53 protein-coding genes, 2 tRNA genes, 4 pseudogenes and 1 riboswitch (2 of these 60 running past the window's edge) are annotated in these 57,671 nt (G+C 44.4%); of the genes and pseudogenes, 33 read left to right on the top strand and 26 right to left on the bottom strand.

Going from position 1 to position 57,671, the window contains the following annotated elements:
- The 5 genes from F967_RS12400 to F967_RS12380 all read right to left on the bottom strand — a co-directional run.
- Positions 1 to 57, bottom strand: the beginning of a protein-coding gene (locus F967_RS12400; RefSeq protein WP_004762240.1) for a chaperone modulator CbpM. 270 nt of this gene lie to the left of the window's left edge; 57 of the gene's 327 nt are visible here — the first part of the coding sequence; it begins with the start codon at positions 55 to 57; the stop codon falls past the left edge of the window.
- An 11-nt stretch (positions 58 to 68) separates the two neighbouring features.
- Entirely contained in the window at positions 69 to 1,034 is a 966-nt protein-coding gene (locus F967_RS12395) for a DnaJ C-terminal domain-containing protein (protein WP_004800236.1), read from the bottom strand.
- Positions 1,035 to 1,289: 255 nt separating this feature from the next.
- Positions 1,290 to 2,165, bottom strand: coding sequence for an Hsp33 family molecular chaperone HslO (locus tag F967_RS12390; RefSeq protein ID WP_004800235.1), 876 nt, complete (start codon positions 2,163 to 2,165; stop codon positions 1,290 to 1,292).
- Positions 2,166 to 2,283: 118 nt separating this feature from the next.
- Positions 2,284 to 4,101, bottom strand: a complete 1,818-nt coding sequence (locus F967_RS12385; RefSeq protein ID WP_004800232.1) for a cation:proton antiporter domain-containing protein — start codon at positions 4,099 to 4,101, stop codon at positions 2,284 to 2,286.
- Positions 4,102 to 4,138: 37 nt separating this feature from the next.
- Positions 4,139 to 6,364, bottom strand: a complete 2,226-nt coding sequence (locus tag F967_RS12380) for a primosomal protein N' (RefSeq protein WP_004800231.1) — start codon at positions 6,362 to 6,364, stop codon at positions 4,139 to 4,141.
- A gap of 162 nt (positions 6,365 to 6,526) precedes the next feature.
- Between F967_RS12380 and gspF the strand changes: the two genes are divergently transcribed.
- From gspF to F967_RS12365, 3 genes are all read left to right on the top strand, one after another.
- On the top strand, positions 6,527 to 7,732 hold the full coding sequence (gene gspF / locus F967_RS12375; protein ID WP_004756247.1) for a type II secretion system inner membrane protein GspF: 1,206 nt from the start codon (positions 6,527 to 6,529) through the stop codon (positions 7,730 to 7,732).
- An 8-nt stretch (positions 7,733 to 7,740) separates the two neighbouring features.
- Complete coding sequence (gspG, locus tag F967_RS12370) at positions 7,741 to 8,274, top strand: type II secretion system major pseudopilin GspG (RefSeq protein WP_004800229.1); 534 nt, start codon at positions 7,741 to 7,743, stop codon at positions 8,272 to 8,274.
- 264 nt (positions 8,275 to 8,538) lie between these two features.
- Complete coding sequence (locus tag F967_RS12365) at positions 8,539 to 8,883, top strand: hypothetical protein (RefSeq protein ID WP_004762234.1); 345 nt, start codon at positions 8,539 to 8,541, stop codon at positions 8,881 to 8,883.
- A gap of 55 nt (positions 8,884 to 8,938) precedes the next feature.
- Here F967_RS12365 and lnt read toward each other — a convergent pair whose 3' ends face one another.
- Both lnt and F967_RS12355 read right to left on the bottom strand, forming a co-directional pair.
- On the bottom strand, positions 8,939 to 10,498 hold the full coding sequence (gene lnt, locus F967_RS12360) for an apolipoprotein N-acyltransferase (RefSeq protein WP_004762232.1): 1,560 nt from the start codon (positions 10,496 to 10,498) through the stop codon (positions 8,939 to 8,941).
- On the bottom strand, positions 10,495 to 11,334 hold the full coding sequence (locus tag F967_RS12355) for an HlyC/CorC family transporter (RefSeq protein ID WP_004762230.1): 840 nt from the start codon (positions 11,332 to 11,334) through the stop codon (positions 10,495 to 10,497). Before F967_RS12355 ends, lnt begins: the two co-directional genes overlap by 4 nt.
- A 175-nt stretch (positions 11,335 to 11,509) precedes the next feature.
- On the opposite strand from F967_RS12355, the gene tusA reads away from it, so the two are divergent.
- A complete protein-coding gene (gene tusA, locus F967_RS12350; protein ID WP_004680654.1) occupies positions 11,510 to 11,767 on the top strand; it encodes a sulfurtransferase TusA in 258 nt (85 codons plus the stop codon).
- 35 nt (positions 11,768 to 11,802) lie between these two features.
- Positions 11,803 to 12,597, top strand: a complete 795-nt coding sequence (locus F967_RS12345; RefSeq protein ID WP_004800226.1) for a tetratricopeptide repeat protein — start codon at positions 11,803 to 11,805, stop codon at positions 12,595 to 12,597.
- A 263-nt stretch (positions 12,598 to 12,860) separates the two neighbouring features.
- On the opposite strand, the gene F967_RS12335 is transcribed toward F967_RS12345, so the two are convergent.
- Positions 12,861 to 14,573, bottom strand: coding sequence for an electron transfer flavoprotein-ubiquinone oxidoreductase (locus tag F967_RS12335; RefSeq protein ID WP_004800225.1), 1,713 nt, complete (start codon positions 14,571 to 14,573; stop codon positions 12,861 to 12,863).
- 240 nt (positions 14,574 to 14,813) lie between these two features.
- Between F967_RS12335 and F967_RS12330 the strand changes: the two genes are divergently transcribed.
- From F967_RS12330 to F967_RS12310, 5 genes are all read left to right on the top strand, one after another.
- Positions 14,814 to 15,398, top strand: coding sequence for a DUF1285 domain-containing protein (locus F967_RS12330; RefSeq protein ID WP_004674473.1), 585 nt, complete (start codon positions 14,814 to 14,816; stop codon positions 15,396 to 15,398).
- Between the two features lie 47 nt (positions 15,399 to 15,445).
- On the top strand, positions 15,446 to 16,324 hold the full coding sequence (murI, locus tag F967_RS12325) for a glutamate racemase (RefSeq protein ID WP_004674475.1): 879 nt from the start codon (positions 15,446 to 15,448) through the stop codon (positions 16,322 to 16,324).
- A gap of 103 nt (positions 16,325 to 16,427) precedes the next feature.
- A complete protein-coding gene (locus F967_RS12320) occupies positions 16,428 to 17,456 on the top strand; it encodes a DUF4062 domain-containing protein (RefSeq protein WP_004800222.1) in 1,029 nt (342 codons plus the stop codon).
- Between the two features lie 69 nt (positions 17,457 to 17,525).
- Complete coding sequence (gene hemH, locus F967_RS12315) at positions 17,526 to 18,542, top strand: ferrochelatase (protein WP_004800220.1); 1,017 nt, start codon at positions 17,526 to 17,528, stop codon at positions 18,540 to 18,542.
- Between the two features lie 23 nt (positions 18,543 to 18,565).
- Positions 18,566 to 19,210 carry an MBL fold metallo-hydrolase gene (locus F967_RS12310; protein WP_004800219.1) on the top strand — a complete coding sequence of 215 codons (645 nt, stop codon included), beginning with the start codon at positions 18,566 to 18,568 and terminating at the stop codon, positions 19,208 to 19,210.
- A gap of 27 nt (positions 19,211 to 19,237) precedes the next feature.
- Here the strand turns inward: F967_RS12310 and F967_RS12305 are convergent, their stop codons facing one another.
- A complete protein-coding gene (locus F967_RS12305) occupies positions 19,238 to 19,429 on the bottom strand; it encodes a DNA gyrase inhibitor YacG (RefSeq protein WP_004680638.1) in 192 nt (63 codons plus the stop codon).
- Positions 19,430 to 19,520: 91 nt separating this feature from the next.
- Between F967_RS12305 and F967_RS12300 the strand changes: the two genes are divergently transcribed.
- From F967_RS12300 to F967_RS12290, 3 genes are all read left to right on the top strand, one after another.
- Entirely contained in the window at positions 19,521 to 20,168 is a 648-nt protein-coding gene (locus F967_RS12300) for a class I SAM-dependent methyltransferase (protein WP_004800216.1), read from the top strand.
- Positions 20,158 to 21,357, top strand: a complete 1,200-nt coding sequence (locus F967_RS12295) for a TIGR03862 family flavoprotein (RefSeq protein ID WP_004800215.1) — start codon at positions 20,158 to 20,160, stop codon at positions 21,355 to 21,357. Before F967_RS12300 ends, F967_RS12295 begins: the two co-directional genes overlap by 11 nt.
- A 130-nt stretch (positions 21,358 to 21,487) precedes the next feature.
- Positions 21,488 to 22,090 carry a flavin reductase family protein gene (locus tag F967_RS12290; RefSeq protein ID WP_004800213.1) on the top strand — a complete coding sequence of 201 codons (603 nt, stop codon included), beginning with the start codon at positions 21,488 to 21,490 and terminating at the stop codon, positions 22,088 to 22,090.
- A gap of 49 nt (positions 22,091 to 22,139) precedes the next feature.
- Here the strand turns inward: F967_RS12290 and F967_RS12285 are convergent, their stop codons facing one another.
- Positions 22,140 to 22,472 carry a HopJ type III effector protein gene (locus F967_RS12285; protein WP_004800211.1) on the bottom strand — a complete coding sequence of 111 codons (333 nt, stop codon included), beginning with the start codon at positions 22,470 to 22,472 and terminating at the stop codon, positions 22,140 to 22,142.
- Between the two features lie 264 nt (positions 22,473 to 22,736).
- A riboswitch (Fluoride riboswitch) is annotated at positions 22,737 to 22,803 on the top strand.
- Between the two features lie 128 nt (positions 22,804 to 22,931).
- Here F967_RS12285 and crcB point away from each other — a divergent pair.
- The gene (gene crcB / locus F967_RS12275) at positions 22,932 to 23,312 is read left to right on the top strand and encodes a fluoride efflux transporter CrcB (protein ID WP_004800210.1); all 381 of its coding nucleotides are present in this window, start codon (positions 22,932 to 22,934) and stop codon (positions 23,310 to 23,312) included.
- 113 nt (positions 23,313 to 23,425) lie between these two features.
- On the opposite strand, the gene F967_RS12270 is transcribed toward crcB, so the two are convergent.
- The 4 genes from F967_RS12270 to F967_RS12255 form a co-directional block, all read right to left on the bottom strand.
- Positions 23,426 to 23,680: a type B 50S ribosomal protein L31 gene (locus tag F967_RS12270; RefSeq protein WP_004762213.1), complete on the bottom strand. Its 255-nt coding sequence runs from the start codon at positions 23,678 to 23,680 to the stop codon at positions 23,426 to 23,428.
- A gap of 145 nt (positions 23,681 to 23,825) precedes the next feature.
- The gene (locus F967_RS12265) at positions 23,826 to 25,118 is read right to left on the bottom strand and encodes an ABC1 kinase family protein (protein WP_004800207.1); all 1,293 of its coding nucleotides are present in this window, start codon (positions 25,116 to 25,118) and stop codon (positions 23,826 to 23,828) included.
- Between the two features lie 189 nt (positions 25,119 to 25,307).
- Complete coding sequence (locus F967_RS12260; RefSeq protein ID WP_004674496.1) at positions 25,308 to 26,669, bottom strand: MATE family efflux transporter; 1,362 nt, start codon at positions 26,667 to 26,669, stop codon at positions 25,308 to 25,310.
- Positions 26,670 to 26,697: 28 nt separating this feature from the next.
- Complete coding sequence (locus F967_RS12255; protein WP_004800206.1) at positions 26,698 to 27,159, bottom strand: DMT family transporter; 462 nt, start codon at positions 27,157 to 27,159, stop codon at positions 26,698 to 26,700.
- 109 nt (positions 27,160 to 27,268) lie between these two features.
- Here F967_RS12255 and hemW point away from each other — a divergent pair, with 109 nt between their 5' ends.
- The gene (hemW, locus tag F967_RS12250) at positions 27,269 to 28,423 is read left to right on the top strand and encodes a radical SAM family heme chaperone HemW (protein WP_004800204.1); all 1,155 of its coding nucleotides are present in this window, start codon (positions 27,269 to 27,271) and stop codon (positions 28,421 to 28,423) included.
- Between the two features lie 124 nt (positions 28,424 to 28,547).
- On the opposite strand, the gene F967_RS12245 is transcribed toward hemW, so the two are convergent.
- The 4 genes from F967_RS12245 to F967_RS12230 all read right to left on the bottom strand — a co-directional run bounded on the left by F967_RS12245 (position 28,548) and on the right by F967_RS12230 (position 34,392).
- Positions 28,548 to 28,623: transfer RNA gene (locus tag F967_RS12245), tRNA-Lys, on the bottom strand.
- A gap of 23 nt (positions 28,624 to 28,646) precedes the next feature.
- Positions 28,647 to 28,722: transfer RNA gene (locus tag F967_RS12240), tRNA-Lys, on the bottom strand.
- A gap of 230 nt (positions 28,723 to 28,952) precedes the next feature.
- Positions 28,953 to 30,794 carry a long-chain-acyl-CoA synthetase gene (locus F967_RS12235; protein ID WP_004800203.1) on the bottom strand — a complete coding sequence of 614 codons (1,842 nt, stop codon included), beginning with the start codon at positions 30,792 to 30,794 and terminating at the stop codon, positions 28,953 to 28,955.
- Positions 30,795 to 31,041: 247 nt separating this feature from the next.
- A complete protein-coding gene (locus tag F967_RS12230) occupies positions 31,042 to 34,392 on the bottom strand; it encodes an Rne/Rng family ribonuclease (RefSeq protein WP_004800202.1) in 3,351 nt (1,116 codons plus the stop codon).
- Positions 34,393 to 34,746: 354 nt separating this feature from the next.
- On the opposite strand from F967_RS12230, the pseudogene F967_RS14775 reads away from it, so the two are divergent.
- From F967_RS14775 to F967_RS12215, 4 genes and pseudogenes are all read left to right on the top strand, one after another.
- A pseudogene (locus tag F967_RS14775) lies at positions 34,747 to 35,123 on the top strand (hypothetical protein).
- 62 nt (positions 35,124 to 35,185) lie between these two features.
- Positions 35,186 to 36,118, top strand: a complete 933-nt coding sequence (locus F967_RS12225) for an RluA family pseudouridine synthase (protein ID WP_004800201.1) — start codon at positions 35,186 to 35,188, stop codon at positions 36,116 to 36,118.
- Positions 36,115 to 36,789 carry an HAD-IA family hydrolase gene (locus tag F967_RS12220; protein ID WP_004800200.1) on the top strand — a complete coding sequence of 225 codons (675 nt, stop codon included), beginning with the start codon at positions 36,115 to 36,117 and terminating at the stop codon, positions 36,787 to 36,789. The genes F967_RS12225 and F967_RS12220 overlap by 4 nt, the downstream gene beginning before the upstream one ends.
- 27 nt (positions 36,790 to 36,816) lie before the next feature.
- Positions 36,817 to 37,035, top strand: a pseudogene (locus F967_RS12215) (glutathione binding-like protein); the annotation flags it as partial.
- Between the two features lie 49 nt (positions 37,036 to 37,084).
- Here F967_RS12215 and F967_RS12210 read toward each other — a convergent pair.
- Entirely contained in the window at positions 37,085 to 37,981 is an 897-nt protein-coding gene (locus F967_RS12210; protein WP_004800198.1) for a LysR substrate-binding domain-containing protein, read from the bottom strand.
- A 416-nt stretch (positions 37,982 to 38,397) separates the two neighbouring features.
- Between F967_RS12210 and F967_RS12205 the strand changes: the two genes are divergently transcribed.
- Entirely contained in the window at positions 38,398 to 39,450 is a 1,053-nt protein-coding gene (locus F967_RS12205; protein ID WP_004800197.1) for an MBL fold metallo-hydrolase, read from the top strand.
- Positions 39,451 to 39,618: 168 nt separating this feature from the next.
- Here F967_RS12205 and F967_RS12200 read toward each other — a convergent pair whose 3' ends face one another.
- The 3 genes from F967_RS12200 to F967_RS12190 form a co-directional block, all read right to left on the bottom strand.
- Entirely contained in the window at positions 39,619 to 41,139 is a 1,521-nt protein-coding gene (locus tag F967_RS12200) for a catalase (protein WP_004800195.1), read from the bottom strand.
- A 351-nt stretch (positions 41,140 to 41,490) separates the two neighbouring features.
- Entirely contained in the window at positions 41,491 to 43,785 is a 2,295-nt protein-coding gene (gene ptsP, locus F967_RS12195) for a phosphoenolpyruvate--protein phosphotransferase (RefSeq protein ID WP_004762195.1), read from the bottom strand.
- Between the two features lie 94 nt (positions 43,786 to 43,879).
- On the bottom strand, positions 43,880 to 44,356 hold the full coding sequence (locus tag F967_RS12190) for an RNA pyrophosphohydrolase (protein ID WP_004674529.1): 477 nt from the start codon (positions 44,354 to 44,356) through the stop codon (positions 43,880 to 43,882).
- Between the two features lie 182 nt (positions 44,357 to 44,538).
- On the opposite strand from F967_RS12190, the gene F967_RS12185 reads away from it, so the two are divergent.
- The 6 genes and pseudogenes from F967_RS12185 to F967_RS12160 all read left to right on the top strand — a co-directional run bounded on the left by F967_RS12185 (position 44,539) and on the right by F967_RS12160 (position 49,007).
- On the top strand, positions 44,539 to 45,189 hold the full coding sequence (locus F967_RS12185) for an HAD family hydrolase (RefSeq protein WP_004680586.1): 651 nt from the start codon (positions 44,539 to 44,541) through the stop codon (positions 45,187 to 45,189).
- 90 nt (positions 45,190 to 45,279) lie between these two features.
- Positions 45,280 to 45,546, top strand: a complete 267-nt coding sequence (locus F967_RS12180) for a hypothetical protein (protein ID WP_004680584.1) — start codon at positions 45,280 to 45,282, stop codon at positions 45,544 to 45,546.
- 62 nt (positions 45,547 to 45,608) lie between these two features.
- Positions 45,609 to 45,890: pseudogene (locus F967_RS12175) on the top strand (hypothetical protein); the annotation flags it as partial.
- 327 nt (positions 45,891 to 46,217) lie between these two features.
- Positions 46,218 to 47,369 (top strand): annotated as a pseudogene (locus tag F967_RS12170) (DUF2252 domain-containing protein); the annotation flags it as partial.
- Positions 47,370 to 47,424: 55 nt separating this feature from the next.
- The gene (locus tag F967_RS12165) at positions 47,425 to 48,171 is read left to right on the top strand and encodes a sporulation protein (RefSeq protein WP_004680582.1); all 747 of its coding nucleotides are present in this window, start codon (positions 47,425 to 47,427) and stop codon (positions 48,169 to 48,171) included.
- Between the two features lie 74 nt (positions 48,172 to 48,245).
- On the top strand, positions 48,246 to 49,007 hold the full coding sequence (locus F967_RS12160) for a glycine-rich domain-containing protein (RefSeq protein ID WP_004800189.1): 762 nt from the start codon (positions 48,246 to 48,248) through the stop codon (positions 49,005 to 49,007).
- 16 nt (positions 49,008 to 49,023) lie between these two features.
- Here F967_RS12160 and F967_RS12155 read toward each other — a convergent pair whose 3' ends face one another.
- Positions 49,024 to 49,887 carry a LysR family transcriptional regulator gene (locus F967_RS12155; RefSeq protein ID WP_004762190.1) on the bottom strand — a complete coding sequence of 288 codons (864 nt, stop codon included), beginning with the start codon at positions 49,885 to 49,887 and terminating at the stop codon, positions 49,024 to 49,026.
- Positions 49,888 to 49,940: 53 nt separating this feature from the next.
- Entirely contained in the window at positions 49,941 to 50,147 is a 207-nt protein-coding gene (locus tag F967_RS12150; protein ID WP_004800187.1) for a DUF2061 domain-containing protein, read from the bottom strand.
- 270 nt (positions 50,148 to 50,417) lie between these two features.
- Here F967_RS12150 and leuC point away from each other — a divergent pair, with 270 nt between their 5' ends.
- The 6 genes from leuC (at position 50,418) to F967_RS12120 (ending at position 55,471) form a co-directional block, all read left to right on the top strand.
- Entirely contained in the window at positions 50,418 to 51,836 is a 1,419-nt protein-coding gene (leuC, locus tag F967_RS12145) for a 3-isopropylmalate dehydratase large subunit (RefSeq protein WP_004800185.1), read from the top strand.
- A 15-nt stretch (positions 51,837 to 51,851) separates the two neighbouring features.
- A complete protein-coding gene (locus F967_RS12140; RefSeq protein WP_004800183.1) occupies positions 51,852 to 52,199 on the top strand; it encodes a hypothetical protein in 348 nt (115 codons plus the stop codon).
- Positions 52,200 to 52,201: 2 nt separating this feature from the next.
- A complete protein-coding gene (leuD, locus tag F967_RS12135) occupies positions 52,202 to 52,852 on the top strand; it encodes a 3-isopropylmalate dehydratase small subunit (RefSeq protein WP_004800181.1) in 651 nt (216 codons plus the stop codon).
- Between the two features lie 138 nt (positions 52,853 to 52,990).
- Positions 52,991 to 53,566, top strand: coding sequence for a hypothetical protein (locus F967_RS12130; protein ID WP_004800179.1), 576 nt, complete (start codon positions 52,991 to 52,993; stop codon positions 53,564 to 53,566).
- Between the two features lie 43 nt (positions 53,567 to 53,609).
- The gene (gene leuB / locus F967_RS12125; protein WP_004800178.1) at positions 53,610 to 54,689 is read left to right on the top strand and encodes a 3-isopropylmalate dehydrogenase; all 1,080 of its coding nucleotides are present in this window, start codon (positions 53,610 to 53,612) and stop codon (positions 54,687 to 54,689) included.
- A gap of 410 nt (positions 54,690 to 55,099) precedes the next feature.
- Positions 55,100 to 55,471: a lysozyme inhibitor LprI family protein gene (locus tag F967_RS12120; RefSeq protein ID WP_004800177.1), complete on the top strand. Its 372-nt coding sequence runs from the start codon at positions 55,100 to 55,102 to the stop codon at positions 55,469 to 55,471.
- 63 nt (positions 55,472 to 55,534) lie between these two features.
- Here the strand turns inward: F967_RS12120 and infA are convergent, their stop codons facing one another.
- Positions 55,535 to 55,756: a translation initiation factor IF-1 gene (gene infA, locus F967_RS12115; RefSeq protein WP_001284370.1), complete on the bottom strand. Its 222-nt coding sequence runs from the start codon at positions 55,754 to 55,756 to the stop codon at positions 55,535 to 55,537.
- 229 nt (positions 55,757 to 55,985) lie between these two features.
- On the opposite strand from infA, the gene F967_RS12110 reads away from it, so the two are divergent.
- A complete protein-coding gene (locus F967_RS12110) occupies positions 55,986 to 56,993 on the top strand; it encodes an AraC family transcriptional regulator (RefSeq protein ID WP_004762182.1) in 1,008 nt (335 codons plus the stop codon).
- Between the two features lie 44 nt (positions 56,994 to 57,037).
- On the opposite strand, the gene truA is transcribed toward F967_RS12110, so the two are convergent.
- Positions 57,038 to 57,671, bottom strand: partial view of a tRNA pseudouridine(38-40) synthase TruA gene (truA, locus tag F967_RS12105; RefSeq protein WP_004800176.1) — the 3' portion only. Its footprint extends 164 nt past the window's final position; the window shows 634 of its 798 coding nt (coding positions 165–798); its start codon lies beyond the right edge, outside the window; its stop codon occupies positions 57,038 to 57,040.

The raw sequence follows: 57,671 nt of genomic DNA, 5'->3' as shown, positions 1-57,671 counted from the left end.
GATTTCAACTTGGCAGTGACCATCATATTGAATTTCTTTGTATTGAATAGTTGTCATGATCTTACTCCTTATGAGGCACGAGGTCTGAATGAAGCAAAAGCATCTGCAAACTGTTGATAAGCTTGTTGCTCTTGTTCGCTGTGTGCTGGTGGTAAAACAATATTAATAATTAGATATAAATGCCCTGCAGTTTTATTTGGTATCCCTTTATCTTTGAGACGTAATTGTTGTCCATTTTTGGCATTTTTAGGTAAATTGACTTTGAGTTGGCCTGCGGGAGTATTGACTTCAATGCTTTGTCCTAGAGCTGCTTCCCACGGAGTTACATCAATAGTTTGATAGACATCAGCCCCTTCAATACGAATGCGGTCGGTATCTTTATATTGGATTTCAATATAAAGATCACCATTTTCACCGCCATTGATGCCACTTTGTCCTTGACCATTTAAGCGAATTTGCTGACCTTCTTTCATTCCTTTTGGAATCTTAACCTGCAAGGTTTTTCGCTGTATTTCAGGCTCACCATAGGCATTGTAGGTCGGAATCTGTAGGGTAATTTGCTGGGTTGAACCGTGATAGGCAATATCTAAGTCAACTTGAATGCTGGCATGCTGGTCTTCGCCCTTGTAACTGCGTTGCTGGCGTTGCGAACGCTGCTGCCCGCCACCAAACCCTGCGCCAAAACGGCCAAACAAGTCTTCAAAACCACTAAAGTCTGCACCCCCATCGCCTGAACTTTGGCGATAGAACTGGGAACCGTCAAAACCACCCGTGCCTTGACCAAATCCGCCTGCACCCTGACCAAAGCCAGCAAAACCCTGTGGATGATCCAGCATCTGGTCATATTCAGCCTTTTTAGTGGCATCACCCAAGGTATCGTAGGCGACATTAATCGCCTGCATTTTGGCTTCAGCATCTGCCTCTTTACTAATATCTGGATGATATTTCTTTGCCAGTTTACGATATGCTTTTTTGATTTCGTCTGCTGAGGCATCTCTTGAAACACCGAGCTCTTCATAATAATTTTTTGCCATGATCTTAAATATAATAATGAGATGTTTCTTTTATTATGAAGCGAATTGCCAAGATTTCAATAGGCTGGATTGTATAAGACTTGTTTTGTTGTTTTGGAAAAAATGCCAGCACTTTGGCTTGGCTGACACCGATCATGATATCCATTGGGCTATAACTTTAACTGAGATAGAGTTTTGGATAAATGCCTTATCCAGTAGACCTTAACGTAAAATAAAAAAAGACGGCAGCCCGTCTTTTTTTATGAGAAAAATCAATTAACTCAAATGTTCACCAAATAAGGCCAAAGCCTCTTCGGCGGTAAATTCATAGCGTGCATTACAGAACTGGCAATCCATCTGAATTGGATTCTGTGCTTCCAGCGTTTCGTGTACCGCATCCACCCCAATCTGGATCAGGGCATTGGCACAGCGTGCTTTGGAACAAGTACAGCCAAACTTTAATTGCTCAACATCAGGTAAACGTACCTCTTCCTCGTTATACAAACGATAGAGAATTTCATTGGCTGGTAGGTCGGTTAGCTCTTCTGGTTTTAGTGTTTCAGTCAGCATGGTCAGACGTGGCCATAAGTCCTCATCCACCAGTTTCTGTTCTTCCTCATTATTGCGCGGAAGCAACTGAATCAGTAAGCCACCCGAATGTTTACTGTTGGTTGCCAGAACAATATGTGTTGGAATCTGTGCAGACAGGTCATAATACTGCATCAGGCAACCTGCCAGTGTCGGTTGATCCAGTGGTACAATCCCCTGATAGCGTTCGCCATGCTCAGGCTCGATATTGATAAATAGAACAGGACTGCTGAGTGACGCAAGTACAGTACGGCTATCCGACCCCTCTACAAATCTTGGGTCATCTTCATAATCCGCTAGTGCGCGCACTTCACCCAAGTGGTTGCATTCCGCCATTGCCCACTTGAATGTGCCATTGGCCTGAATTTGCAGGCTGATACGACCACGTATTTTAAGCGTGCTTGCCAGTAAGGCGGTGGCGCTGAGCATTTCACCCAGCAGGCTTTGCACCGCAGGCATATATTCACGTTGTGCCAGAATGGTTTGCAGTGTTTCTTCCAAATGAACCACCTCACCACGAACAGGGCAGTCTTCAATATAAAAGCGTTGGCGTAAATCAGACATCTTTTTCTCCAGTATTCCGTACAGCGCACAAACAACGCTTTGACTTGCCAAGTTTGAAAGACTTCACAAGTGGGTGAATGGCGGTATGCAGTCAATAATGGTGGCGCTTTACCAAAACTCAAGATGTTTCATGCGGCGATTTTGCATCAGTCTGTGTCACCTGATCATCAGGCAAGCATTCTGGAGAAATAATTTTTATGTTTTCAAATAAATACTCAAGTTCAGCAAGTGCATTGGGATAATGGTCCATTGTTGCATACTGATCATGAGACCAGAGCGACTGATTCAGCAACTGTTGATCCTGCTGCTGGAACTGGCTGATTTGTACCTGTGCATCCGCAGTTGAACATCCAGTTTCAATCAGTGCCTGTTGGGCCATATCCACAGAAGATAAATAGGTTTCACGCCAAACATGCTGAATGCCCAAATCATGCAGTAAATGGGCATGATGACGGTCACGCGCACGTACCAGCAAGCTCAGGTCTGGATAATTTAGGCGAAGATGCCGTGCAAGGTTCATGCTGTCCTCAACATCATCAATGGCAACAATCAGCAACTTGCAATATTCAATACCTGCCGCACGCAGATTTTCGACTTTGGTGACATCGGCATCCAGAAAATGGTGTCCATATTGTTCAATAAAGTCGGCATCGGGCTGGTTGCTGTCTATCACGCTGAACTGTCTGCCCTGTGCATGTAGGGCGCGTGCAACGACTTGTCCAAAACGTCCAAAACCCACAATCAGAATGGGATGCTGTGGCACATCCTGAATAGGTGCAGGCGTTTTTTTCTGTATCAGGGGTAAGATTTTGGCATTCATTAGCCAATACAGCAGTGGGGTGAGCAGCATCGAGCCAAATATGATCAGCAAGGTCGGTTGCAAAATCTCTTTGTTGAGTAACTGTTCGGTTTCTGCGATTTTTAGCAGAATAAAAGACAGTTCCCCGCTTTGTGCCAGCAGGATGGGCAGTCCAAGGCTGAACTTGGCAGAACGGTGCTGATAATAACTGCATACCGCAATCACAACGGTTTTAATCAGCAACAATCCAAGAATGGAACTCAGAATGAATAAAGGTGACTGTAGCAGGGGAGTCAAGGAAAGTCCCAGTCCTATGGCAAGGAACAACAACCCGATTGCCGCATCTTTAAAAGGGGAAATAATCCGTTCAACCTCTACCTTAAACTCAGTCTCTGCCAGTAAGATGCCTGCCAGAAAAGCGCCAATCAGTGTATGGATGTTGAGAATATCTATGATTAAAAGCACTGAGAGAACAATCAATAATCCCAGAACTGGAATCAGCTCAATACTATGGCGATGTGCCAAAAAGCGAAAGGCAGGACGAACCAGATAACGGCTTGCGAGAAACAAGCCTGAAATGGTAGCAATAATCGCAGCGAAATAGGCGATTCCATGCTGGGTTGATGCGGTGTCTTCCAGTAGGGGAAACAAGCCAATCAGAACCACTGCAAACAAGCTGTGTAACTGTAGGCTGGATAGTGCAGTCTGCCCCAATTTACTGTTGATTTGTATTTTATTTTGAAGCAGTTGCTGTACAAGGGTGATGCATGACAGGGCAAGTGCAAAGCCCAGAATCATACTTTTTAGAAAATCCTGTAGGATGAAAAAACTGGCACTGACCAAGAAAATAATGCTAAGTAGCGTTGGCAATCCACTATTGATCATCAGATTATGGCGCTGTCCCCAGAGTTGTTGCGGTTTAAAGGCAAAGCCCAGAAACAACATCAACATGATCATGCCCAAGTCAGTCAATTGACTGATTAGCCTTGCATCATTAATCAGATTGAAAACACCAGAACCCAGCAATAGCCCTGCGATGAGATAACCCAAAATAGAGGTTGAGGCATAGCGTTTTGCCAATGGTGCAAAGATTAAGGTCGCAAGCGATAACAAAATGATTTGTAGCAGTAAGGACATCTAATGCCTCAAATTTTTATGTTTCTCATATTCAGCTCTAACTAAACTCCTGTGGGTCTACATCAATCGACAGTCTCAGTTGATGCTGACGAGGTAAATGTACCACTTGTTGCCACCATTGACGTAAATAAAAATGCAGTTTTGCCCGATCAGCAGACAAAATCACCATGTGTGCCCGATAACGGCCTGCTTTACGTTCCATCGGTGCAGGAATAGGCCCCCAAATATCAACACTGTCTGTTGCCATCACTCTGAATTGCTGGGCAATCTCAGACAGGAATTGCTGACTATATTCTCTATCTTTGGATTCAACCCGAACCAGTGCAGCATAACGATAGGGCGGCAATAACGCTATTTTGCGATCAGCCAGCATTTGTTTTGCAACGGTTCGGTAATCATGTTCAATCAGTGTGGTCAGCATCGGATGATCTGGACGCAAACTTTGCAAATAAACACTGCCTTTATGCTCACCACGACCAGCACGGCCCGCAACCTGAACAATCAACTGGGCAGTACGCTCTGGCGCACGGATATCCACACTTAATAAACCTGCATCAATATCTAGAATGGCAACTAGGGTGACGTGGGGGAAATGATGTCCTTTTGCCAGCATTTGCGTACCCAGCAAAATCGTGGGTTTGTTTTGCTGAATGCGGTCATAAATCTTCTGCCAGCTTCCCACCCGACTGGTGCTGTCGCGGTCAACCCGAATCACATCGTGATGCGGAAAAAGCTCATTCAAGTGTTCCTCAACTTTTGCTGTGCCCGCACCCAGACTTTTCAGCGTGTGTTGCTGACATTCAGGGCAGTGCTCAGGCAAACGGTGAATGGTACCGCAATGATGACAATGCAAATAATGATAGGGTTGTGAATGCACAGTAAAGTGGGCATCGCAATGTGGGCAATTGGCCTGCCAGCCACAGCTTTCACAGATCAGCACGGGCGCATAGCCACGACGGTTGAGAAAGATCAGTACCTGTTCCTTGCGTTCCAATGTCTGCCTGATTTGCTCAATCAGGGGCTGACTGATGCCATGCTGTTTTTTTGCCACTTTCAGGTCAATCACATGCATCTTGGGCAGGCTTGCAACACCAGCACGTTGGTTTAATTCAAGTAAATGCAATTTACCTGACTCGACTAAGTGGTAGCTATCAATACTTGGTGTGGCTGACCCCAAAATTACGGGACATTGTTGCAGATGCCCCCGATAGAGTGCCACATCACGGGCATGGTAACGAAAACCCTCTTGTTGCTTATAGGAAAGATCATGTTCTTCATCCAGAATAATCAGGCCAAGACGGGGCAATGGCGTGTAAATTGCTGAGCGTGTGCCAATCACAATTGAAGTTTTACCCGTCTGGGCATGTTGCCAGGCCTGTAGGCGTTTTGAGTCATTCAGGCCTGAATGCAGCAAGGCTACATCACAGTGAAAGCGAGACTTAAAACGTGCAACGGTTTGCGGGGTCAGGCCAATTTCAGGCACCAGCACCAGCACCTGTTTGCCCTGTTTTAACACCTCATACATGACCTGCAAATAAACTTCAGTTTTACCACTGCCTGTTAAGCCATCCAGTAAAAAAGCCTGATAGTGATGCAGCGATTTTAAAATTTGTTCAATGGCTTGCTTTTGGTCTGGATTGGCTGTGAGTGGCATTTGTGCCAACTGTACAGGCATAGGCGTGAAATCATGCGGTTCAAGCTGACATTGCACCAGCCCCTTTTTTTCCAGTGCCTTCAGTGTGGCGGTTTCCACGCCGCTCAAGTTTAAAATATTCTCTGTGGTTCCGTGTGGATGCAGCTTCAGAATCTGGTAAGCATCATATTGTTTTTGCGAGCGTTTCAATAAGCCATTAGGGTCATCATGTGGAATGACTTTCCATTGATGAAACAGGATGTCCAGGGCGCGGCCTTGCCTGAGTAAGGTGGGTAAGGCGCTTTGTATGACTTCGCCAATTGGAAATTGGTAATATTGTGCTGACCATGTCAATAAAGTTAAAACTTTTTGGTCTAGAATCGCTTCATTATCGAGTAATTCCGTGATCGCCTTAAGCTTGAATTGACCTGTAAATGCCTCGTTTGGGTCAAGCTTTTCAGTGATGATACCAATGAGATTCTGCCGCCCGAAAGAAACCGCAACCCGTGCGCCAACCTGTGCCTGTGGATACTGCTCTGCACTGAGCGTATAGTCAAACGTGTCATAAATATAGACAGGAATGGCGACCCGAATACGGTAAACAACGGCGCTGGAATTTTGGTTCGGCATATTAGGCTTCAATCAGGTGTAAAATGGCATGACTGCATGTTGTTGAATTATGCTAAAGTGCTGTGCATTATGTCGATGAATTTCTTGCGGAACACTGGTTCCCCATCTCATACACGGATATAACGGTAACGACAACTATTTTGGGATAATTAGAACAGAACCATGCCTGCTTATCAATTTACTGCGCTTGATGCTTCAGGAAAGCAACATAAAGGTGTGCTTGAGGGAGATTCCGCGCGCCAAATCCGTCAACAGTTACGAGATAAAGCATGGACACCGATTGCGGTCGATGCGGTTGAACAAAAAGACAAACAGCAACAGCGCTCATGGTTTAGAAAGGGTTTTGGTGCCTATGATTTGGCGTTGATGACCCGTCAGCTTTCAGTGCTGGTTGCGGCAGGTATTCCGCTGGAAGAAGCCTTGCGTGCGGTCAGTAAACAAAGCGAAAAGGCCCATGTGCAAAACCTGTTAATTGCCGTGCGTTCTAAAGTGCTGGAAGGCCATTCACTGGCTCAGGCCATGCAGCAATCAGGTCGTTTTCCTGAGTTGTATATTGCTACGGTTGCGGCAGGGGAGCGTTCGGGGCATCTGGACCTGATTTTAGACCAGCTTTCAGACTACACTGAAAACCGCTTTGCCATGCAGAAGAAAATTCAGGGCGCGATGATCTACCCGATTATCCTGATGCTGATGTCATTTGGGATTGTGATGGGCTTGATGACCTACGTCGTGCCAGAAATCGTCAAAACTTTTGAGCAAAGCAAGGAAGCCTTGCCGTGGATTACGGTTCTGCTGATGAAAGCCAGTACCTTTATTCGCCATACCTGGATAGGAATGCTGATCCTTGCCGTAATCGCAATTATCCTATTTACCCGCTTTCTCAGAACCACAGCAGGGCATTATGCCTTTGACCGTTTAACGCTCAAGTTGCCACTGTTTGGTAAACTTTCACGTGGTATAAATGCAGCGCGTTTTGCCAGTACGCTGTCAATCCTGACCCGTTCGGGCGTACCTTTGGTTGAGGCTTTACGCATTGGCGCGGAAGTGAGTAATAACTGGGTGATTCGCGATGCGATTGAAGTGGCGATGGAACGTGTAACAGAAGGTGGTAATTTGGCAACACAATTGGAGCGTTGCGGTTATTTCCCACCAATGATGGTACAAATGATTCGGAGTGGTGAAGCTTCGGGTGAACTGGACCGCATGCTGGATCGGGCATCGACCATGCAGGATCGGGAAGTTAGCACCTTTATCTCCACCTTGCTGGCATTGCTGGAGCCGCTGATGCTGGTCTTTATGGCAGCCATTGTGTTGGTGATTGTGATTGCGGTCATGTTGCCAATTATTAATATGAATAATATGATCTAGGAAATTTGATGTTTGAGATGAAAATGAATAATTCAGTGAGTGAACAGCATTCTAAGCATAATCCTAATTCTGCTACTCGAAGCACAGCTTCTCGCCTTGCGGCAGGGTCGAGCGTTGCTCGACTTAATCCTGCCTCAGGCTTTACACTCATTGAAGTGATGGTGGTGATTGTAATTTTAGGTGTATTGGCTGCGCTGATTGTACCCAATGTGATGGGGCGTGGTGAAAAAGCCAAAGTAGATACCACCAGTATTACCTTAAAAGGTGTTGCAGGTGCTTTGGATCAATATAAATTAGATAATGGCCGTTATCCAAGCATGCAGGATGGTGGCTTGGATGCATTGGTGAATCAACCTGCTTCTGCAAAGAACTGGTTGCCAGGTGGTTATGTCAAAGGCGGCTATCCAAAAGACAGTTGGGAAAATGATTTACAGTATGTAATTCCAGGCCGTGAAGGCCGTGCATTTGATTTATATTCCTTTGGTGCGGATGGTAAAGAAGGCGGCGAGGGTAATGATGCCGATATTTATTATCAGCCATAATAACTAATCAAAAATATCACTTCACTTTTTAAATAAAATAAATCAGGAGTGAAGTGATAATGTTTCTTAGTTCGTAAATAAAATATAATACTTTGAAAAATATAGAACTATTAAAATAGATGATATTTGAGAGTTATAATAAGAATTATTTCCATATTTAATAGTTACAAGAAATAGAAACTATGTAGGGAAATAGACTTTCTCTTTATATCGAAGCTTTGCATAATAAATTCAGACCATTTAAATCAAGTATGGAGTCATCAGATGAAAGCATTTTTTATGTTGGATGAACTGAATCAGTTTCATTGGACAATGCTTAAGTCTGTGTTGTTCATTTTAAGCCTGTTGCCCATCAGTGAGGGTGCCTTAAGCCTTTGGCAGACCACAGAGGGCAGTAGCCAGATTATGATTGGCTTTTTTGCATTGAGCATGTTGAGCGCATGGTTTGTACTGTGTTTCCTAAGTGCCTTAAAAACAACAGTATGGGATAATCAGGAGATGATTTCCAAATATGAGCAATTGTTGTTTAAGGCCTACCGCTATATTCCGATGTTATTTTTATCGAGTCTGGTTGCATATTTATCAGTACACTTAACATTGGCCTTGTAATTCAAGTGCTAATCTAGGATTGAAAAAGAGCGTTGATTTACAACGCTCTTTTTTATTACCGCCGTGATTTAAAGGAAACATCAACTTTACGTGGACGATAAATCCAGCCTACAACCAATAGAAGAATGGAGAAGATCAGAATAGGATAATCGCTGAAACGACTATATAAGGTTTTTCCCTGCATTGCAGGTAAATCACCACGTAATACAAACGCCTCATCCAAAGGTGCCTGTTTCACGATATGGCCATTGTGGTCAATAAACGCAGTCACGCCTGTATTGGTGGCGCGAATAAACCAGCGACCATTTTCCTTGGCGCGCATTTGCACCATTTGTAGATGTTGCCAAGGTCCAGCCGTTCCTGTAAACCAGGCATCATTTGAAACCGTGATTAAAAAGTCGCTATTCGATGCATTGCGGCGGGTGAGGTTCGGGTAGGCGACCTCATAGCAAATTGCGGCTGCGAGTGCATGACCTTTTACGATCAGTGGCTTCTGATTGGCTTCACCACGCGAGAAACCACTCATGCTGACATCGTTCTGCATGGCGGGCAGTACCCATTTCAACATGCCTGACAATGGAATGTACTCACCAAACGGCACTAAGCGTTGCTTTTTATACAGACCGTGAGAGTCGCTGCCCGAAGACATGAGGCTGTTGTAGTACAGTGGTTCACCCACCTGCTGTGATTTTGCCACGTCCCAATAGGGAATACCTGTGACCCATGCTGTATCTGTCTTTTTTGCCTGAGCTGCCATGGCCTCCAAAAATTCAGGAATATCGGTCTGGAACATTGGAATTGAAGATTCAGGCCAAACGATCAGGTCACGCCCCCATTCCGCACGGGTCAGGGTTGCATAAATCTCTAAAGTCTTGATCTGGTATTCAGTCAGCCATTTCAGATCTTGCGGAATATTGCCCTGAATCAGGGACACGCTCAGGGGCTTGGAGGCTTTGGGCTGAACAAACTGGATAAATCCAGCACCCCAGGCCCCTAGCACCAGCAAGGCGGAGGGAATGGCCCAAAACCAGCGTCGATTTAAAATTTCGACCAAAGCACATGCCAGCACGATGACCACAAATGAAACTGCATAAATACCAAATAAAGGTGCATAGCCATCCAGCAGCCGTTCAGTAAATGCGTATCCAGCAAACAACCATGGGAAACCTGTAAATACCCAGGTTTTTGCCCATTCAAACATCACCCAGAGCGGGGCAAAGGTGAGTGGTGTTTCTGGGAAAAAGCGACGGTACAGCCATGTTTGAAAAGCAGTAAATAAGCCCATTGCGGCTGCCATAAAGACAATCATCAGGATGCTTAAAAAGGCATTGGTATCGCCATAGGTATGGATGGAGGTGTAGAGCCAGAACGCGCCGACAAACCATAAACCAAAACCATAGGCCCAGCCCAGTGCAAAGGCCTGGCGTGGGTTACGTTGACGTAATACAGCATACAATAGTGCTGGTGATAGAATCGCCAACCACCAGAAATAATACGGTGCAAGTGCCAAGCTAAAGATTGCGCCTGAGATCAGGGCAATCAGCAGTGGAACAATAAAGGGGAGCTGTTTTTGTGGTTGAGATGGATTTAACAGCTTTTCAAAATAGCTTCTCATTGACGGACAGCTCGAATCAGATGAATAGTGCGTGCATCTGCTTCAATAATGGTAAATTGCCAATCTCCAAGCTCAATGGTTTGACCTTGTAAATCGCTCACTAAACCAATCTCTTGCAGTAGCAAACCGCCCATAGTTTCAACTTCATCATCAGAAAAATCTGCATCTAAAATAGTGTTGAAATGTTCAATGGGTGTAAGTGCTTGCACAATCCAGGTATTGGCTGTGGTTGGGTCATTGTCAGGTACGATATATAGCGCTTCTTCATCGGCAATATCGTGTTCATCTTCAATTTCACCAACGATCTCTTCGAGAATATCTTCAAGTGTCACCAGACCAGAGGTTGAGCCATACTCATCAATCACGATGGCAATATGGGTCTGGGTATTCTTTAACATGCGTAGCACCTGATCTGAGCGTGCACTTTCAGGCACAAATACAGGCTGGCGCATCAATGAACGAATATCGACTTTGATATTGCGCTCGGTCAAAAAAGGTAAAAGGTCTTTTGCTAATAAAATACCAACAACATTATCGCTTTGATCTGCTGAGAACACTGGGAAGCGTGAATGCGCTGAATCAATCAGCACATCCAAAATATCTAACAGTTGATCATCTTCTTGTAAGCTGATGATTGCAGTTCGAGGCGTCATGACTTCCCGAATTTTTGTTGCTGGTAGATCGAGAACACCCTCAAGCATAGCAACAGTATCTGGTTCTAAAAAACGACGTGAGTCTTGAACTAACCTGAGTAATTCATCGCGGGTTTCAGGTGCAGTACCTAACCACTTTCTTAAGCCACGCATACCCCACGACGGACTGGATTCCTCGACCATGATCTTTCCTAAAGACTCTCTATATCAATTAGATGATTTTCATCATACCGAAGAAAAAGCGGATATGCATTAATAAAACGATGCGAAAAATGTACAGTTTTTCAAAAAGCTGTTGATGATTTTTATCGACTTACTTTATGTTAAAGTGTGAATGTTAAAATATATGAGTATGATGATGTCTGAACAACCTCAACTTCCCACTGTTCAACTTAATACTAGAGGTTTACGTTGTCCTGAGCCTGTCATGATGTTGCATCAGGCTATCCGCAAGGCAAAGTCGGGTGATGTTGTGGAGGTGCTGGCAACCGACCCGTCAACCTCATGGGATATTCCAAAATTCTGTATGCATTTAGGGCATGAACTATTATTAAAAGAAGAAAGTCTCGATGAAAACAGTCACACTGAATATCGCTACTTGGTACAGAAAGGGTAGTCTGGATATTGAATTAAATTTGAGGAAATGGCCCAGTGAAATTAAAACAGCTTGAAAAACACATGTGGGTTTTTGAAACTTTGATTGATGAGGATATAGAGCAGCAATTTGATGAAGCATTGGAGTACTTGTCTCAAGGCAGTTTACTTGCATCAGAGCTGACTCTAACCAAGCTACTTTCTGAGTATCCCCAACATATTGATGCCTGGGTTCATCTTGGGTTGGTTTATGAATATTCTGGTCGAAAAATGGAATCTTATCTTGCTTTGCGTGAGGCTCATCGTATTGGATTGGCAGCATTTTCCACTACATTTAACTGGGATAAAGATTTATTAGAATGGGGCTTTATTGAGAACCGTCCATTTTTAAGGGCTTGCTTTAATTTAGCCTTACATTTGGCTAATACACCGATGGCTGTTGAAGCGGAGCAGATTTTTACAAGATTAGTGAAGATATCCCCAAATGATAATCAGGGAGCACGCTATCTGTTATTAAAACGCTTTCTTGAAACAGGGAATAAATTAAAATTGCAATGGCTGGATACCAAGTATCCAGAAGACCATAGCCCTGAATTTTTATATGGAAAAGTATTGTTTGCATTAATGCAGCAAGATATGGATAGAGCTAAAGCCACATTTTTTGAAGCAAAAGCTGCTTTTCCACTGGTTGCTCGAGAACTCAAGAAAAAACGTCATCCTAAACCTGCTGAATTTGAGGAGGGATATATCACTATGGGTGGGAAAGATCAGGCATTTGTTTACTGGAGAGAGTTTGGTCATCTTTGGGAATATGGAAGCCCCACTCATGAGTTTTTATTGGCCAATATATAGTCATGCTATGAATAAGCCCTGACATTTTGGCACAGGGCGATATATTTATTATGCTTCCTTGATCAGGCTATTTTTAAGCAAATTTTCAAACTTGGCTATCTCAGTAATTTCACGCCATTGAATATTCTGATGTTTGAGTTGCTTAAAAACCTTTCCTTTATCTGCATAAAAAGAAAAAATTGAGTTGATTTTAGCTCGAATGTTAAAAGAAACAAAGCCCCAATCTTTCAATCAGGGCTTTGAGTAATGACTATGATAATAGATTACATGTTAGGGTAATTAGGACCACCACCACCCTCAGGGGTTACCCAAGTAATGTTTTGTGAAGGGTCTTTAATGTCACAAGTCTTACAGTGTACACAGTTTGCTGCGTTAATCTGGAAGCGTTTGGAACCATCATCATTTTCCATGATTTCATAAACACCAGCAGGACAGTAGCGTTGAGCAGGCTCATCCCATTTCGGTAGGTTTACATTCACTGGAATCGATGGATCAGTCAATTTCAAATGCGCAGGCTGATTTTCTTCATGTACGGTATTTGATACAAATACTGAAGATAAACGGTCAAAGGTCAATTTACCATCTGGTTTTGGATAGTTCGGTTTGAACGTTACAGTATCAACTGTTTTAAGTACAGCAAAGTCTTGTTTAAGATCGTGTAGAGTAAATGGTACTTTAAGGATGTTTTGATCGATAAAGTTAAATGCGCCACCAATCCATTGACCAAACTTGTGCATCGCTGGGCCAAAGTTACGCGAGCTATATAACTCTTCTTTTAACCAAGAATTGTTATATTTTTCAGTGTATGCGGTTAACTCTTTGTCGAAATGATCTTCGCCTTCAGTGACACGTGCAACGGCTAAATCACCACCTTTGGCTGCACCCGCTACAATCGCTTCAAACACAGCTTCACCACACAACATGCCAGATTTCATGGCAGTGTGAGAACCTTTGATTTTAGAGAAGTTCAAGAAACCTGCATCATCACCAATCAAACAACCACCTGGGAAAGTGAGTTTAGGTAAGGCATTAAAGCCACCTTTCACAACCGCACGGGCACCATAAGAAATACGTTTACCGCCTTCTAGGAATTGCTTAATTGTTGGGTGAGTTTTCCAACGTTGCATTTCCATGAATGGATACATGTGTGGATTTTCATAAGATAAATCAACAATCATACCCAACGTCACTTGGTTGTTTTCAGCGTGGTATAACCACCAACCACCAGACGAACCAGTTTCGTTCAATGGCCAACCTGCACCGTGCATCACTAAGCCCGGTTTGTGCTTCGCTGGGTCAATTTCCCAAAGTTCTTTAATCCCGATACCGTAGTGTTGCGGATCGGCATCTTTGTCTAGGTTATATTTAGCAATTAGGCGCTTACCAAGATGACCACGGCAGCCTTCAGCAAATAGGGTATATTTGGCATGAAGCTCATAACCTGGGGTGAAGTTATGCGTTGGCTCACCATTTTTGCCAATGCCCATATCACCCGTCTGGATACCTTTTACAGTACCATCTTCATGGTAAAGAATTTCAGAAGCGGCGAAGCCAGGGAAAATTGAAACTTCAAGTTCTTCCGCTTTTTGACCTAACCAGCGAACAACGTTACCGAGGGAAATCACATAGTTCCCTTCGTTGTGCATTGATTTTGGTACCATCCAATACGGCATTTTTTGTGCCTTGGTATCAGAAAGCAGGAAATAGGTTTCGTCGCCTGTTACAGGAACATTGAGTGGCGCGCCTTCTTCTTTCCAGTTCGGAAACAGTTCATTCATGGCGCGTGGTTCAAGTACAGCACCAGAAAGGATATGCGCACCTACTTCAGAGCCTTTTTCAACAACACACACAGTAAGGTCTGGTAGGTTGTTTTCAATCGCTAGTTGACGAATTTTAATCGCAGCAGATAAACCCGCAGGCCCTGCGCCTACGATCACTACGTCAAACTCCATCGCTTCACGTTCGATGTGTTCCATGTAGGACTCCTCATATTTTTAAGGGTGGCAACCGTAATATTGCGATTCGGTGCTGCCATGAGTGTTCTGTATTGCCAAGCACAAAGACACCATTGTACTTGCAAACGTTTGGGATAGTATAGTTTTAAACCTTGGACTCGCCAATTGGCTGAGCGGTCATATTTTTTCGTCAGCTAGGCATAAACGACGATAAATGAAAATGATTCTCCACCAGACTCGCTACAAAATAAGGGAAAAATCATGTTTTCTGATGATAAAAACTTAATGAGCATTGCACAATACGTAAAAGATGTACAGCAAAGTCACAAAAGGTCAATTCCACCTTTAGACCAGTGGCATCCAAAGCATTGCGGCAAAATGGATCTAAAGATAAAAGCCAATGGAGAATGGTGGCACGAAGGTCAATTGATCAAGCGGCAGGCTTTACTCGACCTGTTTAGCAAGGTGCTGTGGAAAGAGGATGGAAAGTTTTACCTGAAAACACCTGTTGAGCAGATTGAAATTGAGGTTGAGGATGAGCCACTGCTAATCAACCAGGTGGATCAGGTTGAGATAGAGGGCAAGCGCTATTTGCAGCTCACCACCAGCAATCAGGATGTGGTGATTGTGGATGAGCGACACCCAGTTTTTATGCGTGCCTATCCAAATGAAGCAGGAGGGGATGAAGTGCGTCCTTATGTGCATGTTCGTTTTGGAATGAATGCGTTGATTCAGCGTCAAAGTTTTTATCACCTTGTGAACTATGGCAGTTTGTCTGAAAATGCACGGGGTGAGACAGTTTTGACATTAAAAAGTGGTGATTTGGTCTTGCATTTAAGCACCTGAGGTTTAAGCTTAAAAGAGTGAAGAAACCACAGTGTTAATGTATTTGTATGACTGCTGTCCAATCCCTGCCCGTATTGGCTGACCCCATGCCACATGCATCCTCTGATGCGCCGATTGGGGTTTTTGATTCAGGCATTGGAGGCTTGTCGATTGCGCAGGAGATTGCCCGACATTTACCCAACGAACGGATTGTCTACTATGCCGATACCGCGCATGTGCCTTATGGGGCCCGTTCAGATCAGGAAATTCGACAATTAACAGCGCGTGCGATTGAGTGGCTGTATCGGCAGGGCTGTAAGATTGCGGTGGTGGCATGCAATACTGCATCGGCATTTAGTCTGGACTACCTACGTGACTATTATGGCGAGCATTTTCCGATTGTGGGATTGGTGCCTGCATTAAAGCCCGCTGTACTGCAAACACGGTCGAAAGTGGTGGCTGTGTTGGCGACACCTGCAACCTTTCGCGGACAGCTCATCAAGGATGTGATGAGCAGGTTTGCCGAACCTGCTGGCGTTCGGGTTTTAAAAGTCACCAGTCTGGAACTGGTGCCTTTTGTTGAGGCGGGACAGCAAATGAGCCAGGCCTGTCTGGATGTGTTGCAGGATATATTGCAGCCTGTGGTGGAGCAGGGCGCGGATTTTTTAGTGCTGGGATGTACTCACTATCCTTTTTTAAGGGATGCAATTCATCAGGTTTTTGATAAAAAGTTAAAATTAATTGATTCTGGGCAGGCAGTTGCGCGGCAAACAGCCTATATTTTGATAAAAAATAGGTTATTATGTGACAAAATAAGTCATAATATTACACGTATTGAATGTTATGTCAGTGGTCATAATGCTGTTGAATTAAAATCGGTACTGCAGCATCTCATGCCAGAACAATTAACATGGACGATTCAGAATTTAGATGATCTGGGCGCCTAAAAGCATCAGTTGATTCATATTCAAGATTTTATTGGGGTTATTGTTGATAAGGCTTAAGCGAAACAGCTTAAGGATTATTGATAAGTGAACTGGGACCTAGCCTATGCAAGATACTCGCTATCAGGTTTTTATTTCTACGTCTGGCAATGAAATGCAACCAGAACGGGCGGTTTTGGCCCAGACACTGATTGGAATGGGATTCTTTTCGTGGGGCTTGGAACAGCGTACACCCTTAAGCACCTCGATTGCTCGCCGACAGATTGATGACTGTGATTACGTGGTGATTTTGCTGGGGAGCCAGTATGGTGAGCAGTCCGTTTCAGGTGTGGGCTATATGCATCTGGAATATATCTATGCCATGACCAAACAGAAACCCGTGATTGTGTTTATGCATGAAGAGCCAGAAGCACGCGAAGCCAAACTGCATGACCATAAAGCCGAGTTAAAAGAAAAATTCAAAGAGTTTAGAAAACAGCTTCAACATGAAGTTGATCAAGTTTTTACCTATCTTAGCTTAAGGGATCTGGAGCTTGCTGTTCGCTCCAGTATGCCACAAATGCTGGAACGCTATCCTGTGGTGGGGTGGGTTCGTCCACAAAATACGCAAGTTTTACAAGATGAAATTGACAGTTTGCGTGCCAAGGTTAAACAGCTTGAAACTGAAATAGGCAGTCGGGAAGCCGATCCACTCACCAGTGTGCTCAAGGTGTCCATGCATGAGGTGTATTCATTTGAATACCGTATGCATGCTTATCAAGATGGTAATTTCAAAGAAGTTAAACCATTCCGTAAAATGACCTGGGCACAGTTACTGAATGTGCTTGGTTCATCATTTGTGATTCCAACACCTGAAGAATATTTTTCCAGGCGCATGAATGAATATTTAAACGAAACGGGTCTGGATGATGCGCGCAAGGAAATGCCACGCGCGCATGCTGTTTCACGTGCACAGGTGAATATCCGTGCCCTGCATGAAATCAAGTTGCAGATGCGCCAGAATGAGTGGATTGTACCAACAGGACGAGATGACCGCCAACGTATGCTGTGGCAACTGACCGCAAAAGGGCAGAAGCTTCTGGAAAGCAACATATTGGACAGCAATCGGGTTTTTCAGTTTAAGACCATGCATTAATCCAATTTAAAAAAGTACGGCAAAACTGCTAAAGTATAGGGAGAAATTCAGCTATAGCGGAAGCGATGTATGTCAGCGACACCAAAACCCAAAGTAACTGTGGTTTTAGCAAATTTAGGTACGCCAGACCAAGCCACTGTACCAGCAGTACGTCGTTTCTTAAAACAGTTCTTATCCGATACCCGTGTCATTGAAATCCCCAAAGTAATCTGGTGGATTATCCTGCACCTGTTTGTACTGACTTTTCGGCCCAAGCGGGTTGCCGAGGCGTATGCCTCAGTCTGGTCAAAAGATTCTCCAATGCGGGAAATTGTACTTGAGCAAACACGCTTGGTTAAACAACGCTTGCAAGATGAAAATCATCAGTTTGACCTCACGGTCGTCCCTGCGATGACCTATGGGCAACCGAGCATTTATGATGTCTTGGCACAACTGGAAAAAACACCGCAAGAGCATGTGATTCTGTTGCCGCTATTTCCCCAGTATTCAGCCACCTCAACTGCACCATTGTATGACGCCTTTGCCAGATGGATTCTACAGCAGCGTCATTTGCCAGGTCTGACCCTCATCAAGGATTACTACCAGCATCCGCTGTTTATTCAGGCATTGGCGGATAGTGTTCTCAACTATCAGGCTGAACATGGCAAGCCTGAAAAGCTGTTGATGTCCTTTCATGGTATTCCCCAGCCTTATGCGGACAAGGGTGATCCTTATGCTGACCGTTGTCGAATCACTGCCCGTTTAGTTGCAAATGTCTTGCACTTGAAAGATGAGGAATGGGCGATTAGCTTCCAGTCACGTTTCGGAAAACAGGAATGGGTCAAGCCCTATACCGACCAGTTATTACAACAATGGGGCGAGCAAAAGGTTCAGTCCGTGCAGGTGATTAGTCCTGCATTTTCGGCGGATTGTTTAGAAACATTGGAGGAGTTGGCGATTCAGAATAAAGAACTGTTTCAACATGCTGGCGGCGGTGAATATGCCTATATTGCTGCGCTGAATACCGATCAGGCCCATATTGATTTGCTTGCTAGTCTGGTTCAGGCTAATCTTGATGCCCTAACCCATACCCTAGCCCATCGTTAACTGCGTTTTAGCCAGAGGTTTTTATGCTACAAGTCAAAATTGTCCCTGTGACTGCCTTTCAACAAAACTGCTCGATTTTATGGGACAGTGAAACCAAAGACGCGATTTTGATTGATGCAGGCGGTGATGCAGCAGTGCTGAAAAAAGAAGTTGAAGCTTTAGGTCTGAATGTGAAAGCGTTATGGCTGACCCACGGACATCTGGATCATGCGGGCGCGGTCGGTGAACTTGCTGAGACATGGAGTATTCCAGTGATTGGGCCGCATAAAGAGGACCAATTCTGGCTGGACATGATTCAGGAAGTTTCGGCACGTTATGGCTTCCCGATTCCACAACCTGTTAAGGTCGATCAGTGGCTAGAGGGGGGCGAAACGTTGAAACTGGGTGAGGATGAATTTGAAGTCCGTTTTGCGCCTGGTCATACGCCTGGTCATGTGATGTTCTATAATGCCAAACATGGTTTGCTATGGACCGGTGATGTATTGTTCAAAGGTTCGATTGGGCGTACTGATTTTCCAAAAGGTAATCATCAGCAATTACTTGATTCAATTCAGCGTGAATGCTTTAGCTTGCCTGATGAAACTCAGTTTATCTCAGGGCATGGGCCAATGAGCACCATTGGTTATGAAAAGCAATTTAATCCTTTTGTGGCAAGTAAAGCGGGTTGAGTTCGGTACGACTAAACATGAAGATGATTAATCCTCATAATCATCTTCATGGCGTTTGAGATCCGCCTGAGGCGCATCCTGAGTTGGGAGTTTATATTCGTCACTTGCCCAGGCACCCAGATCAATCAATTTACAGCGTTCTGAGCAGAATGGACGAAAATCATTATTTTCCCATGTGCTTGGCTGGCCACAACGAGGGCAGGGAAAGGTACGGGGCATAGAAAACTCCTAAGGCAGAAGGTAAATAGATTAGGCAAACGTCAGGTGAGTTGTTAGACTTATGCCGATTTATAGATAGTTTGATGGGATTATGTTGATTCGTCAATTTCAAGCACAACGCATGCAGCCACCACGTGATTTTCAGCCGATTCCAGATACTCCGATCTGCGTGGAGATTGGGGCTGGGAAAGGCAGGCATGCCTTGTTGTTCACTGCTGAACATCCGCAGGCAACCTTGTATGCAATTGAACGAACCAGGGAAAAGTTTGTGGCGATGCAGAAACAGCATCAACTGGAACCGCGTGAACATTTAAACCCTGTGCATGCCGACGCCTTGCCCTGGGTGGTGCATGCCCTGTTTCCTACACAGGTTGAACAGTTTTTTATTCTCTATCCCAATCCAGAGCCACATAATCCAGCACAGCGCTGGTTGAACATGCCATTTTTCGAGTTCCTGTTGTCTCGCCTAAAACCGAATGGCATGATTACGCTGGCGAGCAACATTCCAGCATATATTGATGAGGCAGAGCAACAGCTTATTGATGTGTGGAAATTACCTTACCAAAAGCAAAAGATTGCAACAGACTCAGCCCGTACCCATTTTGAAATTAAATATTTAGAACGTGGTGAGCTGTGCCAGCAGTTACTAATCACTAAACCACAGGACTATCAGACCCGTTTTGATGATTTTGCGCCGTTACAAGGGCGGAACATACAAGGGCAGCCTGATGGCAAATAAGCGTATTGCAATTATTGGTGCAGGTCCAGCAGGATTGATGGCGGCTGAAGTGCTGAGCCAATACAACTACGATATTGAGGTTTATGAGCAAAAACCATCGGCGGCACGCAAGTTTTTAATGGCAGGCAAAACGGGACTGAATATTTCCCATGCCGAGCCTGTTGCAACGTTTATACAGCGTTATGACCATGCTGAATGGCTAGGCTCATGGATTGAGCAATGGGATGCAAAGTGGATTCAGGACTGGATGCACGGGCTGGGCATTGAATCCTACATTGGCAGTTCTGGACGGGTATTTCCCGTGGAGATGAAAGCCGCGCCATTGTTGCGGGCTTGGTTAAAACGTCTAATAGCGAATGGCGTGAAATTTCATTATCGTCATCGTTGTGTGGCGCTGTCAGGCAATCAATTAACCCTTGAAAATCAAAAGCAAACATTCACAACAAGCTATGATGCGATTATTTTGGCCTGTGGTGCAGTGTCATGGTCACAATTAGGTAGTGATGGCGCGTGGCAGCAATGGCTTTCCACCGATGAAATTGAGCCATTTCAGGCCAGTAATGTTGGTGTATTAAAGGCTTGGTCGCCGTTTATGCAGGACTGTTTTGGCCAGCCACTCAAGCGTGTCAATGCATGGGTACAGCCTGATCAGCAAACGTATGGTGATATTGTGGTGGCGCATTATGGTTTGGAAAGTGGAGTTATTTATAAACTGGGACGTGAGTTAAGACAGCTTCTAGTCCAGAACCAGCCTTTGCAATTGCATCTGGATTTACTCCCTGATCTCAGTATTGAGCAATTGCAAAAAAAATTGCAGGGCAATAAAAAGCAATCCATCACTAATATTTGGCGTAAGGCAGGTTTGGACCATGTGAAGATCAATTTACTACGAGAAGTGGTGGATAAAAATCTGTGGTCACAGCCTGAAATGATGGCAAGGCAAATCAAACAGTTAAGCATTGCTCTGGATGGTTTCCGTCCAATTGAGGAAGCGATTAGCTGTGCAGGTGGGGTAAAGCAAGCAGCCTTATCTTCACAACTGCAATTAAAATCTAATCCCTATCTTTTTTGTTGTGGAGAAATGTTGGACTGGGATGCACCGACGGGTGGATATTTACTAACAGCCTGTTTTGCCACAGGGCGAGCGGCAGGGCAAGGCGTACATCAATTATTGAATGCAGCCATATAATATTTACCTTGTTGTTGAGCTTTCAAAAATGCTAGTTTTTAGAAAACTTTGATTAGGATAATGGGCATGTCTCAAGTTACCCCTATTTACCACAAGATGCTGAACGTCCTTAAGCCTGCATTGTTTTGCCATGATTTTTGATACAGCCTGCTTAAGTCCAGCCGAAGCCTATCGCTTACTGGTCGGTGGTGTTACGCCGCGTCCAATTGCATGGATCAGTACCCGATCTACTGATGGCATTGACAATATTGCCCCTTACTCATTTTTCAATGTGGCCAGTTGTAATCCTCCTATCCTGTGGTATTCACAGGTCAATCCACAAAGTGGTCAGGATAAGGACACCTTGAGAAATTTAATTGCGACCAGAGAATGTGTGGTACACATTGTGAATTCCCAGTTAATGCAAAAGATGAATTTATCCTGTGCCTTGCTTCCGTCTGAGCAGAGTGAGTTTGATTTTGCTGAGATTGAGTCATGTGTGAGCAATAGTGTTGAACCATTGGCAGTGAAAGACTCTCCCATCCGTTATGAATGTCAGTTAAGGGAAGTGATTCAATTGAGTAGCCTGCCATCAGGTGGAACGGTTGCCTTATTGGATGTAAAGTCTATTTATGTCGATGACCGTCTTTGGAATGGGACCATAATCAACCAGCAGCAACTGGATAGTGTAGGCAAAATGGGTGGAGATTTTTATAGTTTAACCACTGAGCTACGCAAACTGGAAAGACCTTAAAATAGAATAGATTAAAAAAGACAGGAGGCTTTAGCACCTCCTGTTTTTATTACTTTGCTGTCAAGGCCTCACCCTCAAACTTCACACCATCCCAGCCATTCTGCATAAACTGGCGAATATTCTGGTGGTCGCTTGCTTCAGGTGTGGCAAGTACAGAGGCATAATGTTCCGCAAACAACTTGAGGGTGTCCTGTTGGCTTAAACCCTCAAGTTTGGCAAAGGAGAACACTTTGGCACTGCCCTGATTTTCAGTTGCCGCATTAAACTGCGCGCCATTTTGAAAAGCCGTTGGCGTATGTTGATAACGCGCCTCGATAAATGCCAACACGTCTGCAAACTTCACAGAACCATCTTTTAATTGTGCCAATAATGCTTGAGCCATATTTAGTTCTCTGTTGATCAAATGAATGGCAGCATCATAGCATTGAATCAGTGGAATTGATGAAGACAGGAATTAAACTGGATGCAGCAACACAGGTGGTTTAAGCCCGGAGTAAAGAATTAAGCTATTTTAAAGTCATCAATATAGAAACTATTTTTTCGCTTTTTAGCCAGATTCCCCTAAGCTGTGGATAACTTAAGCCTTATGCACAGCTTTATCACGGCCCAAAAACAGCAGTTGAGTTGTCGAAAAATTATGTTATTTTAGGATAAAGGAGATGGCATTCTTCCTGTTACAAACCGCCATAGTGGCTAATGATGCCTACGTGACCCTGAATAGGGGACGTAGGTTCGTGCGTGCTCTATTCTCTATCTGGAGTTCGCAGATGAAAAAATTTCTAGCACAAGCAAAAATTTATATCCAATCCTCCATTTTCTCCAAATCTTTTTGGGGTGAGCCATGTATTATCCTTTAATTTCAATTGCTCTGGGTTCTGTACTGGGTGCATGGTTGCGCTGGTTTCTGGGTTTAAAGCTGAATCCCATTTTTCCAGATATTCCTTTGGGTACGGTCACCGTTAATTTTGTGGGTGGCTTTATTATTGGCTTTGCAATTTCTTATTTTTCCCAAAGTGCGCTGAGTCCCAATTACAAACTGTTTGTGATTACGGGATTTTGTGGCGCACTGACCACATTTTCGACTTTTTCCGCCGAAATTATTGCCCTATTACAAAGTGGCAAGCTGGGCTACGCCTGTGCAGCGATTTTAATTCATGTGATCGGGTCGTTGCTGTTTACCATTCTGGGCATGAGCCTGCATCAATGGCTGACGGCTGCTTAGCTTAAAAGATAAACAAACAGCTAATTTAGGCATAAAAAAAGAAGTCTAAGCGGAGGAGATATAACCTTAGACTTCCAATATTAATAGCTTAATGAATGAAACTTAAAACAAGATTAACCTTTGCGATTAAAACGTGCAAAGCGTTTATTAAAGCTGGCAACACGACCTTCATTACTTGCTTGGCGTACTTCACCTGTATAAAACGGATGTGATGCGCTGGAAATATCCAGTGTGACGTAAGGATAAACCTTGCCCTGATATTCCTTAGTCTGTTTGGTTTGAATGGTGCTTCCAATCAGGAAATAGGCATCGGCATTGGTATCGTGAAAAAGAACCTGTTGATAAGCAGGATGAATATCTTTACGCATTGTGAAATACTCCATTGTTTTATGAAATGTTATAACATAACATTAAATGGAGTCAATCTAATCTATTTCAAGTTTTGTTTCCGATCATTTTGGTCTGATGAATCCTTATGCAGACAGGGCGGTTATGAAAATCCTGTATCAAGTGTTAATTGGGAACCAATTCCTCAAACAGATCATTCAGGTTGTCATGTACCTTAAGATGGATCAGGTTCCAGTAATGTCCTGAAATTGTACGGTTGACCATTAATGTATCTGGAGATGGCTTAAACACATCCCAGTATTTCAATGATTTTTTCACCAGACGCATGCCATCGTGATGGGATGAGTTTTCGGCAAAGTCATAATGTGTGTTCAATGGACGCAACAGCACCTCTATCCACTGCACGTACAGCTCACTTGGGAATTTCTGTTTTTCAGCAATTGAATGCAGTTCAACCAGTAAATCTTCAACCTGGGCAATATCCTCCTGACGTGCGGCATTGACCAGTGCCTTGAAGTGCTGAATCAGTTCTGGTGAAAGGGTTTTGACACTGCCATAGTCGTAGATGATAACACTGCCATCTTCCCGAAAAGCAAAATTGCCTGGATGTGGGTCACAATGGAAGCGTTTCAGGAAGAACATTTCCTGTCCGAGGGCACGGATCAGGCGGCGGCCAATCTGGTTGCGGGTTTCAACCGACCATGTGCTTGCGGTTTCAATGGATTCGCCCTGTTCCAGACTTAGCGTGAGTACCCTTCGCGAAGAATATTGTTTATACACGGTTGGAATAATTACTTGATCATCAAGCTGTTCATGGAAAGTCTTAAATACTTCCAGATTCTGCGCCTCAATTTCGTAGTTTAATTCTGCGGAAAGGCTATCCTGAATCTCTTGAAACAACTGATCCTGTAATTTTTTATCAATCTTTAAAACACCCATTAAACGCAGGGCAAGACGCACCTGTTTTAAGTCACTTTCACAGGCTTGGTCAACGCCAGGATATTGCACTTTCACCACCACTGCCTGCCCGTCAGGGAGTACTGCACGATGCACCTGACCAATTGAGGCTGCCGCGAAAGGCTCTGGTTCAAATGAGGTAAAAATCTCATTCAGTGGTTTGCCCAACTCTTTTTCAACCTGCTGCTTGATTTCAGCAAAAGGCATGGCTGGGGCTTGGCGTTGTAGTTTTGAGATCGCCTTGGCGACTTCAGGAGGGAAAATGTCTTTGTATTGTGAGGCGATCTGTCCGACTTTCATCACTGCGCCTTTCATTTCTCCAAGTGTATCGGCAATCTGTAAACCGATTTCTTGAAAAAGCTGGCTACGCGCCGCATTTTTTTGTTCTTCATCTGCGGTCAGGTTGCGAATGGAATTGGCAACGCTTTTGCTGGCGATGCTTGCAGTCATGCCCGCCAGTTTTAGAAAACGTTTACTGGGAGAACTTGCATGCTTTGCCATGATGATTGCGCCTCTATGTTCTGTTTTTAAGTGATACCCTGATCATAGGCGACAAAACTTAAATTGCCTAGATGAAAATGTTAAGTCGTGTAAGTCTTATGAATCAATCACTCAATCTTGTTGGCTTTTATTATCATGAGGGCAGTATCCACGATACCCTCATGATAGCAAATGAATCGGAGCTGTTGCTTATGGATTTGAGCTTGTCAGTTGCATCAAACGTTTATTATTCAAATATAAACGACCAATCAACAGGACACAGGAAATGGTTAAGCCAATGATCAGGCCCACCCAAACACCCGCCACGCCCCAAATGGTATAGCGGGCCAAGTACAAGCCTATTGGAAAAGCCACAACCCAATACGCCATCAGGGTAATCCACATCGGAGCCTGTGTATCCTGCATGCCACGCAGACAGCCTGCCGCACTGACCTGCCAGCCATCCACCAATTGATATGCGATTGCGAACCAGAGCAGGTACATGGCAATCGGCATGATGTGTACATCATTGGTATAAATCGCCACGATATAGGGACGGGCCAAGGCAATCAGGGCCATGGTACAGGCGGCAAAGATGGTCGCACTGATCAACCCGACTTTTTGTACCTGACGCATGGCGAGCCAGTTTTTTTCGCCATAATACATGCCAACCCGAATGGTTAAGGCTATCGCCAAGGATAGGGGAATCATAAACAGTTGTGACGTGACTGAAATGGCGATCTGGTGCGCTGCAATTGCATTTTCACCTAATGGACTGAGGACAATCGCACCCGTACTAAAGATACTCACCTCAAAGAAAACCGCCAGACCAATCGGAAAGCCCAGCTTTAAAATCCGTTTTGTCCAGCCTAGGTCCAGCTTTTCCCATTGGGTAAAAATCGGTGCCTGTTTGTAAGCCTGAGCTCTGGAAATATAGATGGCTAAAGTGATGAACATCAGCCATTGCAAGATGGCCGTGGCAAAGCCACAGCCTGCGCTTCCCAATGCTGGAATAGGACCAAATCCATACATGAAAACAAGGTTCAGGGGAATCAGCGCCAATAATGCAAGCAGGCTAATTGCTGTAACAGGACGGGGATGTCCCAATGCTTCGGAATAACTACGCAGGGCGGCATACATCATCACTGCTGGCATGCCAAAACCAATCGCATGCAGGAACAGACTGGCTTTGGGGAGTAAGCTTTCGGGCACACCAAACAGGGGTAAAAAGAACGGCATACCCTGTAAGATCAACATGGCAACCACTCCAAGAATTGCGGCAACCCATAAGGACTGGCGTGCAATGGTTGGGATTTTCTCAGGGGTTTTTGCGCCCCGTGCTTCCGCAACCAGTGGGGTGGTGGCAATCATGATGCCTGCAAACAGCAGCATAATTGGAATCCACAGCCCCACACCAATCGCGATTGCGGCAAGGTCGGCTGCGGATAAGTGGCCTGCCATAATCGTGTCAATCAAGCCTAAACCCGCTTGGGCGAACTGTGTAATCAGGATGGGTAACATCAGGTGAAACAGTTGCTTAAGTTCAAACCGTGCAGTGTGGGTGTGGGGCACAAAAAATACTCTTTAAAATTGTGAAAAATCAGCGTTGTAAAGTCAGTAAAACACCAAGGAAAATGACAATACCGCCCAGTAGGCGCTGCCAGTTGATAGGGGTTTTCTCTGTCCCTAACCAGCCAAAATGATCCAGTAACATGGAAATGACAAGCTGCCCAAAAATGACCAAACCCGTAAATGTTAAGAAGCCAAGTTTAGGTGCAGTATAGATGCTCGTACTAATTGCATAAACCCCAAGTATCCCACCCAGCCACAAGAACCACGGAATGTGTAAGAGTTCACTTAAACTTGGCTTTGCTGCGCTCTGGAAATAGACCATAACCGCAAGAATAATTGTACCAAACAAAAATGAAATAAAAGCGGCCTGTATGGGCGAATGTAAATATGTTTTAAGCTGGGTATTTATTGCAGTTTGAAAGGCCATTGCAATACCAATTCCCAAAGCGAGGGGAATGATAAAAAGTAACTGGCTTGAGAGTTTGATCATATTTATATCATTCATTATTCTTGGTAATTCTCATACATAACATAGATGATGAGCCGTTGATTAGTCGAGTCATGTTAAAATAATTAAGTTCTGTTATTGAGCTTATATTTTGAGTGCATTAAATCCAGCCCTTATTCCACTTTCACTTTATATCCATATGCCTTGGTGTGTGCGCAAGTGCCCATACTGTGACTTTAACTCACATGCTGTACCTGATGGTCAATTGTCTACAGATTTGGAACAGCAGTATCTGGCGGCATTGGTGGCTGACTTTGAAACTCAGCTGGAAATGGCACAAGGGCGCTCTATCCATAGCGTTTTTATTGGGGGGGGGACGCCATCGCTGATTTCTGCACAGGGCTACACATGGTTATTTGAACAGCTCAGGGCTCGTCTGGACTTTGAGCCTGATTGCGAAATCACTTTGGAAGCCAACCCTGGAACGGTTGAGCATGATCCTTTTGCAGATTATCTTGCCGCGGGCATTAACCGATTGTCGATTGGTGTGCAAAGTTTTAATACGGAACATTTACAGCGTTTGGGAAGGATTCATTCTGCCGATAATGCGCTCAGTGCCATTCAGCAGGCGCGGCAGGCAGGCTTTGAGCGTGTTAATGTGGATTTAATGCATGGTTTACCGCAACAAACCCTTGAACAGGCTTTAACTGACCTTAAACTTGCGGTAGAGCAGGGCGCAACCCATATCAGTTGGTATCAGTTAACGATTGAGCCGAATACCGTTTTCTTTCGTACCCAACCTGCTTTACCGCAAGATGAACTGTTGGAGCAGATACAGGAGCAGGGCGAAGCTTATTTAAAGGCACAGGGCTTTATCAATTATGAGGTTTCTGCATGGCGTAAAGAACAGCCATCAGCGCACAACCTGAACTATTGGCAGTTTGGCGATTATTTGGCAATTGGAGCGGGGGCACATGCTAAGATCACCCGTCCAGATGGAATTTATCGTTTTCAGAAAACCCGTTTGCCTAGGGATTATTTAGCCAAGGTTCCTGCGGATCATCTCCAGATGAAAAAGATTGAAGCCGATGAATTGCCTTTTGAATTTATGATGAATGCCTTGCGTTTAAATGATGGAGTTAATGCCGAACTTTATGGGCAGTGTACAGGACTTGATCTAAATGACTTGAATAAAACATTGAACCAATTGCGTGAAAAGAATTTATTGATTAACGATTTAAACCGCATCTCATGTACTAAACAGGGGCATGTGTTTTTAAATTCGGTGTTGGAAAGTTTTTTATAATTTAGCTGCAAGATTGCTTTGAGCAAGAATGCTTAAAGTAATCTATTATTTGTTGTCATCTTTTAGAAAGATAGTTCGCACAAAATAAAAAACCTCATCATTTAAGATGAGGTTTTTTAGAATCTGGTGGGTCGCCCGCGATTCGAACGCGGGACCAACGGATTAAAAGTCCGCTGCTCTACCGACTGAGCTAGCGACCCAGATAATGATCAAAACTATAAAGTGGTGGGTCGTCCGCGACTCGAACGCGGGACCAACGGATTAAAAGTCCGCTGCTCTACCAACTGAGCTAACGACCCTGAGCGAGGATAAGTAAAGCAACGCTTTACCCGAGCGCAAGAGAAAATCTATGACTTTCTTTGGTCTTGGATCCTAAGCAATCAGAGGAAAGATAAATCTTTCAAACACTGCATCGTTTTGATGTTGCGTATTCTAGCAATTTATTCAGCTAACACAAGAGGAAATTGTAAATCATGCGAATGATTGTTTATAAAAAACACGATTTCCTCTCGTTTAGCTAAAAAATAAACTAAAAGCGGTACTGATAATTTTGAATATTGTTAAAGATTTCAGCATTTACATCGCAATAGGCTGTTGCGCCTGGTAATAACACCAACAAACGTTCAGACGTTTTGGCTGGATTAAAGGCATCTTCTTTCAGCTTGTTTTTCTGATACTTAAATGTGCCTGTGGTTTCAACCTTGGCCTGAACGCGAAGGAATACTGGGATTGCGTATGATGGCAGGTATTTCTTGAATACGTTCACCATAGCGCTTAAATCAGCTTCATTCAGTTCTTCACCATCCACAAGCGTGATTGCAGCCATACCTGCACGGCCATTGGTATTTGGAATTTCCACGCCATAAACCACCGCTTCTGCGATCTTGTGGTATTCGCAAACCATGTTTTCAACTTCGGTGGTGGATACGTTTTCACCTTTCCATCGGAAAGTGTCGCCTAAACGGTCCACGAACTGTGCATGGCGGAAACCGATGTCACGAACCAGGTCACCTGTATTGAAGTATGAATCACCCTTGGTAAATACATCCTTAAGAATAACCGACTTGTTCTTTTCAGGATCGGTATAGCCATCAAACGGGGAACGACTGGTAATTTTGCCAATCAGCAGGCCCACTTCACCTGTCTTCACTTTCTTGCAGTGGCCTTTCTTGTCACGGACAAGCTCATTCTTTTCCTTGTCAAACTCAACAATGGCATAAGGGGTAGGAGAGAAGCCCACGGTATTGTCAAAGTTGAAGATGTTGCTAAAGCCAACATTGCCTTCACTTGATGCATAAAGTTCAAGAACCTCCTGCACACCAAAACGTTCCTTGAATTTGCCCCAGATGTTTGGACGCATACCGTTACCAATCATTTTGGTGACACGGTGGGCGCGATCAAGTTCCGTTGTCGGCGCATCAATGAGGTAACGGCAAAGCTCACCAACATAACCAATCGCAGATGCATTGAATTTTTGAACATCTTTCCAGAATGCACTGGTTGAATATTTACGACGTACCGCAAGTGTTGCACTACCCGCAATCACGCCACACCAGCACACCACCACACCTGTTGCATGGTAAAGTGGCAGGGTCACATACATCACGTCATCCTTGCCAAGATTAAGGATATGGCCGTATGTACCATAAGCTAGCGTCCAGCGGCTGTGGGTGAAAATAACCGCCTTAGGCAGACCTGTTGTACCAGAAGTATAGATATAGAACAGGCCATCCTTACCTGTCACTGTACGTGTGGTGGATGGATTGAATTTCGGGAATTGATCAATTTGCTGGGCAAGATTGACATATTCTTTAGGTGCAGTACCAGCATGCTTGCGCGTTTCCTGGTCAGCAAACCAGTGGAAACGGTCCTGTGCAACATTCAGGTCCTGACGGATCTCATCAATGGCAGCACGGACTTCCTCACCTGCAATCACGGCAATTGGATTGACCAGATTGATGCTATGGGCAAGTACCTTGCCGACCTGTGATGTGTTTACGAGTGCGATCGTGACACCAATTTTAGCTAAAGCAACAATCGTAGCAATCAGTTCAGGACGGTTTTCAACCATCACCGCAATAACATCACCCTTTTTTGCGCCAAGAGACAAATAGTAATGTGCAATCTGGTTTGCCCATTCATTTAGTGCTCGATAGCTATAGCTTTGATCTTCAAATAACAGTGCAATACCTTGTGGGTTACGCTTTACTGCTTTTTCAAATGCGATCCCTAAACCAGTTGGAGAGGCTGGTGTCCGCAAATATGCCTGTTTAAGACCACTGAGGATATGAGGTACTTTGGTAATGAAGTTCGGAAGTCGGGTTGCGACATCACCAATGGTAATAATATCGGTCTGCGTAGTTTGGCTCATATCAATCCTGTTTATTTTTTGATCAATCCAAGAAGTGGCTATTTTTTGGAACACTACCATTTAACATCTTTGCTGTTGATGCTGCTTTTAGTGGCAATTCCCTAGAGCAACCAACCTGAGCTGCGTCTAAAGCAGCGCAAGGGCCTACCTCTCTTACAATATCTCAATGACGCTACATTTTACAGTAACAAAAAAGCCTAATCATCGAAATGATTAGGCTTTTGCTTATTGAGTGTAATTTAGCAAATTATTCATTGCCAACGATACTCTTTTTCGGTGGTCGTCCACGAGGGCGGCGAGGGCGGGTAGATTTCTCCTTCTCCGCTTTGGCAGCTTCATCTTCCACATCTGTTTCTTCAGTGCTTGCGACTGGTTCAGTGTTTTCAACAGTCTGCACTGCTTCAACTGCCTCTGTAACCACCGCAGTTTCAGTCTCAACAGCAGCTTGCGCTGACTCAACTGCTTCAACAGGTGCTGTTTCTTCCACCACCACAGGCATTTCTTCATTTGCAAGTGCCAGTGCCTGTTGTTCAGGTGCCGCATCACCAACAGTGTTTTGCGCAACAACAGCCTCAATTGCTGTTTCCTGCACTTCTTGCGTGGTTTCAGTGCTTTCTACAGGGGCACCAGGCGCTATATTGGAAGCCAGATGCTCCTCTTTTGCCTGCTCAGCCGCAAGTTTTGCTAAACGACGACGTTCACGTGGATCGTTGGCAACACGCGAAGCGGATGCTTCTGGTGGTGTTAATGGCAATACAGGTGCTGGTTCAGCTTCTTCGGTTGGCTTCTGGCTTGGAAGTTCTACATCACGTGTAACAGGGCGCTTTTCCTCAGCAGCTGTTTCAACCACCAGGGTGCTGGCATATTGTTCAGCGAACTTCTGCAAGGCACGGTTGAATGTAGTCACTAAACCAAACTGCTCAATCAGGAATTTGCAGTCTTCACCATAAATATGGCGAATCAGGCCACCCATGGTGTATTGTCCCAACGCTGGAATTTGCGATGGTGCAATTTTTGCTGCCACTTTTTGGCTGCTTTGCGCCCCACGCTGACCAGGGCGTGAACGTGGATCATTGCTTGCACGTTTCGCTGGTGCCTGGGTTGCCTCTTCAACTGGTGTTGTTTCAGCAGCAACCTGCTCTGCCTGAACAGGCGCAGTTGTTTCAGCAGCCTCCACAACCGCTTTTACTGGCTCGGCCTGTGGCGCTGGCGCAGTGGTCTGCTGTGGATTGAGCGCAACAATTTCATTTTGTCCCTGATCAATGTTGACGATCAATGCCGTATTCATTGGTTCAGTGCGAGGTGTATCAATCACATCAACTTTAAGCTGCTGTGGATTGGATGCAGCCTCAACTGCAACAGGCGTTTCGTTGAGAACACTTTGGTCACGGTGACGGTTCGGGCGGTTTGGACGCTGCTGGTTATGACGGTCACGACGTGGCAACGGTACAGAGGCATCATTTCCATGAACAGCATCATTTTGCTGTTGCTGGTTTTGTGATTCCTGCGGACGTTTTTGCTGGCGTTTCAGGTCACGTTGCTCTTGACGCTGTTCCTGACGTGACAGTTGAACAACTTCCTCATGCACCTGATTTTGTTGTTCATGGGCAAGTACATGCTGTTCACGCTGCTCTTTATGCTTACGTTTCTTTGGGTTTTGAGACTGATTTGGACGGTTCAGTTTTTCGTCTTTCTCAAACGCTTCGCGAGTTTCCTGCTTTACAGGTGTCTGGGAAATATAGACATTATTTGCTGTTGTTTCCGCAATTGCAGCTGTCTCAACCTGGCCGAATTGACCACGGCTCACAGCGCCATTATTGATCATCTGTTCAATAGCTGACGCCGCATTTTGTGCAGAGCGGGACTGATCAATGGTCTGAGCCTGTTTTTGAACAAACAGGTTCTCTAACCATGCGCAAGGGCTTGCTGCTTTTGACGCTGCTGCCTGTGCCTGTTTTGGCTGGGCAGTGCCTTGCTGTGTTATAGCCTTTTTCTGTGGCGCTGTCGCCTGCTGCTGTGCTGGAGCAGCATGACTGTGCTCAGCTTCTTCCAGATGCCATTCAGAAGACTCATAACCCAGTTGTTTTTCACTGTCACGGGTCGCTTCAGTGCGTTCATAGCTGGATGGCGCAAAGCCTGCTGGATTGTACTGGATTTCATAATGTGGCGTTTCCAAATGTGGATGCGGCAGAATGGTGACACGCACATTGGAGGTTTGTTCCAGATATACAAGGCTGTGACGCTTTTCATTCAACAGGAATGCAGCGATTTCTACAGGGACTTCCACCTGTACCTCGCCTTGACGTTCACGTAATGCAATTTCTTCCACTTTACGCATAATTGAAAGTGAAAGGGAGCGTAGGTCGCGTACCATGCCTGTGCCATGACAGCGTGGGCACACATAGCCCGTTGCTTCCTCAAGCGATGGACGCAAACGCTGACGACTCATTTCCATCAGGCCAAAACGTGAAAGCTGGCCGAACTGGATACGTGCGCGGTCACTTTGAGTTGCTTCACGAAGTTTCGCCTCAACCATGCGCTGGTTGCGGTCCTTGGCCATGTCGATAAAGTCGATCACAACCAAACCGCCAATATCGCGTAAACGAAGTTGACGCGCAATTTCCTCAGCCGCTTCAAGGTTGGTATTTAATGCTGTTTCTTCAACATCATGACCACGGGTTGATTTCGCCGAGTTAATATCGATAGAAACCAGCGCCTCGGTTTGGTCAATCACGATTGAACCGCCAGAAGGAAGTTTTACTTCACGTTCATAAGCAGTCTGGATTTGGCTTTCGATACCGAAATGAGCAAATAATGGCTCATTCTGGGTATAGGTTTTTAACTTGTCCAGCTGACGTGGCATCACAGCTTTAACGAAGTTGTAAGCTTCATTATAGGCCTGTTCGCTATCAATCAGGATTTCAGCAACGTCATCACGTAGATAGTCACGGATGGCGCGTGTCACCACACCCGCTTCCTGATGCACCAGCATTGGTGATAGACCAGAACTTGCCGTACCCTGAATTTGTGCCCAAAGGTCCAGCAAATGCTGTAGGTCAAGTTGCAGTTCTTCCTGTGAGCGACCGATACCCGCAGTACGAACAATGACGCTCATGCCACGAGGTAAATTTAAAGAAGATAGAATTTCTTTGAGTTCTTCGCGCACAGAACCTGAAATCTGACGGCTGATGCCACCACCTTTCGGATTGTTTGGCATCAGAACCAGATAACGGCCAGCCAGTGAAATGAAAGTTGAAAGCGCGGCACCCTTGTTGCCACGTTCCTCTTTTTCAACCTGGACCAATAATTCTGTGCCTTCGGTGATCAGTTCACGGATGTTGGAGGTTTGGCGTGGGTCCGCCTTGAAATACGAGTTTGCAATTTCCCGCATTGATAAAAAGCCCTGGCGCTGAGCGCCGTACTCGACAAAAACCGCTTCTAGAGACGGTTCAACACGAGTGACATGACCTTTATAGATGTTTGATTTTTTCTGTTCGCGAGTACGATTTTCCAGATCAAAATCGTAAAGACGACTACCAGTGATAAGTGCAACGCGAACCTCTTCAGCGTGGGTTGCATTAATCAGCATACGTTTCATGGGTGTGACACCTAATAGTGATACACACAAACAACTCGCTCGCTATTTTTGAGCAAACATCAAATTGGCGTGATCAAGACTCAGGAGCAGCTTTGATATGCGAAGCTCTGAAACCACTGACTGTAAATCCAGTTCTGGGTTCTGATACGGTTATTTCGATGTCGGCAATCCTGCTTCAATCTTGGGTACCGTGATATATCACTGGACCCTAAATGATCCAAGTTTCCTGTGCGCTTCACTGGCGGGTGAGCGGTGCATTGGATGTGATGACTTTCACTGTCATTAAGCATTAAGGCCGCCCCATTTGGACGTCCTGATACGGAATGATCATCGTATCTTCGCCTGGCAGTTCCAATGCATCAACGCTTTAGCCTGAATGCGGCATCAGGGAGCAAATTGTCTGATGTGGATCAGTTTACATTTAATAGCCAACAAACCTGTTGGCAACATATTTTTTCTGGACAAACCGCAGGGTACATTGAAATATCAATAAACCCTATGTGCAGATGCACAATTAAACGCAACAGTTTGCCATTTTTGCCGATATAATAAGCCTTCGGCGTCGGCATAATTCTTTAGGACCTATCCGAGCTATTGGTGAACATTTCGTCAATCTGAAATTTCAAGTTAATAAAATTTCTGAGTTGATGTTCACTTACGGTGGTATCCGTGCGCTGAATATATCAAACCTTGCAGCATCTGCCTATGGGCTAAGTTTAGGTTTCTTGTGAAATAACTTAGCTAAATGATCGTTCTTTAATCGTATTTAGCAAATCTTGGATGAATCTAGCGTATGAATTCTACACAGCAATGGCAAAGTGTCACTTGGTTTGACGTGGATGAGCATCAGGCTGGACAGCGAATTGATAATTTTTTATTTACTCGATTAAAAGGTGTTCCAAAAAGCCGTATTTACCGTTTGATCCGTGAGGGACAGGTCCGTGTAAACAAAAAAAGGGTAAAGGCCGAGACCCGTCTGGAAATTGGCGACCAAGTTCGAGTTGCCCCGATTCGCTACGAACAGAAAGATGACAGTGCGGTCCCTGTAAGTGACAGTGTGGCACAAAGCCTGCTGAGCCGTGTGGTCTATGAGGATGAGGGCCTGCTGGTGGTGAATAAGCCATCGGGCATTGCGGTGCACGGGGGCAGCGGTGTGGCTTATGGCCTGATTGAGGCCCTGCGTGCCGCCACAGGTAAAAAATATCTGGAACTGATCCATCGTATTGACCGTGATACTTCTGGTTTGGTGATGATCAGCAAGAAACGCAGTACCTTAAAATTATTACAGGATTTACTGCGTGAGCATAAAATCCAGAAAACCTATGCGGCAATCGTCAAGGGGCAGGTCAGTCTGGATCAGCAACTGATTGATGCACCTCTATTCCGCTATGAGCTTGCCAATGGCGAGCGCCGTGTGCGTGTCTCTAAAGAGGGTAAGCCGAGTAAAACCGAGTGGAACGTGGTTGAACGTTTCAAGGCGGTAACACTGGTGCATGCCTCGCCTTTGTCGGGACGTACCCATCAAATTCGTGTGCATGGTTTAAGTATTGGTCATCCGCTTATTGGCGATGATAAATATGGTCACAGCACCGCCTATGCTGGTCCAGAGGTCAGACGCTTGTGCCTACATGCCATGCGTCTGCAAATTCCAGGCTACCCAACCATTGAGGCGCCAATGCCTGAAGACATGCAACAGGTTTTAAATGAGTTGAGAAAGCACAAATGAGTCAAAATATCGAACTGGTGATTTTTGATTGGGATGGAACCTTATTTGATTCAGTGGAACAAATCGTGGCAAGCCTGCAATATGCGGCACAACAATTCCAGCAGCCCTTAATCAATGAGGCTGCGAAAAGCATTATTGGGCTGGGTTTGCCAGAGGTGATGCAAATCCTGTTTCCGAAAGTACCGCATTTACAGCAGGATATTTTGCAATGCTATGCAGACCACTACGTTGCGAACTCTAAAGGTGATGCATGGTTTGGTGGTGTTGCTGAGCTATTGGCCGATCTAAAGCGGCAGGGCATCAAGCTGGCGGTGGCAACAGGTAAGAGTCGTAAAGGTCTGGATCGGGTGCTGAACCAAACCAATAGCCACGATATTTTTGACATTACCCGTGCCGCCAGTGAAACCCGATCAAAGCCTGACCCGTTAATGTTGCAGGAAATCCTGCTTGAGACTGGTGTGGCGGTAGAGCGGGCCATTATGGTGGGAGATACCAGTTATGATCTTGAAATGGCGCAAAACCTGAATATGCAGCGCATTGGGGTGAGCTATGGGGTGCATAGTGTGGAAACTTTAAAGCAATACCAACCCCTGACCATTGTCAGTTCAATTCAGGACCTGCATGGCTATTTTCAGGCTGTATTGCCATCCTCTGCCTTGATTGAAAGTTAACCAACACAATATTGATCTGACTGGGGTAAGGATGCCTATAATGCCTTTGTGGTCGGATTGGGCGAAGCCGAGCCATATTTATGTGGTCAGCAATTTACCGCGGCAGATGTGTTGGTGGCAGCCATGTTGTTTTGGCAGTTAAAAATGGGCGAATTTCAAACACACCCCGCGATTGAACGTTATTTGGAGAATGTGAGTCAGCGTCCAGGTTATAAAAAGTTTGCGGATTTTTTTAGTAATGCCTAAAGGGTAAAAAGATAGCCGACTGAATCGGCTATCTTTTTCATCATTGGGACTATGCAGGAATATCGAGCTCAAATACCTGCCGAATTTCTTCCAGAAACTGCTCTGTGGCCAGGCTGGGCTCAAGCCTGTTATGGCTGAAAAATACATCCAGACAGGGCAGGGAATGACTCAGTCGGCGCACCACGATTTGATCGGTTGCCAGCGCCTGCATATAAGAGGGCAGAATGGCACAGCTTTGGCCTGAATGCACTGCCTGAATACTCTCCGCAATGCTGTTGGCTTCAGAAATTGTCTGAAACTGAACATGTTGCTGTTCAATATACTGAGCGATGGTATCAAACAGGGGCTGGGAGAGCTTTTGCGATAGAACGGTTATGGCCAGCCCATTCAATTGCTCTACTGGAATTTCAGTTAATTGAGCCAGTGGATGCTGTTTGGGGAGCATAAACACCAAGGGTTCTTTCAGTATTAACTGACTGGCAAAAACCTCATTTTGAAACTCCTGATTAATAAAAATCATGTCTAAGTCGCCTTTCTTGAGTTCAGCGATTTGGTCACTCTCTTTCAGGTTCAGGGTGCGGATTTGCAGCTTGGGAAGTTTGACCCTCAGGCGCGGTAGAATATAGGGAAAAATACGGATTTCAGCAGAAGGGACAAAGCCAATTTTGAGATACTGGACTTTTGCCGCTGCCACCTGCCGTGCCATGGTGATGGCCTTGTCCGCCTGTGTCAGGGTGAGGCGAGCCTGCTCCAGAAAAACCAGCCCTTCCTCGGTCAGTTCAACCTTGCGTTTGGTGCGGTGAAAGAGCTGTACGCCAATATCATCCTCAAGGTCCTTGATCTGCTGGCTTAATGAGGGCTGCGCCGTGTGCAGCTTTAGTGCGGCTTTACTAAAGCTGAGTTCTTCAGCGACGGTGATGAAGTAACGTAGATGGCGTAATTCCATAAGACTTATCCGTGTGTGTCTTACTGTTATTCTTAATTAAAGTATTAAAAAATAATTCTCATGGCCGCATTATATAGTAGCTGCTTTTCTAGACAATATGCTTTTTTCTAAAATATAAAAAATATATTAAAACGCTATGCCTGTAAGTTTAGCTGAATTGTCATTTGGCGTTATGAGTTCAGTAAAATTGTGTTGATTCAGCCAGAGAAAATCAGCATAACTCAATGACCTTATGTTAGGATCAAGGACCGATTATGGAAAGCCATGTTTTTAAAGGATCAGGCAGATCAAGGCCAGCTTATCGTCCCAAGCCATATCTTGATCTGAAAAAGATACAGCGTTAAAAAATAAGCCATAATCCTAAGCCAATATAACTCAGCCCCACGAGCGATCAGGTTCCACCACAGAAGAAGTACATGAAAGATAAGCCGACATTAACCTACCAATTGCCGACACAATCTTGCTTGAGCCATACCTGGGGGAAACCTCCTTTTCCACATGAGGCCTCTGACCACTGTGGGATTGACCGTTTCTACAACCTGGACAAACCGTTGACACCGTTTGACCGTAAGGGGCTGCTAAAATGGCTGACAACACGTAAATCCTTTACCTGGAATGTTGACCGTAACCATGAGTCGAATCTGCGTAACCAGATGCTTGAGTTGCCGCAAAACCGCCCACATGCTGACCTGAATGACTGGCAGATTTGGTTTGTGGGACATGCAACAGTTCTCATCCAAATAGGCCCTTACAACTTCTTAACCGATCCTGTCTGGTGTGACTATGTCAGCCCAAAGCAGGGACGGGGACCCAGACGGGTTTGCCCAGCGGGCATTGCACTGGAACATCTTCCCACCATCCATGCGGTGTTGTTAAGCCATAACCACTATGACCACATGGATTTGGCCACCCTGGACTGGCTGCACCAGAAATTTGAAATGCCGATTTATACAGGTTTGGGCAATGGCCACTATCTATCGAAGCACCTGCATGTCATTGAAATGGACTGGTGGCAGGAAATCCCCTTTCATGATGAGTTAAAGATCGCCTATACCCCAGCACAACATGCCTCGGGACGTGGTGTCAGGGACCAGAACAGGGCGCTGTGGGGCGGATTTTCACTATTGGCAAGAACGGGGCACTGTTTTTTTGCGGGTGATACGGGGTATGCAGGTCATTTCAAGAAAATTTATGAACGCTATGGGGCTGCAAGAATTGCGTTGCTGCCGATTGGCGCCTATGAGCCACGTCAGTTGATGCGTTATGTGCATATGAATCCACAGGATGCCTTTCATGCGCATCTGGACCTGCATGCGCACCGTTCAGTGGCGATTCACTATCGCACCTTCCAGCTTACCGATGAAGACCGTGATGCACCAGAACATGAACTGATGCAGGCCATGAAATCCTCTTCAAAACTGGTGAACCCTTTTTACTGTATCCGTGAAGGGCGCTTTATTCGGGCCTAGCTTGCTGTAGTGTCCTGATAAAGCATAAGGCAATCATGGAAAGGTTCGCAAGCCCAATATTCATCATCACAGGATTGAACGCTTATTCATGTCATGGCTTGACTAAATTGTCGCCAAATTCAATGTAAAAAGCCATCCTAAGATGGCTTTTTAAAAGGTTCTCAGGAATTAAAGAAAGCTTGGTAAGTGACGGGCTGGGTCCGTTTCGCGGGCAGCCTGTGCATCGGCAACGGTCATGCCAAGTGCTTTTGCAACCCCTTCACCATAGGCAGGGTGACAGGCGTGGCAGTTACGAATATGGCGATATTTGATGAAGTCCAGCGCATCGCCCATTGCACGGGCAGTATTGCCAAACAAGACCTGCTGTTGTTCAGGTGTCATCAGTTCAAACAGGGCACGAGGCTGGCTGAAATAGTCATGGTCATCTTCACGATAATCCCAGAAATCTGCATCACCATTGATTTTTAATGGGGGTTCCCTGTATTGGGGTTGTTCTTGCCACTGGTTAAAGCTGTTTGGCTCATAGTGTGGTAAACCACCATAGTTGGCATCAATACGGCCCTGACCATCACGGTGATTGCTGTGTACAGGGCAGCGTGCCGCATTGACTGGAATTTGCTGGTAGTTCACACCTAAACGGTAACGCTGTGCATCGGCATAGTTAAACAGGCGTGCCTGTAGCATACGGTCTGGTGAGGCACTGATGCCAGGAACCAGATTGCTTGGTGCAAAGGCTGACTGTTCCACATCCAGAAAGAAGTTTTCAGGGTTGCGGTTCAATTCAAATTCACCGACCTCAATCAATGGATAATCACCATGCGGCCAAACTTTGGTCAGGTCGAATGGATGGTAAGGCACTTTCTCCGCATCCTGTTCTGGCATAACCTGAACAAAAAGCGTCCATTTTGGATAATCACCATTTTCAATCGCATCAAATAAGTCACGTTGATGGCTTTCACGATCTTTCCCTACAATGCTTTCGGCTTCAGCATCAGTCAGGTTTTTAATGCCCTGCTGAGTCCTGAAGTGGAATTTCACCCAGAAACGTTCATTGGCTGCATTGATGAAACTATAGGTGTGACTACTGAAACCATGCATATGACGGTAGCTGGCAGGAATACCACGGTCTGACATCACGATGGTGACTTGATGCAGTGCCTCTGGAAGCAGTGTCCAAAAATCCCAGTTGTTGGTTGCACTGCGCAAATTGGTTTTCGGGTCACGTTTGACCGCTTTGTTCAGATCTGGGAATTTACGTGGATCACGCAGGAAGAATACAGGGGTGTTGTTGCCCACCATATCCCAGTTGCCTTCCTCTGTATAGAATTTTAACGCAAAACCGCGAATGTCCCGTTCTGCATCGGCCGCACCGCGTTCACCTGCAACGGTGGTAAAGCGGGCGAACATCTCGGTTTTCTTGCCGATTTCACTAAAAATCTTGGCGCGGGTGTATTGGGTAATGTCATGGGTGACGGTAAACGTACCAAATGCACCTGAACCCTTGGCATGCATACGGCGTTCAGGAATCACCTCACGGACAAAGTTGGCCAGTTTCTCATTCAGCCATAAGTCTTGGGCTAATAATGGTCCTCTCGCACCTGCTGTCATACTATTCTGGTTATCCACTACAGGTGCGCCAAAGTCTGTGGTTAAGTGGCTAAAAGGACATTTTTTATCGTCTTGGCTCATGTTTGTTCTCCATCAAGATGACCTGTGTAAACTCATCTTGACCATTTGACCGTTCTAAAAGATAGATGCTTGAATCAGCTCATATGCAAACTGGGTATCAAAATTTAGATGCCTGTACGGGATTTGCAATGATGATTGAACATCCTTTGTGTTTTTACTTTAGGTTGATGAAAGCTTTTTTTCCAATGGATTAAAGCTGATGCCGTAAATGTTTTATTCGATAAAAGCTGTATAAATATTAAATGTGGTACTGAGAATTGTTGAGCAATAAATTGTTAAAATTTTAAAAAATTCCCATTAAAATAACCAATTAAACGGAATTGAGTAGTTCGTTAAGGGCAGTAGCTATTTTTAGGCACTGACCAAACGATTGGATTTTACCATATCGGCCAAGCCGTGGGTTTTAAAGTAATGCTCAAGCCAGCTTTTAATGACCAGTGAGTTATTCATTTGCAGGACATTGTCCAGCAGCTGTTTGGCATCTGCCATTGGGACATGGCAAATAGCCTTTCTCACCCGCAGGATGTTGCTTGAACTCATGGAAAGCGTATTGAACCCCATCGCCATGAGCAGGATGGCGGTCAGGGGGTCGCCCGCCATTTCTCCGCATACACTAATCGGCTTCTGTTGCTGATGGCAGGCTTGAACAAGGTTTTGCAAAGCCCGCAGCACAGACGGATGAAAATGTGAATAGACATTGGCAACATGCGGGTTGTTACGGTCAACCGCAAGCAGGTATTGGGTCAGGTCGTTGGAACCTACAGAGAAAAAGTCTACCAACTCTGCAAATTCATCAATCTGGAACAGGACACTTGGAACCTCAACCATGATGCCGATTTTAGGTTTGGTGATCTTCACCTGTTCTTCTTCCTGAACCGCAATCCAGTCACGTTCCAGCAAATACAGGACTTCCTCCACCTCGCTGACACTGGTGACCATCGGCAGCAGGATATGTAGGTTATTCAAGCCGATGCTGGCCTTGAGCATGGCGCGAATCTGTGCGGAAAAGATTTCTGGATGGTCAAGGGTAAAGCGTACGCCACGCCAGCCTAGTGCAGAGTTTTCCTCTTCAATGCTAAAGTAGGGTAGGTCCTTATCCGCACCAATATCCAGCGTCCGCATAATCACAGGCTTGTTGGCAAAATGGATGAGCTGTTGACGATAGATGGCACGCTGCTCTTCCTCACCTGGGAAGCGCTCACGCAGCATGAATGGAATTTCACTACGGTATAGCCCCACACCCTTGGCACCGCGTTGAACGCCACGCACCACATCAATCATCAAACCTGTGTTGACGAACAATGGAATTTCCACCCCGTCAGGAGTAATGGCATCACGGGTTTCGTATTGCTTCAAATCTTTGGCAATCTGTTCTTCTTCTTTCTGGACTTCCTTATAGCGTTGACGGAGACGGCGCGGTGGATTGACAAAGACACGCCCCTGATAGGCATCGACAATCATCTCAATGTCATCCAGTGTGTTGATTGGCAGTTCGGTGACACCAACAACGGTTGGAATCCCCAGGGCACGTGCCACAATCACCATATGTGAATTGGCTGCACCTTCAGAGGTCACAATCGCCGCAATATTATCGACAGGCAGTTCAACCAGTGCCGCAGTGCTGATCTCCTCGCCAATCAGGATACTGTCAGGGCTGAGTTCACGATGGCTTGAATCCGCCTCCTGTAGGCAGGCTAAAATGCGCCGTCCCAAGTCCTTGAGGTCAGAAACCCGTTCGCGCAGGTAATCGTCCTCCATTTGTGCAAACAGTGCCACATGCTTGTCAATGACTTTGCGCACTGCACCCTGAGCCCAGCTACCTGTGCGGATATGGTCCTTGATTTCACTGGGTAATGCATTTTCATCCAGCATGCGCAGGAACACGCTGAATAACGCGCGTTCCTCTGACATGAGGGAATCCTGCATTTTTTCATCCAGAGACTGGATTTCCTTACGAACAGAGGCAATGGCCTGATCAAGCAATGCCAGCTCGTCACTGATGTCCTCAGCTTCACGATCTGGAATTGCGGTCAGGTCGGCAGGTGGATAGAGCACAATCGCCCGACCCAATGCGATACCACCCGCGCCAGAAACGCCCTGAAAGGTCTTGTAGGTGGAACCACTATTCGGTTTTCGGAAAACATCAATATTTCCGACTGCATGGGCATGGGCGATGACGCCAGAAAGCTGTGCGCACAGTGTGACAAGGAACGATTCAGCCGCCTCGCTAAAGTCCTGGGATTCCTTGTTCTGAACCACTAGAACGCCCATCACCTTGCGACGGTACATGACAGGTACGCCAAGGAATGAGTTAAACAGCTCTTCACCTGTTTCGGGTAAATAGGCAAAACGTTCGTGTTTTGGGGCATTGTCGAGGTTGACAATTTCCTCACGTTTTCCAACCAGGCCCACCAGACCTTCACCCACGCTTAAGGAAACGTGTCCAACCGCCTCAGGCTTTAGGCCCTTGGAGGCCATCAGCACATAACGCTTGTTGCGTTCATCCAGCAAATAAATCGAGCAGACATCGACATGCATGGCCTCAGCCACATGGTTGACCATAATGTCGAGGGAATCATGCAAACTGACGGACGCATTGATTTCCTGCACAATGCGTCTGAGCGTGTCGAGTTGCATGTTTGACATGAGGTGTCTGCTCCTGTTTATTGAATCGTTATATGCCTATTTATAACAGCTATATCGCTAAAAATCATTGCTTAAAATGATGATTTCGCGACAATTAACGCTGAGGTAACTGTAAACACAACTCCATCATGGCCTTGCGGTAAACATCACGCTTGAAGTTGACCACCTGACCCAATGGATACCAGTAACTCACCCATTGCCATTGATCAAATTCGGGTGGGTCTGACAGGTTTAGCTGGATATGGTGCGGCGATGCCGTCAACCTCAGTAAAAACCATTTTTGCTTTTGTCCAATACATACGGGATCTGAATCTGACCGAATGTACCGATGTGGCAAACGATAACGCAGCCAACCTTTAGTTTGCGCTATAATCTGGACGTGTTCGGGCAATAAACCGACTTCTTCTCTCAGTTCACGGTAAAGTGCCTGTTCAGGGGTTTCTCCAAACTGGATCCCTCCTTGTGGAAATTGCCAAGCATTGTGACCAATGCGTTTTGCCCATAAAACTTGTCCATCATCGTTTGCCAAAATGATCCCGACGTTGGGTCGGAAACCTTCTGAGTCGATCATTTGGCTACCTAAATTTTCTCTATATCGTTGACTTTGATCTCGGGGACAGTCACTCTTCACGTCCAACTCGAAAAAGGTCAAAGTAAAATGTTTAAATTGCTATGATCTTAACGAATTTTTAGTGACTTACGGAAATAGATTTACGTTTTTTTTCTTTAATTTGCATTTAAATGAGCATTTATATGAAATTGGCTTTGTTTGATTTAGATCACACCCTGTTAAATACCGATTCTGACCACTCATGGGGTGAGTTTTTGGTCAATGAAGCCCTGGTTGATCCTGTCCATCATCGCCAAATGAATGACAAGTTTTATGAAGACTACAAGGCGGGACAACTCGACCCAATTGCCTATAATGAATTTGTATTTGAATTTCTCACCAAACATGACAATGCTTATTTAACTGAACTGCATCAGTTGTTTATGCAAAAGGTGATTCGTCCACAAATGCGTCCCAAAGGTTTTGAGGCCATCAGGAAGCATCAGGATATGGGACATGCCATCGTTGGGATTACCGCAACCAGTGATTTTATTACCGCACCAATTTTCCGTGAGTTTGGCATTACTGAAATTATTGCCACCAATGCCGAGGTGCTTGAGGGTAAATATACGGGTAAGGTCACAGGCTTGCCATGCTACCAGAAAGGTAAGCTGGCACGTCTGGACCAATGGCTAGATGGTCGGATGGTTGAAGAATCGTGGGCCTATTCAGACTCGATTAATGACCGTTTCCTACTTGAATATGCCACCCATGCCATTGCAGTCAATCCTGATGATCGTTTGGAGAAGCTGGCACGCGAACAGGGCTGGGAAATTCAGGACTGGTCGATTTAATCAAAAAATATAGAAAAATGTTAAACATATTACAGTTTTAATATGTTTAACATGTTGAATAATAAGAAGATCAATAATTGGATATAAAAAATGCAAGAGTATCGTGATGAAACTGAACAAACTAAAAAACCAACCTGGCTAGATTATGTCGCCGAAGGTTGTGGGGAATTGATCGTACAACTTACATTATTGGGAATCTGTTTTTTAATTGGGAATGTTTATTTTGCCTATGTTGCTTTTGGCGTAGGTGCACTATTTCTGATTTTACCTTTTGCGATGTTAGTTTATTTTATAGCGAAAAAATATGTGAAAAAGCAAAGGCTAAACTATCAAAAAGCTCAGCAGAATGAGAAGTGAAAATATTTTGTTTTTAGGAAAGGATTTTTTTGATATAAAAATGTTTTTGATAGGGGTAAATAATGAAAAAACAACAAATTGAATTGCCAGAAAAGTTGTGGAAAGAGCAAAGCATTGATTTAACCCGACACAGCTATCGAGGTAAGTTACTCACCAAAAGTGAAGGTTTTAAATTAGGCAAAACGCAACGCAAAAAAATTCCGCGTGAGCAATTATCACAATTGTCAGAACGACCAAAAGATACAACGGCTTTAATGATTTATGATTGGAGCAATCAGGGGCGTTTAGAAAAGCTTAAGCCCATTCGTGCCAAAAGGATGAGTGTGTCTCCATTTACCTTTTATCCGAATAGCCGTAAAACCTCGGGGTTTAGCCCGAGGATATAAGGCTGCAATCCGCTAGTCCCCCTTGTGGGGATTGGCTAGGATTGCTAAAAACATTTGAATCTAGTAATCCATGTGCTATGATAATTACGTTGTATATTTTTAGTCAGCAGACTGATACAACACGAAAAAAAACAGTTTTCCCCATTGTAATCCGTGCACTCTTTGCAATCCGAAAGGTAGGACTACATTGGAATAAGAAGCAGAGAACTATAGTATCTGTTTCGTGGCAGGACATTGCCATCTAGCAGTAGGAATCCCCGTCCTTTAGGTCGGGGAGGATGTCAACGTGGTATGCCTTCCCTGATGCTGTTTGATCAGGCATGGGAGAAGCATCATTCAGGTTTGTTTCAACAGATTTGTGGTGATTGTCATTTAAGTAATTTTGGCGGTTTTGCCAGTCCTGAGCGTAATCTCCTGTTCGGAATCAATGATTTTGATGAGACCTTGGTTGCGCCATTTGAATGGGACTTGAAACGTTTGGCAACCAGCTTTGTGATTGCCGCACAAGATGTTGGGTTGGGCAACCGCGTAGGCTTAAAAGCCATTAAAACCATGTTGAATAGTTACCGCCAGCACCTACTTGAAAATATGGAGTTATCACCATTACAGGTATGGTATGAGAAAGTTGATGCCAGTACATTGCTGGAAAATACGGAATGTCGGAAGCTCCGAAAGAAACGGGCCAGACATCTGGACTCCGCGCAGAAAAGAAATGCCCACTCGGTTTTACCTAAACTGACCCAGCAAGACAACGAGACGGGCTTTCGATACTTTATTGATGATGAACCTTTGCTTTGGCATCCGAAGTCAAATGAACCATTCAACAAAAATGTTGATGAGTTTTTTAGACAGTATCGTGATTCATTGAAACATGATCGGCAGGTCCTATTTGACCGTTATCAACGTACCGATGTGGCATTCAAAGTGGTTGGGGTGGGGAGTGTGGGTACACGTTCAGCCATTGCACTGTTTCAGGATGCCGATCGTGAGCCGTTGATTTTGCAGATGAAAGAAGCCAACCCCTCTATTTTAAGTCCATTATTCCCTGAAAAAGTGAAGCATGAAGGCGAGCGTGTGGTGTATGGCCAGCAGTTGATGCAAGCTGCAAGCGATATTTTTCTTGGCTATTCCACCTTGGGGCAGCATTTCCATGTCCGCCAACTACGTGATATGAAGATTTCAGTCGACTTAACCGATATGGACGATGAGTATTTTCATGAATATGCGGAAAGTTGTGGTCTGGCTTTAGCCCATGCCCATGCCAAGGCGGGGAATGCCGATGTTTTGATGGGTTATCTGGGCGAGGGGAATACCATGGTGGAGGTTTTACAGGAATATGCCACAAAGTCTATGGAACGGAATTTAAATGACTATCAGCATTTTATGAATGAGATTGCCGATGGTAGGATTCAGATTGCTGGAGATGAGGCACTTTAATCATCGGTATATTGCTACAGATGAATTGAAATAATTTAAAAGGTTTGTGAAAAAAATGTTTAAAAAAATGATGTCTGGTTTAAATATGCAAGGGGTAAACGTCGAAACACGTTTATATAATCCTACGTTACAGGCTGGTGAGACACTACGCGGTGAAATTAATTTTACTGGTGGGTCAACGAATAAGGAAATTAATGGCTTATATCTAAAATTGATGACCATTGCAGAGGTTGAGTCTGGCGATCATGAATTTAATCAGGCTTTGGTGCTGGATCAGTGGTTGATTAGCTCGAAATTCTTGCTGGCTGCAAATGAGTCACATCATATTCCATTTACCATGGAAATCCCTCATGAAACCCCCATCACTGAAGTTTCCTGCCGACGTAATGGCGCTCGTGTATGGATTGAAACACACATGGATGTTGACTGGGGACTAGATTCAACCGATCGTGACTATTTAAAAGTGACCCCAACACCAGCGATGCAGGCTTTTTTACAGGCGATGCAACAATGTGGATTTGTTCTGTCGACTGTGGATGTTGAAAAAGGGCAACTGACCGCAAGAAATTTTAGATCAACGATTGGCTGCTATCAGGAGCTAGAGTTTGTATCTTCACAGATGTTTAGTGGTTTTAATGAGGTTGAGGTGTCCTTTGTTGCTGAAGCGCAGCAAACGCATATCATGCTGGAAATTGATCGTACCTTTCGCTCAGATCAGTTGCTGACGATGACCATATCCAACCATAATCTGGACGTGAATCAGATCACGCAGCAGCTTCGCCGTTTATTGCAGATTGGATAAAGGATTACACCATTCCTCCCTAAAGGGAGGTTTTTTGTCATCTTATTGTCATCTTTTCTTCTTAAGATTTAAGCATGAAAATAAAAATAAATCAGGAAGCACAGACTTCCAACAAGCTTGATGCATTAATTCAATTAAAACGCCATCAACCGCATATAAAAATACGCTGGATTATCCTGCCGATTTTAGTCTTACTGCTCATGTATAGCTGGCAACAGCAGATCTTTACCGCTTGGGTTTTACTCCCATTAATATGGACAATTATTGTTTTAAACCATGTTTTGATCGCCAAGACTCGAAGGAATAAATTAGAGAAGATTGAGCAACTCAACATTGATCCAATATTTTGGAATAAATTAAAACAACAATATCCCGAACTGAGCTTAAAACAACGTCGGCTGATTGAACTTGGATTTAAGGATTATTTGGCATTACACGTGATGCAAAAACAAGCCTATGCCATGCCTTCACATGCAGTCGATGCTTTATGGCATGTGATGTTGCAATATCCGATCCAGTATCAGCAATTATGTGAGCAAACCATAGGTCGAATGTTGAATCATAGCCCTTATGACGGAACAACGAGACCAGAAGAACAAGCAAAGCAATTATTTGAAGCTTGGAAATATAGCTGTATGTTACATGGATATAATCCAAGGAATACGATGCAATTGCCACGACTATTTGCGGTTGATCAGGTGTTGGGTTGGGAAAATGGACAATCGTTTGAACTGGCGCAAATGACTAAAGATTTTGCAAAATATGTGCAAGATCAATCATCATCTTCATCCAGTTGTGGCAGTAGCTGTAGCAGTTGTGGCGGAGGCGGTGACTAACTTATCTTTAGCTAACCTAGCCAAGTTGCATCATATTGATTAATTCTTCCGCTGCTTTTGATTGGATTCGTGCAGGATGCCACACCATACCCAGTTGACGTTGCATATCGAGATTGAGATCAAGTTGTTTTAAATCCTGATTGAGTAAGGTCTTGGGTAGAACTGACCAACCCAAACCAATTGAGACCAACATCCGTATGGATTCTAACGGATTGTTGCTCATGGTAATTTTCGGTTTTAGCCCTTTCTTTTCAAATTCCGCCAGCGTGATCTGGCTGGTATAGGTATGTGAGGCGGGAAGCAGGCTTGGATAGGCAATCAGGTTTTCCAGACTCAGTTCTGTTTGCTGGGCTAAAGGATGAAAAGGGGAGGTTACAAAAACCAGAGGATCATTCCAGATGGTGACATAGTTGAGACGATCATCGCCAACAGGAGGTAGGGTTAAAAATGCCAGCTCCAGTTCACCTGCCAGAACTTGCTCATGCGCCTGTTCAGAATCAACAAAATGCACATCTAAAGTCACTTGCGGAAATTGCTGTACAAAACGCTTTAGGGGTTCAGCAAGGTGGTGTAGGCCAATGTGGTGACTGGTGCCAATCTTTAAACGGCCTTGTACCTGTGATTGTTCATGGCTCAGCGTATGGTGAATTTCTCCAAGCTCATTCAGCCAGGTTCTCACTTTGGGTAAAAGGGAATGTGCTGCATGGGTCGGCTGAATCCCTCGTCCCGCAGATTCAAATAGTTTGACACCAAAATATTCTTCAAGCGTATGAATTCGTTTGGTCACCGCAGGTTGAGTAATAAATAATTGTTCTGCTGCAATCGAAATCGAACCCGTTTCCATTACTTTTAAAAATGCTTCAAATGCAGCAAGATTCATACAGACTTACTCAAATAACTTTAAAATAGGTGCTCAGATATTGAAGCGGAAAATTAGAAATAATTCCAAACTTTTTCATGGAAGAAAAAGGCAAAAGCTTGTACAGTTGGTTCAATTAAACTCAATGTTGCAGCCATAAGTAAATTGCCAGTAATCATATAGGCAACTATCATCGCAACACTAATATGCATGATGTAGTAACTCAAGGTTTTTTTTAAAGTCCGTTGATTGTTAATCACGAATTGCTGAATGTTTGCCATATCACTCACCCTTTCAAACTCTACTTGATTAAATAATAATTATTATCATTTAAAAAGTAAAAAAGAAATTTCTACTCTTGATGATCGAACTTTTAGATAGCTAAGGATTTATCTCTTTTATTGAAAAAATTGATGCACAAATGAATTATATATTCCAGAAAGTTTAATAACTAATAAAAATGATAAATTAGATTTATGTGAAAGCATTGCTATAATAAATTTAAGATTTAGTTACCCAGTCCTATGACAAGCACGTTGGAGAGCGACGACATGGCAGGCAAGACATTATATGACAAATTATGGGATGACCATTTAGTTAAGCAGCGTGATGATGGTTCAAGCTTGATTTATATTGATCGTCATTTATTACATGAAGTGACTAGCCCTCAAGCATTTGAAGGTTTACAACTTGCTGATCGTCAGCCATGGCGTTTAAGTGCCAATGTCGCAACACCTGATCATAACGTTCCGACCTCTAAAAAAGAGCGTGAGCAAGGTATTGCTGGGATTGAGGATGATACGTCTCGTATTCAGGTTCAAACTTTAGATGATAACTGTAAAACATTTAATATCGTTGAATTTGGTATCAATGATATCCGTCAGGGTATTGCGCACGTAGTTGGGCCAGAGCAGGGTTTGACATTGCCTGGCATGACGGTGGTGTGTGGTGATTCACATACTGCAACACATGGCGCATTTGGCTGTTTGGCACACGGTATTGGAACTTCTGAAGTTGAGCATGTGTTAGCAACTCAATGTTTAGTACAGAAAAAATCGAAAAACATGCTTGTTCGTGTTGATGGTGTATTAGGCAAAGGCGTGACGTCTAAAGATGTTGTTTTAGCGATTATCGGCAAAATTGGAACGGCTGGTGGTACAGGCTATGCCATTGAATTTGGTGGTCAAGTGTTCCGTGATATGTCGATCGAAGGACGTATGACCGTATGTAACATGGCAATCGAAGCGGGTGCGCGCGTAGGTATGGTCGCTGTTGATGACAAAACCATCGCTTATGTGAAAGATCGTAACTATGCGCCTAAAGGTGAGCAGTGGGATCAAGCGGTAGAATATTGGAATACCTTACACTCAGACGAAGATGCTGTATTTGATGCAGTCGTCGTATTGAATGGTGCTGAGATTGAGCCACAAGTTTCTTGGGGAACATCTCCAGAAATGGTAATCCCTGTTTCGCAAGCAGTACCGACTTTAGAACAAGCAAAAGATGATGTTCAGCGTAATGACTGGACTCGTGCTTATCAATATATGGGTTTAACTGCTGGTCAAGCATTGTCTGATATTCAATTGGATCGTGTCTTTATTGGTTCATGTACCAATTCTCGTATTGAAGATATTCGTGCTGCGGCAGATGTCGTGAAAGGGCGTAAAGTTGCATCTAGTATTAAACAGGCGATGATCGTTCCAGGTTCAGGTTTGGTGAAACAGCAGGCTGAACAAGAAGGCTTGGATCAAATTTTCTTAGACGCTGGTTTTGAATGGCGTGAGCCAGGTTGTTCAATGTGCTTAGCAATGAACGCTGATAAATTACAACCAGGTGAACATTGTGCATCTACTTCGAATCGTAATTTTGAAGGTCGTCAGGGTAACGGTGGTCGTACACATTTGGTGAGCCCAGCAATGGCTGCAGCGGCTGCAATTGCTGGTCATTTTGTTGATGTTCGGACATTTTAATTGATGAGAATATCGATGGGTTACATTGAATTTCATGTAGCGCGGGATTCAGTGTGTATGGGAGATGATGTGAATGCTCGTCATGAAGCCCTGATTTATTTAGCAAATACGAATGATAGTCAAACTTTATTCATAGAGCTATTAAGGAAATATTATATTCCGCCGATTGGTAATTGGGCTTTTAAACTCAATAATGAACTGATTGCCGTGTTTAAATATGATATTGACAATGATAGATATTCGCTAAAATCTAAGTTAATAAAAACGCAGATTCAATTACAGACAACCAATGAAATTGATTTTTACTATGACCCATGGGTTACAGATTGGTTAAATCGTTATAATGAATCTGATAGGATGTAAAGATGAAGAAATATACAGTTGAACAAGGTATTGTTGCACCTTTAGATCGTGCAAATGTTGATACCGACTTAATCATTCCAAAGCAGTTTTTAAAGTCAATTAAGCGTACAGGTTTTGGCGATAACTTATTTGATGAATTGCGTTATCTGGATGAAGGTTATTTAGGGCAGGACATTAGCAAACGTCCAATTAATCCCGATTTTGTATTAAATAAGCCTCGCTATCAGGGTTCAAGCATTCTTTTGGCACGTACCAATTTTGGTTGTGGTTCAAGCCGTGAGCATGCGCCTTGGGCATTGAATGAGTATGGTTTCCGTACCGTGATCGCGCCAAGCTTTGCCGATATTTTCTTTAACAACTGCTTTAAGAATGGCATGTTGCCTGTGATTTTATCTGAAGAGATTGTTGATCAGTTATTCAAGGAATGTGCTGAAACTGAGGGTTATCAATTGACCATCGATTTAGAAGCTCAGGAAGTGCGCACGCCAACAGGTGAAGCATTTAAATTTGAAATTGATCCATTCCGTAAGCACTGCTTATTAAATGGTTTGGATGATATTGGCTTAACTTTGCAAGTGGCAGATGATATCCGTGCCTATGAAGAAAAAGCCAAACAGGCGCGTCCCTGGGTATTTCAGGAAATAAAGGCCTAGTTTTTTGTTGACTGGAGATACCTGAATGTCTGGGGACATTTTAAAGATAGTCATAGCGCAGACATTGAACTCTTGCTAACATGCTAGCGAATAATATTTGCTTGCATGTGTGCATGTTATGAGGACTGGGTTTGAATAATGAAAAGAAGACTCGCTTACAGTATTTTGCTGTGTTTAGGTCTTGCGACAACGTTAACGGCATGTCAAAACGCGCCGACTGTTGTTGATCAGGTTCGAATTACACAGACCACATTGGAAAATAAAGTGAATAATGCAACTTTATATTGTTCAGGTGTTGAGAATTGTGAGTTTGAACGAATCAATGACATTGTTGTGATGGATGCGAAATCCCATCGTATCAGTCGGCAGGCAATGGAACATGGCATCATCCGCCTGGATGGTTCGGTTTTCAGCCGAAAACAGCAGATCTATTTAAGTATACCTGCCAAGCAATATGAGGTTGTGATTCGTTTCTATCCAATTTCACCAGACCGCGCCGAGATGTTCCATGTGATTCACGAGTTCAAGCCGCATCAGCGCTACACCTTTAAAATGTATCGGGACAGGGAAAAACGCTCAGGTAGTTTGTTGAATGTATCTGCACCTGAACCCTTATGTGTGGATTTACAGCAAGAACAGCATACCATTCGCCGCTTCTGTCGCCCATATGATGTGAGCACAGGTTTGGGTGAATTTGTTGAGAAAAAGATTTAATGACTTGCAGTTTAAAACTGCAGTAATGAAACTGGAAGAATAAATGTCTAAACATATTTTAATTTTAGCAGGCGATGGTATCGGTCCTGAGATTGTTGGTGCAGCTGAGCAAGTACTAACTAAGGTCAATCAGAAATTTAATTTAGGTTTGACATGGGAACAGGGTTTGTTGGGTGGTTCTGCGATTGATGCACATGGGGAACCTTACCCAGCTGTCACCAGTGAGCAGGCGAAAAAAGCCGATGCAATCTTGTTGGGCGCGGTTGGTGGGCCTAAATGGGATACCATTGAACGTTCAATCCGTCCAGAGCGTGGCTTGTTAAAAATCCGCAGCGAATTGAACCTGTTTGCCAACCTGCGTCCTGCAATCCTTTATCCACAATTGGCGGGCGCTTCAAGTCTGAAGCCAGAAATTGTTGCTGGTCTGGATATCCTGATTGTACGTGAGCTTACAGGTGGTATCTACTTCGGTCAGCCACGTGGTATTCGTGAACTGGAAAATGGTGAAAAGCAAGGCTATAACACTGATGTTTATTCAGAAAGTGAGATCAAGCGTATTGCCAAGGTGGCGTTTGAGCTTGCAGGTCTGCGTGGTGGCAAGGTGTGTTCAGTTGACAAGGCAAATGTCCTTGAAGTGACTGAATTGTGGAAGCAAGCCGTAACTGACTTGCAGCAGGCACAATATCCAGATATCCAGTTGTCACATATGTATGTGGACAATGCAGCGATGCAGTTAGTACGTGCACCAAAGCAGTTTGATGTGATCGTCACAGGTAATTTATTTGGTGATATCTTATCTGACGAAGCAGCAATGTTGACAGGTTCGATCGGCATGTTGCCTTCTGCATCTTTAGATGAAAATGGTAAAGGCATGTATGAGCCATGTCATGGTTCTGCACCAGATATTGCTGGTCAAAATGTTGCTAATCCATTGGCAACTATTCTTTCAGTTGCGATGATGTTACGTTATACCTTCCGTGAAGAAGCTGCAGCAAAAGCAATTGAAGATGCTGTGGGTCAAGTATTAGATCAAGGTTTGCGTACAGCAGATATTATGTCTGAAGGCATGACAAAAGTTGGTACAGATGCTATGGGTGAAGCTGTGGTTGCTGTTTTAGGCTAAGCAATATAAGACTTCCAAAAACGCAGCAATCGCTGCGTTTTTTATACTGGAATGAATTAACAGGCTTTACCTTCATAACGGATGGAACGGGCAATCTGCTGCTAGATACTGCTTGCAGACTGGCCAATGTAAGGCTGTAGATAGTCGGGGAGGCTGGTTGTTTGCTGGGGAGAACTCATACATGCGGACAGCCCAAGAGCTGAACAAAGGAATAGGGACCTTGAATTTATCATTATGACGTTCCTTTATCGTATTGATCTTTTTTTATTCAAAGCCAAAGGGCACATCTTGTCGAGTCCATTTGTGTGAACCAATCACAATATACATACCTATCTGTTTGTAAAATAATGTTCAATTGACGCAAAATATGCTTAGATATGACGCATAATTAAGCGATTGGGAAACACTTGATGCGCAAGATAATTTTAGGGTTAATGTGTGGTGCTTTCGCCACATTGAGTTATGCAGATAATTGCGACAAGGCACGTAACACTTATGATGATATTTACTGTACTAATAAAATTTATGCCAGTGCCGATGCTGACTTAAATAAGAATTATCAGAAGTTACGCCAGCAGCTCAATGAGACACAACAAAAGATTCTAAAAAAGGCACAGCTCGCATGGATACGTCATCGCGACGCAAGCTGTACAGATTCACAGCAGAACAGTGTTGATGTGCAATGCCGCCTGACCACAACACAGGAACGCAATCACTGGTTGCTGGAACGTCTACGTGAGTGCCAAACCGTAGGATGTAAAACCACACGTTTAAGTGAATAAACCCTTGTTTATGCACCTAAAAAAAGCCACATATTGATGTGGCTTTTTTGCATTCACTAATTCTTAGCGTGCACGGTAAGTGATACGACCCTTGGTTAAGTCATAAGGTGTCATTTCAACTTTTACGCTGTCGCCTGTCAAAATACGGATATAGTGTTTACGCATTTTACCAGAAATGTGAGCAATAACTTCGTGACCGTTTTCTAGACGTACACGGAACATCGTATTAGGAAGCGTTTCGGTGACAACGCCTTCGAACTCAATGAGTTCCTCTTTATTGGCCATGGCCTACCTGATGATCAAATTGGAAAGGGGCAAATTATAGTCAATTTATTTGAATTTTACAAGGTGAAGTTGCAGCAAAGCTTTGAGTAATCATTTGGAAAAAACTGTCAGACAATCGACGAATTTTTTTAACAAAAGAAGCAGAATAGTGTTGTCAGTTTGGTCAATCAACGTTAATCTAAATTTAGTGTTATTGTCATAATAAAGTATCTACAGGGAAGGGCACTGCGTGGGTCAGTTAACAGATGCATCAGTTGTATTACGCTTTGGGTATCAGGCGATTCGTAAAGCTGGATTACCAACTGAAGAGATTTTAACAAAGGCAGGTGTGGCACTCAATCAGGTTGATACAAACGCCAGAACACCATTAAGTGCACAGAATGCGTTCTGGATTGCGGCACAGGAGGTGAGCAATGACCCAGACATTGGTTTACACTTGGGTGAGCATCTGCCACTTTATCGCGGGCAGGTGATTGAGCATCTATTTATCAGTAGTGAAACCTTTGGGGAGGGTCTAAAACGTGCTCTGGCTTATCAGCGTCTGATTAGTGATGCCTTTGATGCCAAACTGGTGATTCAGGATGGACGCTGTTATTTAAGCAATGGCGAACAGTACTGGTCTGACAATCTGGTCAATCGCCATTTTTCTGAATGTGCGATGTCAGGTATTCTTCGTTTCTTTAAATTCATTACCGAAGGGCAGTTTCAGCCAATCTACATTGACTTCAACTTCAATGAAGGTGCGGATGATGATGAATATTTTCGGGTGTATGGTTGCCCTGTCAGTCTGGGTCAAAAAGAAACCCGCCTTTATTTTGATGATGCCGTGCTTGATTATCCATTATGGCAAGCTGAACCTGAATTACTGCAGCTGCATGAACAGCTTGCGATTGAGAAGTTGCAAGAACTGGCTCGATACGATTTAGTGGGTGAGGTACGCCGTGCTATTGGTTCGACACTGGAAAGTGGTGAAACCACACTGGAAACTGTTGCGGCACAACTGAATATTACCCCACGCCGTTTGCGTACCCAGTTGAGTGAAGCCAATACCAGCTTTCAGCAGATTCTTTCTGACTATCGCTGTCGTTTGGCGAAGAGGCTGCTGGCGAGCACCAATGAAAGTGTGGAGCGAATCGTTTATTTAACAGGGTTCTCCGAGCCAAGTACGTTCTACCGTGCCTTTAAGCGCTGGACCAATGAAACGCCAGTGGAATACCGTAAACGCAAACAACGCTAGATTTTTTAAAATGGCCAGGTCTTATCTTTTATTGATAGGGCTTTTTATTCAGGCAGGTTTAACCACTGTGGACCTAATGGTGGCTGTGGCAAGTCAAATTCTTCAGGGTAATAGGCCTGAATAAAGTAAAGTCCGTCAGGCGGTGCAGTAATACCAGCAGCTTTACGGTCCTGTGCAGCGAACATGGTGTCAATATGCTCAATCTCATATAGGCCCTGTCCAATCTCCAGTAAACAACCCATGATATTTCGTACCATATGGTGTAGGAAACCGTCTGCATGAATATCAAGAACTAAATAACGGCCATGTTCAAATAGACGACAATGCTTTACATGGCGTACAGGCTGGTTTGACTGGCAGGCCGCTGCACGGAATGACTCAAAATTATGCGTACCTTCAAACTTGGCCGCTGCCGCAATCATTTTCTCTGCATTTAGCGCCTGATAGACATGTGTAACCTGTTTATGTAGTAACGCGGGGCGGTGAGGGGCGTTATATACAACATAGCGATAACGTCTGGCAATTGCCTTGAAACGTGCATGAAAACTTTCATCCATGCACTTGATCCACTGAATTGAAATATCCTTTGGAAGCTGGCTGTTCGCACCCATCAGCCAACCGCGTTCAGGGCGGACTGCCTCAGTGTCAAAATGGGCAACCATATTGGTGGCGTGCACG

Source organism: Acinetobacter sp. CIP 102637 (assembly GCF_000368425.1).
Lineage (GTDB): Bacteria > Pseudomonadota > Gammaproteobacteria > Pseudomonadales > Moraxellaceae > Acinetobacter > Acinetobacter parvus.
Note: the sequence above shows the minus strand (reverse complement) of the source record. Positions and strands in the feature narration are given on the sequence as shown.

What these genes read in the sequence shown, in the direction of transcription:
- F967_RS12310 (WP_004800219.1), top strand. Translation starts at nt 18,566, where the DNA reads ATGCTACAAGTCAAAATTGTCCCTGTGACTGCCTTTCAACAAAACTGC.
- F967_RS12380 (WP_004800231.1), bottom strand. Translation starts at nt 6,364, where the DNA reads ATGCCGAACCAAAATTCCAGCGCCGTTGTTTACCGTATTCGGGTCGCC.
- tusA (WP_004680654.1), top strand. Translation starts at nt 11,510, where the DNA reads ATGTCTGAACAACCTCAACTTCCCACTGTTCAACTTAATACTAGAGGT.
- F967_RS12390 (WP_004800235.1), bottom strand. Translation starts at nt 2,165, where the DNA reads ATGTCTGATTTACGCCAACGCTTTTATATTGAAGACTGCCCTGTTCGT.
- F967_RS12270 (WP_004762213.1), bottom strand. Translation starts at nt 23,680, where the DNA reads ATGCGTAAAGATATTCATCCTGCTTATCAACAGGTTCTTTTTCACGAT.
- F967_RS12300 (WP_004800216.1), top strand. Translation starts at nt 19,521, where the DNA reads ATGTTGATTCGTCAATTTCAAGCACAACGCATGCAGCCACCACGTGAT.
- F967_RS12185 (WP_004680586.1), top strand. Translation starts at nt 44,539, where the DNA reads ATGAAATTGGCTTTGTTTGATTTAGATCACACCCTGTTAAATACCGAT.
- leuC (WP_004800185.1), top strand. Translation starts at nt 50,418, where the DNA reads ATGGCAGGCAAGACATTATATGACAAATTATGGGATGACCATTTAGTT.
- murI (WP_004674475.1), top strand. Translation starts at nt 15,446, where the DNA reads ATGACTGCTGTCCAATCCCTGCCCGTATTGGCTGACCCCATGCCACAT.
- F967_RS12305 (WP_004680638.1), bottom strand. Translation starts at nt 19,429, where the DNA reads ATGCCCCGTACCTTTCCCTGCCCTCGTTGTGGCCAGCCAAGCACATGG.
- F967_RS12165 (WP_004680582.1), top strand. Translation starts at nt 47,425, where the DNA reads ATGTTTAAAAAAATGATGTCTGGTTTAAATATGCAAGGGGTAAACGTC.
- F967_RS12255 (WP_004800206.1), bottom strand. Translation starts at nt 27,159, where the DNA reads ATGATCAAACTCTCAAGCCAGTTACTTTTTATCATTCCCCTCGCTTTG.
- F967_RS12150 (WP_004800187.1), bottom strand. Translation starts at nt 50,147, where the DNA reads ATGGCAAACATTCAGCAATTCGTGATTAACAATCAACGGACTTTAAAA.
- lnt (WP_004762232.1), bottom strand. Translation starts at nt 10,498, where the DNA reads ATGAGAAGCTATTTTGAAAAGCTGTTAAATCCATCTCAACCACAAAAA.
- F967_RS12140 (WP_004800183.1), top strand. Translation starts at nt 51,852, where the DNA reads ATGGGTTACATTGAATTTCATGTAGCGCGGGATTCAGTGTGTATGGGA.
- F967_RS12225 (WP_004800201.1), top strand. Translation starts at nt 35,186, where the DNA reads ATGAATTCTACACAGCAATGGCAAAGTGTCACTTGGTTTGACGTGGAT.
- ptsP (WP_004762195.1), bottom strand. Translation starts at nt 43,785, where the DNA reads ATGTCAAACATGCAACTCGACACGCTCAGACGCATTGTGCAGGAAATC.
- leuD (WP_004800181.1), top strand. Translation starts at nt 52,202, where the DNA reads ATGAAGAAATATACAGTTGAACAAGGTATTGTTGCACCTTTAGATCGT.
- F967_RS12130 (WP_004800179.1), top strand. Translation starts at nt 52,991, where the DNA reads ATGAAAAGAAGACTCGCTTACAGTATTTTGCTGTGTTTAGGTCTTGCG.
- F967_RS12335 (WP_004800225.1), bottom strand. Translation starts at nt 14,573, where the DNA reads ATGGAACACATCGAACGTGAAGCGATGGAGTTTGACGTAGTGATCGTA.
- F967_RS12220 (WP_004800200.1), top strand. Translation starts at nt 36,115, where the DNA reads ATGAGTCAAAATATCGAACTGGTGATTTTTGATTGGGATGGAACCTTA.
- hemH (WP_004800220.1), top strand. Translation starts at nt 17,526, where the DNA reads ATGTCAGCGACACCAAAACCCAAAGTAACTGTGGTTTTAGCAAATTTA.
- F967_RS12235 (WP_004800203.1), bottom strand. Translation starts at nt 30,794, where the DNA reads ATGAGCCAAACTACGCAGACCGATATTATTACCATTGGTGATGTCGCA.
- F967_RS12330 (WP_004674473.1), top strand. Translation starts at nt 14,814, where the DNA reads ATGTTTTCTGATGATAAAAACTTAATGAGCATTGCACAATACGTAAAA.
- F967_RS12355 (WP_004762230.1), bottom strand. Translation starts at nt 11,334, where the DNA reads ATGGTCGAGGAATCCAGTCCGTCGTGGGGTATGCGTGGCTTAAGAAAG.
- F967_RS12395 (WP_004800236.1), bottom strand. Translation starts at nt 1,034, where the DNA reads ATGGCAAAAAATTATTATGAAGAGCTCGGTGTTTCAAGAGATGCCTCA.
- F967_RS12120 (WP_004800177.1), top strand. Translation starts at nt 55,100, where the DNA reads ATGCGCAAGATAATTTTAGGGTTAATGTGTGGTGCTTTCGCCACATTG.
- crcB (WP_004800210.1), top strand. Translation starts at nt 22,932, where the DNA reads ATGTATTATCCTTTAATTTCAATTGCTCTGGGTTCTGTACTGGGTGCA.
- F967_RS12180 (WP_004680584.1), top strand. Translation starts at nt 45,280, where the DNA reads ATGCAAGAGTATCGTGATGAAACTGAACAAACTAAAAAACCAACCTGG.
- gspG (WP_004800229.1), top strand. Translation starts at nt 7,741, where the DNA reads ATGTTTGAGATGAAAATGAATAATTCAGTGAGTGAACAGCATTCTAAG.
- F967_RS12365 (WP_004762234.1), top strand. Translation starts at nt 8,539, where the DNA reads ATGAAAGCATTTTTTATGTTGGATGAACTGAATCAGTTTCATTGGACA.
- infA (WP_001284370.1), bottom strand. Translation starts at nt 55,756, where the DNA reads ATGGCCAATAAAGAGGAACTCATTGAGTTCGAAGGCGTTGTCACCGAA.
- F967_RS12230 (WP_004800202.1), bottom strand. Translation starts at nt 34,392, where the DNA reads ATGAAACGTATGCTGATTAATGCAACCCACGCTGAAGAGGTTCGCGTT.
- gspF (WP_004756247.1), top strand. Translation starts at nt 6,527, where the DNA reads ATGCCTGCTTATCAATTTACTGCGCTTGATGCTTCAGGAAAGCAACAT.
- F967_RS12210 (WP_004800198.1), bottom strand. Translation starts at nt 37,981, where the DNA reads ATGGAATTACGCCATCTACGTTACTTCATCACCGTCGCTGAAGAACTC.
- F967_RS12290 (WP_004800213.1), top strand. Translation starts at nt 21,488, where the DNA reads ATGATTTTTGATACAGCCTGCTTAAGTCCAGCCGAAGCCTATCGCTTA.
- leuB (WP_004800178.1), top strand. Translation starts at nt 53,610, where the DNA reads ATGTCTAAACATATTTTAATTTTAGCAGGCGATGGTATCGGTCCTGAG.
- F967_RS12200 (WP_004800195.1), bottom strand. Translation starts at nt 41,139, where the DNA reads ATGAGCCAAGACGATAAAAAATGTCCTTTTAGCCACTTAACCACAGAC.
- F967_RS12265 (WP_004800207.1), bottom strand. Translation starts at nt 25,118, where the DNA reads ATGGCAAAGCATGCAAGTTCTCCCAGTAAACGTTTTCTAAAACTGGCG.
- F967_RS12205 (WP_004800197.1), top strand. Translation starts at nt 38,398, where the DNA reads ATGAAAGATAAGCCGACATTAACCTACCAATTGCCGACACAATCTTGC.
- F967_RS12285 (WP_004800211.1), bottom strand. Translation starts at nt 22,472, where the DNA reads ATGGCTCAAGCATTATTGGCACAATTAAAAGATGGTTCTGTGAAGTTT.
- F967_RS12190 (WP_004674529.1), bottom strand. Translation starts at nt 44,356, where the DNA reads ATGATCGACTCAGAAGGTTTCCGACCCAACGTCGGGATCATTTTGGCA.
- F967_RS12155 (WP_004762190.1), bottom strand. Translation starts at nt 49,887, where the DNA reads ATGAATCTTGCTGCATTTGAAGCATTTTTAAAAGTAATGGAAACGGGT.
- F967_RS12320 (WP_004800222.1), top strand. Translation starts at nt 16,428, where the DNA reads ATGCAAGATACTCGCTATCAGGTTTTTATTTCTACGTCTGGCAATGAA.
- F967_RS12385 (WP_004800232.1), bottom strand. Translation starts at nt 4,101, where the DNA reads ATGTCCTTACTGCTACAAATCATTTTGTTATCGCTTGCGACCTTAATC.
- F967_RS12295 (WP_004800215.1), top strand. Translation starts at nt 20,158, where the DNA reads ATGGCAAATAAGCGTATTGCAATTATTGGTGCAGGTCCAGCAGGATTG.
- F967_RS12160 (WP_004800189.1), top strand. Translation starts at nt 48,246, where the DNA reads ATGAAAATAAAAATAAATCAGGAAGCACAGACTTCCAACAAGCTTGAT.